General features: G+C 42.5%; 45 protein-coding genes (1 of these 45 running past the window's edge). 22 read left to right on the top strand and 23 right to left on the bottom strand.

The annotated features are described in order from the left end of the window. Positions 1–3,658 (bottom strand): nSTAND1 domain-containing NTPase (locus HWQ23_RS13570; protein ID WP_292829034.1); only part of this gene is annotated, 3,658 nt, incomplete at its 3' end. Positions 3,659–3,733: 75 nt separating this feature from the next. Further along, entirely contained in the window at positions 3,734–5,086 is a 1,353-nt protein-coding gene (locus tag HWQ23_RS13565; RefSeq protein WP_292829032.1) for an AAA family ATPase, read from the bottom strand. A gap of 294 nt (positions 5,087–5,380) precedes the next feature. Here HWQ23_RS13565 and leuC point away from each other — a divergent pair, with 294 nt between their 5' ends. Continuing rightward, a complete protein-coding gene (gene leuC / locus HWQ23_RS13560; protein WP_292829030.1) occupies positions 5,381–6,784 on the top strand; it encodes a 3-isopropylmalate dehydratase large subunit in 1,404 nt (467 codons plus the stop codon). 111 nt (positions 6,785–6,895) lie between these two features. Next, positions 6,896–7,504 (top strand): 3-isopropylmalate dehydratase small subunit, encoded by a 609-nt coding sequence (leuD, locus tag HWQ23_RS13555; protein WP_292829028.1) that lies wholly within the window; start codon positions 6,896–6,898, stop codon positions 7,502–7,504. Between the two features lie 466 nt (positions 7,505–7,970). Here leuD and HWQ23_RS13550 read toward each other — a convergent pair whose 3' ends face one another. Beyond that, entirely contained in the window at positions 7,971–9,161 is a 1,191-nt protein-coding gene (locus HWQ23_RS13550) for an FAD-dependent oxidoreductase (protein WP_292829026.1), read from the bottom strand. Positions 9,162–9,910: 749 nt separating this feature from the next. On the opposite strand from HWQ23_RS13550, the gene truB reads away from it, so the two are divergent. Continuing rightward, complete coding sequence (gene truB, locus HWQ23_RS13545; RefSeq protein ID WP_292829024.1) at positions 9,911–10,795, top strand: tRNA pseudouridine(55) synthase TruB; 885 nt, start codon at positions 9,911–9,913, stop codon at positions 10,793–10,795. 26 nt (positions 10,796–10,821) lie between these two features. After that, the gene (locus tag HWQ23_RS13540; RefSeq protein WP_292829022.1) at positions 10,822–11,658 is read left to right on the top strand and encodes an alpha/beta fold hydrolase; all 837 of its coding nucleotides are present in this window, start codon (positions 10,822–10,824) and stop codon (positions 11,656–11,658) included. A gap of 99 nt (positions 11,659–11,757) precedes the next feature. On the opposite strand, the gene HWQ23_RS13535 is transcribed toward HWQ23_RS13540, so the two are convergent. The 5 genes from HWQ23_RS13535 to carA form a co-directional block, all read right to left on the bottom strand. Beyond that, complete coding sequence (locus tag HWQ23_RS13535) at positions 11,758–12,060, bottom strand: DUF1816 domain-containing protein (protein ID WP_292829020.1); 303 nt, start codon at positions 12,058–12,060, stop codon at positions 11,758–11,760. 88 nt (positions 12,061–12,148) lie between these two features. Next, positions 12,149–13,288 carry a 23S rRNA (guanosine(2251)-2'-O)-methyltransferase RlmB gene (gene rlmB, locus HWQ23_RS13530; RefSeq protein ID WP_292829018.1) on the bottom strand — a complete coding sequence of 380 codons (1,140 nt, stop codon included), beginning with the start codon at positions 13,286–13,288 and terminating at the stop codon, positions 12,149–12,151. A 92-nt stretch (positions 13,289–13,380) separates the two neighbouring features. After that, positions 13,381–13,860: a Mini-ribonuclease 3 gene (locus tag HWQ23_RS13525; RefSeq protein WP_292829050.1), complete on the bottom strand. Its 480-nt coding sequence runs from the start codon at positions 13,858–13,860 to the stop codon at positions 13,381–13,383. 583 nt (positions 13,861–14,443) lie between these two features. Further along, complete coding sequence (locus HWQ23_RS13520; protein ID WP_292829048.1) at positions 14,444–14,815, bottom strand: STAS domain-containing protein; 372 nt, start codon at positions 14,813–14,815, stop codon at positions 14,444–14,446. A gap of 243 nt (positions 14,816–15,058) precedes the next feature. Next, positions 15,059–16,225, bottom strand: a complete 1,167-nt coding sequence (gene carA / locus HWQ23_RS13515; RefSeq protein WP_292829016.1) for a glutamine-hydrolyzing carbamoyl-phosphate synthase small subunit — start codon at positions 16,223–16,225, stop codon at positions 15,059–15,061. Positions 16,226–16,417: 192 nt separating this feature from the next. On the opposite strand from carA, the gene HWQ23_RS13510 reads away from it, so the two are divergent. Beyond that, entirely contained in the window at positions 16,418–17,464 is a 1,047-nt protein-coding gene (locus HWQ23_RS13510; RefSeq protein WP_292829014.1) for a retropepsin-like aspartic protease family protein, read from the top strand. Here HWQ23_RS13510 and trpD read toward each other — a convergent pair. Continuing rightward, entirely contained in the window at positions 17,394–18,461 is a 1,068-nt protein-coding gene (gene trpD / locus HWQ23_RS13505; RefSeq protein WP_292829013.1) for an anthranilate phosphoribosyltransferase, read from the bottom strand. The genes HWQ23_RS13510 and trpD overlap by 71 nt on opposite strands. 227 nt (positions 18,462–18,688) lie before the next feature. Between trpD and HWQ23_RS13500 the strand changes: the two genes are divergently transcribed. The 4 genes from HWQ23_RS13500 (at position 18,689) to HWQ23_RS13485 (ending at position 21,474) form a co-directional block, all read left to right on the top strand. After that, complete coding sequence (locus HWQ23_RS13500) at positions 18,689–19,009, top strand: ArsR/SmtB family transcription factor (protein WP_229492935.1); 321 nt, start codon at positions 18,689–18,691, stop codon at positions 19,007–19,009. Further along, positions 19,009–19,578 carry an SRPBCC family protein gene (locus HWQ23_RS13495; protein ID WP_292829011.1) on the top strand — a complete coding sequence of 190 codons (570 nt, stop codon included), beginning with the start codon at positions 19,009–19,011 and terminating at the stop codon, positions 19,576–19,578. Before HWQ23_RS13500 ends, HWQ23_RS13495 begins: the two co-directional genes overlap by 1 nt. Before the next feature lie 211 nt (positions 19,579–19,789). After that, entirely contained in the window at positions 19,790–20,452 is a 663-nt protein-coding gene (locus HWQ23_RS13490; RefSeq protein WP_292829009.1) for an ATP-dependent Clp protease proteolytic subunit, read from the top strand. Continuing rightward, the gene (locus tag HWQ23_RS13485; protein WP_292829007.1) at positions 20,431–21,474 is read left to right on the top strand and encodes an NAD-dependent epimerase/dehydratase family protein; all 1,044 of its coding nucleotides are present in this window, start codon (positions 20,431–20,433) and stop codon (positions 21,472–21,474) included. The genes HWQ23_RS13490 and HWQ23_RS13485 overlap by 22 nt, the downstream gene beginning before the upstream one ends. Here the strand turns inward: HWQ23_RS13485 and HWQ23_RS13480 are convergent. After that, entirely contained in the window at positions 21,435–22,280 is an 846-nt protein-coding gene (locus HWQ23_RS13480) for a DNA adenine methylase (RefSeq protein ID WP_292829005.1), read from the bottom strand. The genes HWQ23_RS13485 and HWQ23_RS13480 overlap by 40 nt on opposite strands. 417 nt (positions 22,281–22,697) lie before the next feature. Here HWQ23_RS13480 and HWQ23_RS13475 point away from each other — a divergent pair, with 417 nt between their 5' ends. The 3 genes from HWQ23_RS13475 to HWQ23_RS13465 all read left to right on the top strand — a co-directional run bounded on the left by HWQ23_RS13475 (position 22,698) and on the right by HWQ23_RS13465 (position 23,719). Next, positions 22,698–22,913: a hypothetical protein gene (locus HWQ23_RS13475; protein ID WP_292829003.1), complete on the top strand. Its 216-nt coding sequence runs from the start codon at positions 22,698–22,700 to the stop codon at positions 22,911–22,913. Next, the gene (locus HWQ23_RS13470; RefSeq protein WP_292829001.1) at positions 22,913–23,314 is read left to right on the top strand and encodes a type II toxin-antitoxin system VapC family toxin; all 402 of its coding nucleotides are present in this window, start codon (positions 22,913–22,915) and stop codon (positions 23,312–23,314) included. Before HWQ23_RS13475 ends, HWQ23_RS13470 begins: the two co-directional genes overlap by 1 nt. Positions 23,315–23,539: 225 nt before the next feature. Then, positions 23,540–23,719 (top strand): high light inducible protein, encoded by a 180-nt coding sequence (locus tag HWQ23_RS13465; RefSeq protein WP_292828999.1) that lies wholly within the window; start codon positions 23,540–23,542, stop codon positions 23,717–23,719. A 114-nt stretch (positions 23,720–23,833) separates the two neighbouring features. On the opposite strand, the gene HWQ23_RS13460 is transcribed toward HWQ23_RS13465, so the two are convergent. From HWQ23_RS13460 to HWQ23_RS13440, 5 genes are all read right to left on the bottom strand, one after another. Then, positions 23,834–24,925: a hypothetical protein gene (locus tag HWQ23_RS13460; protein ID WP_292828997.1), complete on the bottom strand. Its 1,092-nt coding sequence runs from the start codon at positions 24,923–24,925 to the stop codon at positions 23,834–23,836. Between the two features lie 202 nt (positions 24,926–25,127). Next, positions 25,128–28,103 carry an acetate and sugar kinases/Hsc70/actin family protein gene (locus HWQ23_RS13455; RefSeq protein ID WP_292828995.1) on the bottom strand — a complete coding sequence of 992 codons (2,976 nt, stop codon included), beginning with the start codon at positions 28,101–28,103 and terminating at the stop codon, positions 25,128–25,130. Between the two features lie 379 nt (positions 28,104–28,482). Beyond that, the gene (locus HWQ23_RS13450; RefSeq protein WP_292828993.1) at positions 28,483–28,758 is read right to left on the bottom strand and encodes an aspartate aminotransferase; all 276 of its coding nucleotides are present in this window, start codon (positions 28,756–28,758) and stop codon (positions 28,483–28,485) included. Between the two features lie 56 nt (positions 28,759–28,814). Continuing rightward, positions 28,815–29,678, bottom strand: a complete 864-nt coding sequence (locus HWQ23_RS13445; protein WP_292828991.1) for an Rpn family recombination-promoting nuclease/putative transposase — start codon at positions 29,676–29,678, stop codon at positions 28,815–28,817. 53 nt (positions 29,679–29,731) lie between these two features. Then, on the bottom strand, positions 29,732–32,275 hold the full coding sequence (locus HWQ23_RS13440; RefSeq protein ID WP_292828989.1) for a P-loop NTPase family protein: 2,544 nt from the start codon (positions 32,273–32,275) through the stop codon (positions 29,732–29,734). 1,022 nt (positions 32,276–33,297) lie between these two features. On the opposite strand from HWQ23_RS13440, the gene HWQ23_RS13435 reads away from it, so the two are divergent. The 3 genes from HWQ23_RS13435 to HWQ23_RS13425 all read left to right on the top strand — a co-directional run bounded on the left by HWQ23_RS13435 (position 33,298) and on the right by HWQ23_RS13425 (position 37,506). Then, positions 33,298–36,183, top strand: a complete 2,886-nt coding sequence (locus tag HWQ23_RS13435; protein ID WP_292828987.1) for a PAS domain-containing protein — start codon at positions 33,298–33,300, stop codon at positions 36,181–36,183. A gap of 391 nt (positions 36,184–36,574) precedes the next feature. After that, positions 36,575–37,297: a cyclase family protein gene (locus HWQ23_RS13430; protein ID WP_292828985.1), complete on the top strand. Its 723-nt coding sequence runs from the start codon at positions 36,575–36,577 to the stop codon at positions 37,295–37,297. A gap of 68 nt (positions 37,298–37,365) precedes the next feature. Further along, positions 37,366–37,506, top strand: a complete 141-nt coding sequence (locus tag HWQ23_RS13425) for a hypothetical protein (protein WP_292828983.1) — start codon at positions 37,366–37,368, stop codon at positions 37,504–37,506. Here HWQ23_RS13425 and HWQ23_RS13420 read toward each other — a convergent pair. From HWQ23_RS13420 to HWQ23_RS13395, 6 genes are all read right to left on the bottom strand, one after another. Then, on the bottom strand, positions 37,503–38,501 hold the full coding sequence (locus HWQ23_RS13420) for an RNA polymerase sigma factor, RpoD/SigA family (protein WP_292828981.1): 999 nt from the start codon (positions 38,499–38,501) through the stop codon (positions 37,503–37,505). The genes HWQ23_RS13425 and HWQ23_RS13420 overlap by 4 nt on opposite strands. 433 nt (positions 38,502–38,934) lie before the next feature. Next, a complete protein-coding gene (locus HWQ23_RS13415; RefSeq protein WP_292829046.1) occupies positions 38,935–40,020 on the bottom strand; it encodes an RNA-guided endonuclease InsQ/TnpB family protein in 1,086 nt (361 codons plus the stop codon). Continuing rightward, entirely contained in the window at positions 39,986–40,621 is a 636-nt protein-coding gene (locus tag HWQ23_RS13410; RefSeq protein WP_292828979.1) for an IS607 family transposase, read from the bottom strand. The genes HWQ23_RS13415 and HWQ23_RS13410 overlap by 35 nt, the downstream gene beginning before the upstream one ends. A gap of 225 nt (positions 40,622–40,846) precedes the next feature. Beyond that, on the bottom strand, positions 40,847–41,128 hold the full coding sequence (locus tag HWQ23_RS13405; protein ID WP_292828977.1) for a peptidase: 282 nt from the start codon (positions 41,126–41,128) through the stop codon (positions 40,847–40,849). A 122-nt stretch (positions 41,129–41,250) separates the two neighbouring features. Next, entirely contained in the window at positions 41,251–41,676 is a 426-nt protein-coding gene (locus tag HWQ23_RS13400; RefSeq protein WP_292828975.1) for a DUF4363 family protein, read from the bottom strand. A 561-nt stretch (positions 41,677–42,237) separates the two neighbouring features. After that, positions 42,238–46,953 (bottom strand): GAF domain-containing protein, encoded by a 4,716-nt coding sequence (locus HWQ23_RS13395; RefSeq protein WP_292828973.1) that lies wholly within the window; start codon positions 46,951–46,953, stop codon positions 42,238–42,240. Positions 46,954–47,408: 455 nt separating this feature from the next. Between HWQ23_RS13395 and HWQ23_RS13390 the strand changes: the two genes are divergently transcribed. The 5 genes from HWQ23_RS13390 to HWQ23_RS13370 all read left to right on the top strand — a co-directional run bounded on the left by HWQ23_RS13390 (position 47,409) and on the right by HWQ23_RS13370 (position 51,813). Next, complete coding sequence (locus HWQ23_RS13390; RefSeq protein ID WP_292828971.1) at positions 47,409–47,732, top strand: YnfA family protein; 324 nt, start codon at positions 47,409–47,411, stop codon at positions 47,730–47,732. Between the two features lie 388 nt (positions 47,733–48,120). Next, the gene (locus tag HWQ23_RS13385) at positions 48,121–49,518 is read left to right on the top strand and encodes an ammonium transporter (RefSeq protein WP_375466455.1); all 1,398 of its coding nucleotides are present in this window, start codon (positions 48,121–48,123) and stop codon (positions 49,516–49,518) included. Positions 49,519–49,638: 120 nt separating this feature from the next. Next, positions 49,639–49,833, top strand: a complete 195-nt coding sequence (locus HWQ23_RS13380; RefSeq protein ID WP_292828967.1) for a hypothetical protein — start codon at positions 49,639–49,641, stop codon at positions 49,831–49,833. After that, positions 49,754–50,485 (top strand): SGNH/GDSL hydrolase family protein, encoded by a 732-nt coding sequence (locus HWQ23_RS13375; RefSeq protein WP_472850397.1) that lies wholly within the window; start codon positions 49,754–49,756, stop codon positions 50,483–50,485. Before HWQ23_RS13380 ends, HWQ23_RS13375 begins: the two co-directional genes overlap by 80 nt. Before the next feature lie 119 nt (positions 50,486–50,604). After that, the gene (locus HWQ23_RS13370; RefSeq protein ID WP_292828963.1) at positions 50,605–51,813 is read left to right on the top strand and encodes a 4-hydroxy-3-methylbut-2-enyl diphosphate reductase; all 1,209 of its coding nucleotides are present in this window, start codon (positions 50,605–50,607) and stop codon (positions 51,811–51,813) included. 147 nt (positions 51,814–51,960) lie between these two features. On the opposite strand, the gene HWQ23_RS13365 is transcribed toward HWQ23_RS13370, so the two are convergent. Next, positions 51,961–52,218 (bottom strand): type II toxin-antitoxin system RelE family toxin, encoded by a 258-nt coding sequence (locus HWQ23_RS13365; protein WP_292828961.1) that lies wholly within the window; start codon positions 52,216–52,218, stop codon positions 51,961–51,963. After that, positions 52,196–52,417 (bottom strand): hypothetical protein, encoded by a 222-nt coding sequence (locus HWQ23_RS13360; RefSeq protein ID WP_229556106.1) that lies wholly within the window; start codon positions 52,415–52,417, stop codon positions 52,196–52,198. The genes HWQ23_RS13365 and HWQ23_RS13360 overlap by 23 nt, the downstream gene beginning before the upstream one ends. 124 nt (positions 52,418–52,541) lie before the next feature. On the opposite strand from HWQ23_RS13360, the gene cbiE reads away from it, so the two are divergent. Further along, positions 52,542–53,762: a precorrin-6y C5,15-methyltransferase (decarboxylating) subunit CbiE gene (gene cbiE / locus HWQ23_RS13355; RefSeq protein WP_292828956.1), complete on the top strand. Its 1,221-nt coding sequence runs from the start codon at positions 52,542–52,544 to the stop codon at positions 53,760–53,762. A gap of 137 nt (positions 53,763–53,899) precedes the next feature. Continuing rightward, on the top strand, positions 53,900–56,628 hold the 5' portion of the coding sequence (locus tag HWQ23_RS13350) for a HEAT repeat domain-containing protein (protein WP_292828954.1). 61 nt of this gene lie beyond the right edge of the window; only the first 2,729 of its 2,790 coding nucleotides appear in the window; the start codon lies at positions 53,900–53,902; the stop codon falls past the right edge of the window.

The following is a 56,628-nucleotide window of genomic DNA, read 5'->3' as shown; positions in this document are numbered from 1 at the left end:
CAGTGGCGACATCCCAGAGTTTGATCGTCTTGTCAGCACTGGCAGAAGCCAGCCTGTGCCCATCGGGGCTGAACACCACGCTAAAGACCCTACTGCTATGCCCAGTCAGGGTTTGCAGAGGTTTGCCAGTGGCGACATCCCAGAGTTTGATCGTCTTGTCAGCACTGGCAGAAGCCAGCCTTTGCCCATCGGGGCTGAACACCACGCTATAGACCGCACTGCTATGCCCAGTAAGGGTTTGCAGAGGTTTGCCTGTGGCGACATTCCAGAGTTTTATGGTGTTGTCAGCACTGGCAGAAGCCAGCCTTTGCCCATCGGGGCTGAACACCACGCTATAGACCGCACTGCTATGCCCTTCTAATGTATTCAATTCTTGGAATTTGTTCTCTGGTTGTAAGTACACAGCTTTCTGCAAACTTCCCACAACCCGCATCTGGGTATCTACCGCCACCTTCCCGGCATTTTTCAGTTTTCCATTCGCTTTTAAGCCTTCTGTCAGTGCCTCCCAGATTTGCCCAGAGGCAGAAAAGGTAGCTGAAGAGTTAGCAAGGGCGTTGATTTCACTGATTGCAGCTTGTTTTCTTTCCTGTTCTGCCCTTTGTGCTGCATCCCAGGCTGTAACTGTTAGTCCAGCTAAGACTAATCCGGCTGCAACTGAACCAAAAAGGGCGCGTTTGAGAAAGCCATTGAGTTTTGCGTCACTCAGTTTTCTTTGTTCTCGTTCCTTTTGCAGTTCCGCCATCACCTGCTTTAACTTCGGTTCCTGTTGCTGGCGGATAAAGGCGGCGATGTAGTCATGTACCAGTTGATAACGGTCAAAAGGGTTTTCTGGTAGCAAAACCACCAAGCCTGATTGGACAACAATTTCTAACACTAAATCTAATTTACTGATTTTAGAAGCTTGTTCCGCCCTAGCTTCTGATCCCCCCGCCTGCGGCGACTCCCTTAAAAAGGGAATAGAAAGAATAAAGCCCTGCTTTTTAAGGGGGGTTGGGGGGATCTCCGAGAAGTACGGGAGCAAATCGCGTTCCAACTCAGCGCGAGTCTTCAGAGGGCGAGTTCCTTTTTCATCGGTGAGCAAATACAGTAATATATTTGCTGCCTGCTGATTTTCAACACCGCAATCATTAACAACTTCATCCAAATAACGCTTAACCAATTCGTACTTAGTACCACGCTGCCGATATTCTGCCAGAGTTGTAATATTCTCCGTTTGCAGTTGCGCCCCCACAACCTGCAACTCAATGGGGCGAACTTCACCCAATTCTCCGGCTAAATCCTGCACCAGTTGTTCAACTAAAGCAGGTTCTAAATGAAAACTAGTATTTTCAGTTAAACGCTGAATAATTGACTTCGTATCAGCAGGTGAGAAATTCCCCAACTTGTAAAGCACATTATTACTGAGAATATCATTGCCAATAATCTTGAGACTGGACAAATCATTGCACTCCAGCAAGTAATGAATGTAATCCACCCGCAGCGATAAGATAACTTTCACCGATAGAACATTCAGACACTCTCCCAAAAACTCAAAGAATTGCTTCCTTTGTGCTGGTTCGGTGTAAACAAAGAAAAATTCCTCAAATTGATCAAAAATTAACACCGTGCGGAGGTTGCGCTGTTCGTTTTTGCGGAGTTGGGAGAGGAGGGAGTGGGGATTTTGAGGTTCTGAGGTTGGAGTTCCGAGTTCTGAGGTCGGAGTTCCGAGTTCAAAGGTCGAAGTTCCGAGTTCTGAGGTCGAAGGTTGAGGTTCTGAGGCTGAACGTTCTAGTTCAAAGGTCGAAGTTCCGAGTTCTGAGGTCGAAGTTCCGAGTTCTGAGGTTGAAGTTCCGAGTTCAAAGGTCGAAGTTCCCAGTTCTGAGGTCGAAGCTTGAAGTTCTAACTCTCCCTCATCCCCCTCATCTCCCTCATCCCCCTCATCTCTTCCCAAAAGCTTCCCCAACTCTTCCACCCAGTTGGTGTAAACACGCATTACCACCGGCAAATAATCTTGAATACCGATCGCTTTATTCTTTAAAGCTGGCACCAGTCCGGCATTCACCAGGGAACTTTTGCCTACACCCGATTGCCCATGAATTACTATCAACTTATAATCAGGGCGACCCATGCGTTCAATCAAACGTTCTACATCCAATAGGCGACCAGATGCAGCAATTTCTGGGGCAATATTTCCTTGAGAAGAGTTTGAGCGCAATGTCTCTACAAATGCCTGTTTTGTAGCTTCTAACCTACCCGCACCAATAAAAGCCCGCAAGCCAAATTGCTGTTCAATGGAACGCCGTTGCTGTTTGATGTTATATGCTTGGAGATATTCTTTCTGCTCAAAATAAAGCTGCTGCAAAAACCTGAGAATATCCAAGTAAACCCTGACATCTTCTAAGGGATTACCCACATCTCTAGCAGTTTCTAAGCTGAGAGTTGCCTGTTGAATTTGACCTAAATGGTATTGAGAACGGCCTAAAATAAACTGATATAAGCTCAAGTCTTTTGATTTGAAATCCTTTTCGTGAATATCAAATAAAACCCCTGACACATTCGCTGGTTCCAGATTAGGAATCGCGGCAAAAACCTCCAAGGCTTGCTTAACTAACTGATTTGCTTCCACCCAGTTATTATGAGCCAAAGCCACCTCAGCTAAAAAACCGTAATCCTTGGCTAATTCCCTTAACTGGTTGTTAGTTTCATGGATTACTAAAGCTTGTTTTGAAAGACTCTGCAAAGTTTCCCACTTTTCCAAGTCTCGCAAGATATCACCAAATTTAACTAGTGCATTAGCAATTAAATCTGGACTTTTAAACTGGTTAATAAAATTTATATACTCTTGAACGTAACGCCAGGTTGTCTGCCAATCTGGATGATCGATATCTTGATGTTTAAAAGCTTTCAGATAATAGCAAAAGGCAATCTCACCGAGGATTTTTATCTGATATTCTAAATTATTAGTTTGCTGCCACAGCTTATAAGCTTTGTGATAATGCTGTAGCGCCGAATCTTTTTGATTATTTATCTGTTTGATAAAACCTAATAAAGATTCTAAACTAGCTTGAATTTCTAAATTATAAACATCTGGCTTTTTAAGTAAATATCTTTGTGTTGCTTCTAACTCATCTTCCAGTTTGATATATACATCGGCGCTAAAATTGAATTTATTACTAAACCATTGATTAGCCGTTTCGATGATAAAATCTATTAATTCTTGTGTTGATATAGCAAAATTTCTCGTAGTTGCCCAACTTTCCAAATCTGGCGCAAGCTGTATTAGTTGCTTGTAGATTTCATCGTCAATCCACAACACTAAGGGAAAAGGCAAATTCTTGCGAAACTCTTCCCGCACCTGATTAGCAGAAGTTAACATCACAGACAAATTCTGCACTGATTCCAAACCCACAACCATTACACAGGCTGGTATTTCTTCGCCCAGTTCTGACTGAATCGCAGTATAAAGAGTCCTGTTCGAGTGCTGCACCGCCAAGACATGAATTTCGACTTGACAAATTTCACGCAATCTGGAGATTAAGCGATCGCGCTCTCTAGCATAATTACAGCGTGCCAAAATCAGCTTAAACTGTCCCACAGAGGACTCGATCGCCCAAGCTAATTGTTTCAGAGAGCGATCGTTGTTTACATGGTCATCTTCTGGTGATTGCTGTGGACTCATAAGCTTATGTGTTTAGTTCGTAGTAAGCACTTTAGTGCTTTCAAAGATATGGAATAATAAGCACTAAAGTGCTTACTACAAACCTAACTCCCTGGCTTCAGCCAAAATGGGATTAACATCAAACCAAGACTCGCCGCGATCGCGATATTCAAAGACAAACCGACTGCGAATCAATTTTTGATATCCCTGGTCATCACTTACCTTTTTCTTTTCTTTGACATGACGTAACAATTGCCACTCATCCTCAGAAATCGGTAACATTATTTCATTCCGACGAGAACGAATAACTTGCTCTAAGGTTTCACGAGTTAGGGGAAGACTCATTTCTTCCATAATCCAGGTATTCAGCAGCCTCAGCACGTCCCGCACATGACCACCGCTCATTTTACATAACCGCTCTAGGCTAGTAGCACGATCAAAAATCTCCGTAACTTTATTTAAACGCTCTTCTGGTGTCATGTCAGGAAAAGCTCTAGCTAGTACCATCTGCTGCATCAGCGCCATTCCCTCTGTATGAACACTGCCATCAGGCCATTGCACAGGTACCATTGGTAACACCTTGGGATCTTCTGGGAAACGCTGGGTTAGCATTCCGTAATCATTGGAAAACTTCAAAGACAAGGGCATGGTGTAGATTAGATGACAATTCAGCTTCGTCAAACACTCACCCTGATCGACAAATAAATATTCCTGCTGCGGACGGCCCCAAGGTTTGACACGATTATCTATGCGGTCAAGATTATCGACAATTACCACTAAACCATTTTTACCCTGCTGTTTGAGTTTAGCGATCGCCGGTTCCAATAATTCTTGATTAATCGCTTCCAGCAGTTTGGTTTTTTGTGGTGCTAAATACTGATTGAGTTTTTCTCGCAGCGTTGGGTCATTTTTCATCTTCGCGGTGATTTCACCAATGCCCACAGACAAAGACAATTTTTCTTTTTCAGAACTGACACCAAAATCGCCGACATTCGGAACCTTAACTTTTACCCCCGTCACCTCGGAGTTTAAAACTTTCCAAGCACCTTGGAGCAACTCATTAAACTTGTTAGGTGACTCCAGGGTAATTTTATCCAGACTTTGACTTACCCGCCGAGCGATCGCTAGCAGCACATCAGCAATATCGACATCGGTCATTTCCAGGTCTTCACTAGACTCAAAATAGACGACGTGGAAGCCTAACTTTTCCAATTCTGCCTGTAACCGTAATAGTTCTGTCGATTTTCCACAACCAATATGCCCAGTAAATAAAGTACAAGTGGGTTCATTGGGCTTAAAAAAAGTAATTTTCTGCTTCAGCTTGCCAAGAATATCCCCGCCTCGTACCGAGGAAAAATCTATATAATACTTGCCATCAGAGCTATTGTTGACAAACAGAGTTCTGCTGGGATCGCTAGCCTGATAAAATTCCCGTAAATCTATGGGCATAATGCTGGTAGTGCAATTATCTCGTATTGTCTTAGATATTCCTGTTAAAAAGGATAAAGTTATTTACATTTTTGCATCTCAATATTTCGGATGATTTTCGCTCTTGCTGCCTCAAAGGTCAGCTAATGGTTTTAGGACTGTTGTCCCTTGAGCGAGATACAAGAACCCCACCCCCAACCCCCTAAGAGCAAGCGAGGAGGGGGCTATGATGTAAGTAATATTAAGTTATCTGCAAAAACCGAGACTCTTTTTTGATACTATTTAAGTCCGGACTCTTTAAATATTGATTGACGTATGAGCAAAGGTACCCTGTTTGATAAAGTTTGGGACTTACACACCGTTGGTACACTTCCCTCAGGGCTGACGCAACTATTTATCGGGCTTCACCTAATTCATGAAGTCACCAGTCCCCAAGCCTTTGCGATGTTACGCGAGAGAAGTTTAAAAGTACTGTTTCCAGAGCGTACCGTTGCCACAGTCGATCATATTGTACCCACAGAAAACCAGGCGCGTCCCTTTGCCGATAGCTTGGCAGAGGAAATGATTCAGGCGCTCGAACATAACTGTCAAGAAAATAACATAACTTTTTACAATATCGGTTCTGGCAGTCAGGGTATAGTTCATGTCATCGCTCCCGAACTTGGACTGACTCAGCCAGGAATGACGATCGCTTGTGGAGATAGTCATACTTCGAGTCATGGGGCATTTGGTGCGATCGCATTTGGGATTGGTACTAGTCAAGTCCGGGATGTTCTGGCTTCCCAAACTCTGGCTCTCTCCAAACTGAAAGTCCGCAAAATTGAAGTTAACGGTACTCTCAACCCAGGAGTTTATGCCAAAGATGTCATCCTGCATATCATCCGCACCCTTGGCGTGAAAGGTGGTGTGGGTTATGGCTACGAATTTGCAGGTACGACCTTTGAGCAAATGAATATGGAAGAGAGGATGACTGTCTGCAATATGGCGATCGAAGGCGGTGCTAGATGCGGCTACGTCAATCCCGATCAAGTCACCTACGATTACCTCAAAGGCAGAGATTTTGCACCCATTGGTGCAGATTGGGATAAAGCAGTGGCTTGGTGGGATTCCATCAAGAGCGATGCTGATGCCCAGTACGATGATGTGGTGATATTTGATGCGGCTGAAATTTCTCCTACTGTCACCTGGGGAATTACTCCCGGTCAAGGTATCGGTGTCAACCAGTCAGTACCTCAACCAGAAGAACTACTTGAAGAAGACCGATTTATTGCCGAAGAAGCTTATCGCTACATGGATTTATATCCTGGTCAACCGATCAAGGGCACTAAAATAGATGTCTGCTTTATTGGTAGTTGCACCAACGGCAGGATTACTGATTTGCGGGAAGCGGCGAAAATCGCCAAAGGTCGCCACGTCGCTGAGGGAATCAAAGCCTTCGTTGTCCCTGGTTCTGAAAGGGTGAAGGAAGAGGCGGAAGCTGAAGGACTGGATAAAATCTTTCAAGAAGCCGGATTTGAGTGGCGTGAACCTGGATGTTCTATGTGTCTAGCCATGAACCCGGATAAGCTACAAGGAAGACAAATCAGCGCCTCTTCTTCTAATCGCAACTTTAAAGGAAGACAGGGTTCCTCTTCCGGTCGAACATTATTAATGAGTCCGGCGATGGTCGCCACTGCTGCCATTAAAGGCGAAGTTTCTGATGTGCGGGAGTTGCTGTAACCCCATCTTGTGACGGAGAAAACTCTCTTAAACTTTCTTTCTTTGTGTCCTACCCTTCGGGAAGCCACTTCGTGTCTATGCGTCCTTCGCGGTTCGTTTTCTATAAAATTTATGGTGAGTGAAGTTAAAACAGTTTCAGGGCACGGTATACCCTTAGTGGGCAATGATATAGATACCGATCGCATCATTCCCGCGCGATATTTGAAAGCCATTACCTTTGATGGGTTAGGCGAAGGCGCATTTATTGACGACCGGACAGCACTTAAAGGTGAACATCCCTTTGACCAACCCCAATACCAAGGGGCGAATCTTTTAATAGTCAATAGGAATTTTGGCTGTGGTTCATCACGGGAACATGCACCGCAAGCGATCGCAAAATGGGGAATCCAAGCTTTAATCGGTGAAAGCTTCGCGGAAATCTTTTTCGGTAACTGTGTCGCAATGGGCATACCTTGTCTGACAGCCGATGCTGTTACTGTTAAACAACTGCAAGAGTTAGTCACTGCCAATCCCCAAGCCGCCGTGACAGTAAATTTGGAAACCTTGCAAGTGCAAATTGGTGATTACACTGCCCCAGTTGCGATCGAAGAAGGTACCAGAAGCACATTTATTTCTGGAACTTGGGACGCTTGCGGTCAGTTGGTGGCGAATGCTGACCAAGTTCGGGCAACGGCTGCAAAATTACCTTATGTGGGTTGGGGCAATTTAGCCGCGAGTTAGCATTCTCTTATTCCCTGGCTCTGCTGGGGAATATTAATTTATAGATTTTTCCTAAATTATTGAGCTAGAGCGAACAATAGCCTGATCTATTTCAGATTTGGCATAGTAGACATATAGCTAAGTGATTCTAGACAATGGACTATGGACGGGTATTCTTAAAAGATGGATATCGGATACACAACGATAATTTATCTGCATACCCTGCAAAATATAGAATATAAATTTCTTATCTTATAAAAATTAACATTTTGATTAAGTTGTGTTGATTTTGCGCGAATAATTCTCAACTATTCCACGAATTTGTTATGTTTGAGGACTTGACTAAAAACAGCCACTTTTGATATCCTCAAATTACTCGATAAGATTAGGACTTATTATAAGTTTTTAAGCTAATTGCCCAGATTTTTGCTTCTATTTTGAAAAAAAGTAGCAATGGCTTCCGCAATCCAATTTGTAACACTAAGATTTAACTTGTTACAGATGGCTTGTAATCATACAACCATTTATGAAAATCTTCATTGAGCGTCATTTGCCGTTGCTGTGTCTGTCCAGGAGATGCGAATGTGTCATCGTAGTAACGCATTTCACCCAAAGCACTACGAGCTTGGATGATTTTTGTGCGCTCAATGCGACGCTGTTCGTAACTAGTTAAAGCTTCTTGGAGATTAGCTGAATGGGAAAAACACTCTTGCAGTTCATAAGCATCTTCAAAAGTGGTATTGGCTCCCTGTCCCATAGCAGGTGCCATTGGATGGGCGGCATCGCCTAAGAGAGTAACTCTGCCTTGACTCCAGTGGTTTAACGGTGGGCGATCGCAAATCGGCCCTTCCCAAATTTGCTCGGCTGGTGTTGCTTCGACCATCGCCCGAAATGATTCATCCCAGTCGGCTAATTCATCGAGAATACGAGACTTCACTTGATCAGCACTGTGGGAAAGAGAGTACTCAGGTGACAACTTACGACTAATCCAACTGGTATAGCCACCGCCCACATTGAGAATGTACATAAACTGTTTATTGCCTTTGACAAAAACTAGTTGATAGTCACTAAATAGCTCGTGGTGATACTTGATGACGGCACGCCAACACATACTACCGATATAATTAGGCTTAGTCTCGCCAAATAAAGTTTCTCTTATTACAGAGTTGACGCCATCAGCCCCAATCAGCAAATCTGCATATACCGATTTCTCACCATCAAAATGAATTTCCACACCGTTTTCATCTTGCTCAAAGCCGATGCAGCGATGATTGAGGTGAATGATATCAGATGGTAATCTAGACGCTAGGACTTGCTGTAAACGATACCACCAAATAGTCAACAATGGCTGTCCGTATTGCTCCAAGTATTTGGTTGCGTTAGTGCGGATTGTTTCTCCCTGAATATTCTTTAAAACTGTGTGGTGAACCTCGCATCCTGAACTTTTCAGGGTTTCGACAATTCCCGGCGCAATCGCATCTAAAAAGTTCAAGCCATTGGGAGCCAGCCCTAGTCCAGTTCCAGCCGGACGAAATTCTTGTGCTTTTTCGTACACTTGAACATCTATCCCTTGGCTTCTAAGTGCGATCGCAGCAGCCAAACCACCTGGGCCAGCACCGACAATGGCAACTTTTTCTAGTATCGGTTTGGATAATTCCTGAGTTAGATTTGTGTTCATATTGTCAGGTTAATTCTATGAGTAAAAAATCTCAGCAGATTATATCCAGCTTAGAGGATGTTTGAAAAGTATTGGGCGATTAGAATTCGCTACTACACAAACTCTCGTCCACCTCCGTGGAGTAATTAATACAAAATCAAGGTTTTCTAACCCACGGAGGTGGGTTTTGACTGTATAGCCGCGACTTCTAGTCGCCCGGCTAGCAATAAATTAGACTTTTCAAATGGCAACAGGTTACAGCTATCTCAGATATATGCTAAACCTATATAGGACTTACGCACGAGTTACGGAATCACGTAGACGCGGAGCGGCTTGCCGCAGGCTACCGCTCCAGGCGCAGAGGACACGGAGAGAAGTCGGAGCGGCGGCTTCCGCCGTTAGCGTAGCGGTAGCGAGTCCGCGAGCGTCTCTGAACTTCTCCCAAAGGGAGACGCTGCGCGAACGGTGGAAATCAGAGTTTCAGAGATATTTTGCGTAAGTCCTACTATATTAAGTTTTTGATGATATTTCTCTATTCTTAGAGTTTTATGTATTTAAACTTATAAGTGACATCGTGATATTTGCAGAAAATCCCCGGCATTATCTGCGTTTTTTGTGTATTATTCCGTAAGGCGCTGAGAGCATATCTTGAGCCTGGTTAATGCGTATAAATTAATGCTTTATCAAGTATTAACTGCTGAATATTAATGTTTTGAGCATTATTATGAATGAGTATTTTATAGAATTGAGAAGCTGTAACTATTGATTTTGTGTTATTTCAAGGTTTTCTCAACTTAAACAAACCATTCGACTGGACTTCCCACGACTGTGTGGCGCGGGTGCGAAAATTGTTGCGCCTCAAACGTGTAGGACACGCAGGAACTTTAGATCCAGCTGCTACTGGGGTGTTACCGATCGCACTTGGTAAAGCTACAAGATTATTGCAATATCTGCCAGAAAACAAAGCTTACAAGGCTACGATTCGCCTGGGTGTGCGTACTACAACCGATGATTTACAAGGTGAAATCATCACTTCTCAAGCTTGTGCTGGATTGAGTTTAGCAGAAGTGAAAACTGCACTGGCGCAATTTGAAGGCAAGATTGAGCAAATACCACCGAGTTACAGTGCAATCCAAGTGGATGGTAAACGTCTCTACGACTTAGCACGCCAAGGGAAAACGGTAGAAGTTCCAGTGCGAACAGTGGAAGTTTTTCAGATAGATATTTTGGACTGGAGAGAAGGAGATTTCCCGGAATTGGATGTTGCGATCGCCTGCGGTTCTGGTACATATATTAGAGCGATCGCTCGTGACTTAGGCGCAATCTTAGAAACTGGTGGCACTCTTGCAGCTTTGATCCGTACCCAAAGCAGTGGTTTCGATTTAACAGATAGTCTTACTTTGATAGACTTAGAAACTAAACTGCAAGCCGAGACATTTCAACCTCTTGTACCTGATGTAGCCTTGAAACATTTGTCATCTGTGACTTTACCAGCAACATCTGCTCAAAAATGGTGTCAAGGTCAGCAAATTTCTCTAACTTTCGATATTTCCGAAATAGTGCGAGTTTATGATCAAGAGACTCGCTTTTTAGGTATTGGGCAATTACAAGACGAAGCGTTAATTCCCCAAATGGTTTATGAACCGATTTCTTAACATCGTGCTGAATTGAAGGTTTAAATTTGAATACTACTGCTGCACGTCTCAATGTCTACATCAAAGGTCAAGGATTCCCGATTCTGGGCTTACACGGTCATCCTGGTACTGGCCGTAGTCTTTCTGTCTTTACCAATCATTTATCAAAACGTTATCAAACTTTTGCCCCTGATTTACGTGGATACGGCAAAAGTCGCTGGAATGGCAATTTTGATATGAATGACCATTTGACTGATTTAGAAGCGCTGCTAGACCGCTTTGAGATTGAAAAGTGTCTAGTATTGGGATGGTCACTTGGGGGCATTCTGGCAATGGAACTGGCATTACGTTTGCCAGAGCGCATTACAGGGCTGATTTTGGTAGCGACAGCCGCAAAACCCCGTGGCAGCCATCCTCCTATCACTTGGCAGGATAATTTATATACTGGCGTTGCTGGCCTACTAAACTATATAAAACCGAGTTGGCAATGGAATATTGAAACTTTTGGCAAGCGATCGCTTTTCCGCTACTTAATCCAACAACATACATCTACCACTTACAACTACATCGCCACTGAAGCAGTACCAGCTTATTTGCAAACCTCACCTGCTGCTACTCGCGCCCTCTATAGTGCAATTCAATCGGGATACAACCGACTTCTCGATTTGCAACAAATACAATGTCCTAGTTTAGTACTTGCTGGTGAACAAGACCGCCATATCACTTCTGATTCCAGCTTAGAAACTGCTCGACATTTCAACAATTGTCAGTGGCAGTGCTATCCTAACACCGCCCATCTTTTCCCGTGGGAAGTTCCGCAGTTGGTGCTCAATGATATTGACCATTGGCTGGAACAACATCCGCAGGTAATTAGTAGTCAATAGTTCAAAAGTTTTTGACTCTTGAGCAAATAATTCGTAATTAGAACTCGAAATTACAAATTACGAATTACGAATTACGAATTACCTTAACTGTGGCCTAACTTAAATTTGACCGCCAAAGATAGGCTGTACTTTGCGGTCAAATCTTTCCCCCAAATCTTCAGCGATTGTTAAGGTATTAGGTTTGCAGCGCTTGACATGAACAGCAATTCCCGTAGCTCCTTCAATCTCCAAATCTTCTATATATCCAATGCTTGACAATTTTGCATCAGAAGAACTCAGAAATGGCCCGAAGTAGTACGTGCATCGGGGATTTTGCGTCACAATCTCTACCCACCAAGCCAAGCCGATGTAGTCGAATGTGTTAATTAACACTTCCTTGAGGTTATGCCAAATGGTTTTCATGGTTTTCGCCGATTTATAAACGTGCTACAGGGTGTTAAACGATATGTTACTTGATTATCTTTTACATTTCTTTATACTCTAGTTACGGTTATTTTTTCAAAGAAAATTTTTGTAATTTATCTAAGTGCACCGTAGTATTTAGCGATCGCTGACGATAAATTTCATAAAGTGCCATACCTGCTGCTACCGAAGCATTCAGACTGGGAGTCTTACCTTGTAGAGGAATCGATACTAAAAAATCACAGGAGCGTTGAGTTAACATACTCAGACCTTCACCTTCTGAGCCGATTACCAAAACGATTGGCCCAGTGAAATTGACTGTATGCACGGGTTCGCTACCACTTGCAGCCGTGCCGTAAATCCAAAAGCCAGCTTCTTTTAATTCTTCTAAGGCGCGGCTAAGGTTGACAACTCTAGCTACAGCAAAATTTTCTAAAGCGCCTGCTGCCACTTTCATCACAGTGGAAGTGATCCCAGATGCCCTTCTTTGGGGAATCACCAAGCCTTGAGCGCCTATTGCTTCGGCGGTGCGAATAATTGCTCCTAAGTTGTGGGGATCAGTAATTCCGTCAGCGACGACAATTACGGCATCAGTTACAGATTTGGACTGCTCAATTAGATCCGCCAATTCGATGTAGCCGTAGGGAGCAATTTGTGCCGCTACACCTTGGTGATTAGCCCCGTTGGTGAGATAGTCTAAGCGTTTGGGTTCAACCTCATCAATAACTGTGCCATTTTCCTTTGCTTGCAAGAGAAAATGGTGAAAGCTGGGATCGTAGCGCAGACGGGTAGTAATCCAGAGACGGTTGAGATTGCGCTGATTTTGCAACGCACTCAATACTGGATGACGACCGTAGATGAGATCGTTATCTTCTTCTGTCGGTGTAGATACAGATGGCTGGGAGAAGTTGCTATTTCGTTGGCGGGAGTTGCCAGATACAGGATTGCTATCTACTTTCCGGGGATTGCGAGTTGGATTGACAACAGATACAACAGGATTGCTATCTACTTTCCTGGGATTGCGAGTCGGATTGACAACAGATACAACAGGATTGCTATCTATTTTCCTGGGATTGCGAGTCGGATTGACAACAGATACAACAGGATTGCTATCTACTTTCCTGGGATTGCGAGTCGGATTAGTAGCAATACGCTTACCTTTAATTTTTACCGGTTGCCCACGATTGGGTTCGCTAGAAGTTTTGACTTTTCTTGGTTTATCCTGCATTTTAGTTATGGATATAGCGTATGGTTGATTATCCTGATTACCTGAATTTCTTGAGCCTAATCTACTGTTGTCGCCATTATGAAATTGAGTTCTCACTCTTTTTCTACATGAAGTATTTGCAACAGTTCGGTTAGACGCTGGTAATCGGTGAGATATAAGTAACCAATTAAGGTTTCTAGACTAGTTGCCTGTTGATAAATTTCGGGATTAAGTCGCTTAGGGCGTCCTGTTGCGGCGTTTCTACCCCGTCGGACAATTTCTAATTCGGTATCCCTGAGATGAGGAATCAGCGATCGCAAATGTAGCGCTTGGGTTTCCGCTCTTACCTGCCCCACTACCAGACGATGGTAAATTCCTGAGCGCTGCAATGGCAGCAGATAGAAAATTCTAACATACAACTCATAAATAGCATCCCCCAGATATGCTAAAGCACTAGGAGAAATTTGTTGCACTTGTGAGAGGGAAATCTGTTGGAATGGCGCTGTGGTTGCCAAGAGTGCTTGAGTCCAAGATAAACTCTGTTTGGGAGTTTCATCTTGTGCATCTAATAGCTCTTCCTCCTCTGACTTCACAAATAAATCATTCCTTGACGGGCTAAATTTGGCAGGCATTCTTCACAAGGACTGATTTTTCTGAAGTATGCCATGATAGTATACTTAGCATAATCAATACTATCAAAATTACTTCCTAATTTCATCTTTTTGATTGAGAGTTGGCATTTTAAATCACCCTAATGTCAAAGCCTATAAGCCAAATTTCGCCTACTCCTTGTAGTCTGTGCCTAAGATAGTGTAAAATTTTGACATCAAACTCACTTGACAGCTACTTGATCCCATTGCCATGCTTACTTAGTTAAGCGACAATTTTTAAGTATACAGTATTAAGTCAACTTAGACTATAGATAAATCTGCTGGCTTTGTATTTCTGACAACTTTTTCGGACTTGATTGTTTATCCGACTATTTTAGCCAACAATGACATACCCAAAAACTGGGTGTCTATATCTTTGTTATTGCTCAACTTTAAATATAATAGCTTAACTGGCTTTGTTCCTCTCCCACAAGGAGAGAGGTTTTCTGCCAGAAGTTTTAAAAATTAAGCTATCCGATGTTGAATCTGGATAGCTAAATTGATCTCTCAGGTCGAGCAATCAAGACTACTTGACGTTTTCTAGAGCGTCTTCAACTGATTTTTGCAGGGAGAGAAACTTCTCTAGGCGAACAAGCTTGACCGTTTGAGTGACGCGGGCATTCGTAACAATTTGTAAAGTGCCCTCAGCAGTTTGAGCCTGCTTGGCTAGCTGCACCAGAGCACCCAAGCCAGAGCTATCAACAAAGTCGATTTGTGAGAGATCCAAAATAATGTTCTTAGAGACTCCAACCTCGTCAATCTTGCTGCCAAGTACCTTGCGAAATGTCGGCTCAGAAAAGGCATCTAACAAACCTGTGAGGCGGAATAGCTGACAGTTATCCCGGACTTCACGAGTGCCCCTCAGGCTAACGGTTAGATTTAGTGGCTCAGCAATAATTCCCTCCTCATGAGTTAAAGTGAACGCTCAAGTATAGATGGTTTTTGAGCAAATTGTCTACAATCTGCTGGAATAGGGCATTAGTCATTGGGTCTGGGTTATTCTCCTTGTTCCTAGTCCCCTATTTGCATTTTGCTATTTTTATTTAATCCCAGATGCGACAACTTGACTCACGCTTTGCTCCAATTCCCAATTAAAAATGGATAGTTCAAAAAGAAATCTTTCATTTTGAATTTTGAATTTTTAATTTTGAATTACCCTTTGGGATTGACGTGCTGTTCGCATGGCTTGAACAAATTGCTCAAACAAGTAATCAGCATCGTGGGGGCCAGGACTGGCTTCTGGGTGATACTGTACGGAGAATACAGGCAGAGATTTGTGACGTATCCCAGCAATGGTGCGATCGTTTAAGTTCAGGTGGCTGATTTCCACAGCTGTGGTAGATAAAGAATCTGGGTCAATAGCAAAACTATGGTTTTGGCTGGTAATTTCTACGCGTTGTTGTGAGCCAGCAGGCTGATTTAAACCACGGTGACCAAATTTGAGTTTATAGGTTTCTGCTCCTAGCGCATGACCTAAAATTTGGTGTCCCATACAAATACCAAAGATGGGTTTTTGACTTAACAGCAGCGCTTTGGCAGTTGCAATCCCTTCAGTGACGGCAGCAGGGTCACCAGGCCCATTAGAAAGAAACACACCATCTGGATTGTAGTTGAGAATTTCTTCTGGTGACGTATCCGCAGGCACAACAATCACCCGACAACCGTAACTTGTGAGGCGACGCAAAATATTGCGTTTTACGCCAAAGTCAAGAGCAACAACGGTAAAGGGTTCCCCAAGATTTTCCGCAGCCTCAGAGTTGAATTCCCAAGCTGGAATTGTGGCATCTGACCATTCATAAGCCGTTGGGGTGGTGACTTCACCAACCAGATTCAATCCCGCCATGTTGGGAGCAGCCTGTACCTGCTCTAGCAATTCCGCTTCATCGAGAATCGCTGTGGAAATGCCACCGTTCATCGCTCCGAACATCCGAATTTTGCGCGTGAGGGCGCGGGTATCGATGCCGTAGATTCCTGGTACTTGGTTTTGTTTCAGGTAGTCAGGCAAGGATTGTGTCGATCGCCAGTTACTTGGTCGGTGACAAATATTGCGTGCGATCGCACCTTGGACTTGGGGACGCTGTGATTCCTCATCTTCAGGATTGACACCAGTATTCCCTAATTCAGGATAGGTAAAAATCACAATCTGACCGGAGTAACTAGGGTCAGTCAGCACTTCTTGATAGCCGGTCATGCCAGTGTTGAATACCACTTCTCCGATCGCGGTTCCCGTAGCACCGAAAGACCAACCGCGATAAGTGGTTCCATCTGCGAGGACAAGTAAAGCTGGTACTGCGTCAGTCAGGGGCATAGTAGATTGGGGAGTGGGGATCGGGCAAACAGGGCATTGGGAAAATTCTTGCCGATTTGCCAATACTGCGATTGTTAATTATCCCATGAGTTTAGCAATTGGGAATTTTTAGGATAGTTAATTAAAATTAAAAGGGAATTAAATAAAGTAGCGGGAGTGGATTTGGCAAAGCTTGGGCAGTTAAAATTAATTATGCTTCAGTCCTTTTTATCCCGTGCAACCCTAATTTTTCTATCAAGCGCTTTAGCAGTTTTGTGTGTTGCCTGTAGTGAAGACAAACGGAACACTGCAACTGGTGGCAATGAGCAACCCACGCCAATTGGGGATCTGGCATCAGTACAGCCTACTGTCAAACCAGTAACACCAGCAGCTACCCCCAAAGCGCAGCCGCTACCGTCTGAAAGTGAACCAAGTCTTTTTGAGATGGGGCGAGACAAAGCTGTTGGCGCTTGGAGTATTAGCCAATCTGCTCAATCTCCAGAGGATTGGAATTTGGTGGTGAGTCAGTACCAAGAAGCGATCACGCTGATGCGAAAAGTGCGGCGACAAAGCGTAGAATTTGCGATCGCTCAAACCAAAATTACTGAATATCGGCGGCAAATCAGATATGCCCGACAGCAAGCCAATCCTCGCCCTGTGCGCGTTGCCGAACCTCAGAAAATAGTAATTGTTGTTCCCCATAGAGCAACCACACCAAAATTCACCTTACCTGTATCACCTCCTGTAGCAACAAAACCGTTATCACCAGAGCCAGGTTTGCCTTCATCAGTAGTGCTGATTCCCGATGAAGCAGTATTTACAGCCCCGATTAAAAGGCGGATTGGTGGCACGCCAATTGTCGAAGTCACCTTCAATGGTCAGCAACAATTTGAGATGATTGTGGATACCGGAGCCAGTGGCACTGTCATCACCCAAGATATGGCCAATGCTTTGGGAATCGTCCCAGTCGGGAAAGCGAAGGCAAACACCGCTAGTTCTAGAGCTGTAGAATTTCCTGTGGGCTATGTTAATTCGATGGCAGTTGGCGGGGTAATAGTGAATAAAGTAGCAGTAGCGATCGCCGGTGCGGAACTTGAAACTGGACTTTTAGGACATGACTTTTTTGGCAACTACGATGTCACCATCAAACGTAATGTGGTAGAATTTCGCCCGCAACTGCGATCGCCAATCAATTCCCCAGAAACTCAACTAACTGTTCCAACTTCGTCCAAGCCGCGCCGCTTTGTAGAATATCCTTAGCGATTTTAATACCTTGGGCGTGATCGAGGAATGCGATCGCACCCCCTACTTGCAGCGCCAACGACGCATTTAAGGCAACTACATCCTGTTGTGCTTGAGTTCCCTTACCTTGCAGCACCGCCTTGAGAATCAGTGCATTCTCTTGGACATCTCCACCCCGAATCATGCCTATGGTAGCAGGCGTTAGATCCAAATCTAGGGGATTAATCGTAGTTAACTGCACTTCTCCATCTGATAACACCGCTAAGTCAGTTTCATCTCCTAACCCAGCCTCATCAAGTTTTTCTCGCCCGTGCAGCACAATCGCCTTTTCCTTGCCCAAATTCTGTAAAGCTTCGGCAACTGTTGCCAAAAGCTTAGGAGTAAATAACCCTACCACCTGCCCAGTAGGACGCAAGGGATTTACTAACGGCCCGAGCAAATTAAAAATTGTTCGTACTTTCAAAGTCCGCCGTAATGAGGCAACCGCCTTGAGTGCTGGATGCCAACCAGGGGCAAACAAGAAAGTGATCCCCACTTCTTGTAGTGCGGCTTGCACTTTTTCGCTAGAGGCACTCAAGTTTACACCCAAGGCTTCTAATACATCTGCACTTCCCGTGAGACTTGACGCTGAACGATTGCCGTGTTTGGCGACGGGTATACCATAGGCTGCGGCAACAAATGCAACTGCTGTGGAAATATTAAAGGTTGATGACCCATCTCCGCCAGTGCCACAGGTATCTATTACAGTAGTCAGTGCTGACTGGTGAGCGCTGAGTGGAGAACATTGAGATTGTAATACTTCAGCCATGCCGGTTAACTCGTCAGCAGAAATGCCTCTAAAGTTCAGCGCTGTTAAAATAGCCCCTGATAACTCTGGGGGAACCGCTTCACTGAGCCAACCTTGCATCAATTCAGCAGCTTGAGTACGAGACAAGGATTGCCCATCTATTAATTGTTGCAGCAGGATATACCAGCTAACAGAGGATTCTTGAGCAGCGATCGGGGAAGTTATCATAGCTAAGGTTTTTGTGGGTATGGGAGCTATCCTACCGAAAAATGAGAAAGTAGCAGCCAAGCTTGGGAAACTAAAATCCAACTGATTGGCTTTGTACCTGATCAGAACGGAGATCAGCTGAAGTACACCAACGATAGCTTTTGCTATTCTTAGGGGTTGACATTTAAGCAATTACTTATGTATTCTATAAATAGTTAAGCGTTTGCTTAAATATATGGTTAATTGGAATGAGTAGACCTGCTGCCAGTGCCGATGTTTTTGTGGCGATCGCAGATCCCACACGCAGGGCGCTACTGGATCTGTTACGTAGTGGTGAGCAACCAGTCAAAGAACTAGCCCAGCCATTTGCCATGAGCTTGCCAGCTATTTCTCAGCACTTACAGATTCTTTGCGAAGCAGGCTTAGTACAAATGCGGAAAGCAGGGCGACAGCGCTTCTATCGGTTAAACCCGGAGCCATTGAAACAGATATCTGAATGGATTGCTCATTACGAGCAATTTTGGCAAGAAAAACTCGATGCCCTTGGCAATTATTTGGAGGAAAATTGATGCTCCGATTGAATATGGAAGTGTTTTATCCCTATCCTCCCCAACGGGTTTGGCAGGTACTCACTAACCGTCAGGCATTGGCAGTATGGTTAATGGAAAACGACTTTGAGCCGCGTTTGGGACACAAATTCCGATTTTTGCATTCGACACTACCAGGGCTGGAGGGAAACATAGACTGTGAGGTAATTGAACTCGATGAGCCAAGATGCCTTGCCTTCACTTGGCAAGACAGTATGATGTGCCAGCCTTCAATTGTTACCTGGACAATCCAACCCGTAGTTGGGGGTACGAAACTTCTACTCGAACATAAAGGTTTGATTCAAAAAGCCATCAAGCCAAATGAACCAATGCAACTTTCCCAACCCTGGCAAGGCAAATTTATGCCTGAGTCCAAGGCAGGGACACAGACACTAGCACCAAATAATCGCAGCACTGTATTCTCATCAATACCCGTTGGTAGATATAAGGCATTAGATAGTATCGTTCTTAGTTATTTTCTCAATGGTGGATGGAACTACAGTTTGCATGAAAAGCTACCGCAAATCTTAGTCACACATTGCACCAGTTAAAGCGGAAATTCACATATTGCACGCCAATATCTACATTTAAATTCAAAGATTGGCAACATTATCATCTGTACTCAGATAAGTATTAGCCAAGGCAAATTAAATTGAGCTTTGGGAAAATTAAATATGACTAAACAGACTTGATTATTCCAAGTTTTATTTTTGAAACGGGAATATTTGAGGAGTTATTTTATCTTTTTTGGAGATATCAAATATGAATGACCAGACTCAAATCAGCATTCCAATGATTATTCAACAATCAGATAGAGGGGAACGAGCATTAGACATTTATTCACGCTTACTTGCAGAGCGAATTATCTTTTTGCGAAACGAAGTTACAGACGAGACAGCTAACCTCATCGTTGCACAAATGCTATTTCTTGATGCTGAAGATCCAGAGCAAGATATCACATTGTATATTAACAGTCCTGGAGGTTCGGTGACAGCAGGAATGGCTATTTACGATGCCATAAATCAAATTCGTTCAGAAGTATGTACTGTATACATCGGTCTTGCTGCTTCAATGGGATCATTCTTGCTTGCTGCTGGAACTAATGGCAAAAGATATGCTTTACCAAATGCTCGAATTATGATTCATCAACCATCAGGAGGCACTCAGGGAAAAGCATCTGATATTGAAATTGCAGCCAAAGAAATGTTGTATTTCCGCCAATTAATTAACAAAATACTCGCTGCCAATACTGGTAAATCGCCAGCGCAGATTGAACTGGACTCGGAACGTGACTTTTTCATGAGTGCCGAAGAAGCAAAAGCTTACGGTTTAATTGACAGTATCATCTGGAAAACATCTGCATCTATTCAATCTGCAAATAACTCTAATATCGATAAACAGCAATGGAATGGAAACCAAAAATGAAAATACTCGTCATTGGTGGGACAAATTTTATTGGCCCTCCTGTAGTTCGTCAACTGATTGCAATGGGTCATGAAGTGAGCGTATTTCATCGCGGAAAAACTACAACTAACTTACCACCAAATGTGCATGAAATTTTGGGCGATCGCTCCCATCTTTTGGAGATGAAAAGCAAGTTTAGGCAGCTTTCGCCTCAAGTTGTGGTAGATATGATTGCCTATAACGAACAAGATGCACTCACTCTCACGAACACATTTGAGGATATTGCCCAGCGTGTTGTTGTAATCAGCAGTATGGATGTGTATCGTGCATACGATGTACTTTGGCGTAAGGAATCTGATGTTGTACCTGTACCACTTACTGAAGATTCGCCCCTGCGCCAACAACTCTGTCCATACCGGGAAATGCCCTCTAGACCGATCGCTGTCCCAATTGATTATGAAAAGATTCTGGTGGAGCAGGTGGTGATGGCATCCAACTTACCCGGAACGATTATACGCCTGCCAATGGTATATGGTTCCAGAGATTTCCGGCATCGCCTGTATTCCTATCTTCGGCGGATGGATGATAACCGTCCTGCGATTGTTTTGGAAGACAGTACGGCTCGATGGCGTGGCTCTTACGGCTATGTAGAAAATGTAGCGTATGCGATCGCACTAGCAGTGACAAATGAACGCGCAACTGGTCGCATTTATCATGTCGCTGATGTAGAAGCACTTACCGAAGCTCAACGCATCACCAGAGTCGGGAAAATAGCAGGATGGCAGGGCAAAGTTGTTATCGTACCCAAAAGCCAGTTACCATCAGAGTGGAAATTACCTCTCAATGCAGAGCAAGATTGGTTTGTAGACTCAACTCGTATCCGTCAAGAGTTGGGATACAAGGAAATTGTACCGTTAGATGAAGCGTTGCGGCAAACCATTGATTGGCAGAGGACTCATCCACCTCAAGAACCGCAGCAGTTTGCGACACCGTGGTTGCTGGACTATGCAATAGAAGATGCGATTTTGTCTAAATTCCGTTGAACTTCGTAGTTAGTAATGAATAACTCTTTTCCTTTAGCCGCACCACTCTGCTTATAGTTATTCATCCCATACTGTAATTCCCATGCTGAGATATTAGCCGATTGAAAATTTTCTCGAATCTGCGGTGAGTCATCGTAGGTAATTAGCCAGCGATGATGACATTGTTGCAAAAGGTTAGCAAATCTGTGATGTTCAAAAGAAGTGTGCAAGTCACCGTCTTTACCATATAGTTTTGATTTTGTAGCACTAAAATATGGCGGATCTAAAAATATAAATACATCTTCCCCTTCTGATTTTAATAGGTGGCTGTAATCCAAATTAGTAATTTGAACATTTTTGTCCAGAATATATTCTAATTTTTCTAATCGTTCTATTGAAGAATCAGTAAATCTTTTATAAAAAGCTTCTTGGGAAAAGCCACCTGATTCTACAGTTCCTGAAAAAGTAATTCTATTGAGGACAAAAAAGCGAACGGCTCTTTCAAAATCAGATAAATTGTTGACATCTACACTTGTTAATTCTGCAAAGAGTAATTTGCCATCTGTATATTTAACTTTAATATGTCGAATTTCTTTAACTAACTTAGATAAATCAGATTGGGCAAACTTCCAGAATAAGAAGAGTTCGCGGTTTAAATCGTTAATCCAAATCTTTAGATTAGGGAACTTTTGTCTTAAATAAATGAATACAGAACCACCACCGACAAAAGGCTCTCGAAATTCTGAAAAGCTCTCTGGTAAATATTCGACTATTTGATTTATTGCTTTCGACTTACCACCAGGATATCGTAGGGGACTTTTGAGCATAATTCGTATAAATGTCACACTTAGGGTAATAGAAACACTCAATTTGTTTGCTAAAAACTATTGTTGTATGCTCTGACTAAATCACCATTAATGCTTTCATTGTCTGCTCCTGTAGCGTAACTGAGGTTAATGCTTCCACCATGAGTTCGGACGCAAGGCCGCCAAGTCCTTAATTCGGTTGCGAGTCTAGAAGATTTGTTAAACTACGCAAAAAGTGAGTTAAACCAGAAGCTAAAGGGAAAATTACTCGAAACCTTTGGGTAATGCGGAGGCAATTTGGCTCCCGTTGGAGGCAGAGATTTAGCAAGGGATGAGAGAAAATGATGGAATGAGATGAGATAAAAAGCTTTGATGACCAACGGGAAATTTTATCACAACATTTTACAAGATATTCGGGATGCCATTAAGGAGCACTAAATGAGTCAAGAACAGCTACAAGAACTGATGAATCAAACGAAAGACCTCTCAAACTCAGCACGGCTGAGGTTAATTAGCTACCTGCTGGCAGAAGTGAAGGGAGCAAATGAGTCAACAAGAAAAGCAGCGATCGCTCGAATCCGTAAACGTTGGGAGATATTGCCGATTCAGTCGAGCAGCCAACTGCAAGAGTGGAAAGAACAAGGACGACTTTGATGGTGATTGATACGATGGTTTTCGTGTATGCTTTGTTACGTGTAGAATCTCAACATGAGCAAGCACTTTCTGCTTTAGAAAGAGCGGAACAAATTATTGTTCCCGATTCTTTCTTTGCTGAATTGGGTAATGTTGTATGGCAATGGATTGTATTTAGACAGCTACCGCTAACTATTGGGCTTGAGGTTTTGAAAGATGCGGAATCATTGGTAACTAAAATTATTCCTGTTATTGATATTCGAGATACTGCGCTAGAGCTAGCAGTACAGAAAAACCATTCTTTTTATGATGCGGTGTTTGTTGCCGCCGCAATTCAAGAGCAAGTTCAAGTAATCACCTTTGATCGCAAGTTTGCAGAAAAGTTTTCTGATCGGGTTCAACTTCTGCCTTCTGCCTTCTGAACATAACCTCTTCCCCTAACGGGGATAATGTGTATCAATTTCAAGTTTTTGGTCAGTGTCTAGCTCTCGCCCAGCATATTAACGGTAAATTACGTATACTTAATATATGCTAGCTAACTAAATTTCATTTTTGCTCCAATTAAGTGTTGCATTTTTGTAAAAGTCTGTTACATTACTTTACAGGCAGTTATAACTGTTACAACATAAAAGCTCGGAGTATTATTTATGGCAGACGTCAAGAAGACTACGCTTTCGGTTCCAGAAGATCCTAATGCTTTGCGCTGGGGCTTCACTCCTCAGAGCGAAAACTGGAACGGTCGTTTTGCAATGATTGGTTTTTTATCTGTCGTTCTACTTGAAGCCTTTTCTGGTCAAGGGATTTTACACTTCTGGGGCATCCTCTAGATTTAAACGTTTTTACCTTCATTAGATTATGAGGCAAGGCGGGGATTAGCAAAATTGTCTGCCTTGCCTGATAATCTCAAGAATTAGAAAACTTGCGAAAAATCCGCAATTACCCTACCGTGATGAGCGAAATATTACACGACCTGGAGATTCTTCCTGATTAATTCGCGCATATACCCGAAGACAAGTTAAGACTTCGCCAGGAATACCACCACAGTCTAGTTGTAAGTCATCCTTAGATAAAGCACAGATATCTGCATAAAGTCCCGATAATTGGCGAATTCGCACTTCATTACCTGCATTATTTGCCTGATCAGTGACTTTTTTCAGGATGCGTCGTGATTCATGTTGTAGCTTTCCCCACCAAGAATAGCGTTCAGCCGGTGGTATAAAGACTAGGGAATGTATCGCTTCGTCCATGTCAATCCAGGCACGTAGAATTGATAGAGGATCAGTATTTTCCTCAGTTTTTTTGGTGCGTTGGAAGCGATCGCTTAAAGCATCAATATATTGATGGCGCTGTTCTGGTTTGGAGTGTAAAGAGATAACATCGAAGCTAAAAACGCTCTTTAAGGCATGATGTAAATCCGGGTCAATTTCAATCAATTTTAGATATAAATATAGGAATCCTGCTAATATATCTGATGTATTATCTTGAGTAACTTTATAATTTAAAAGTCCTTGTTGAGACAAGCTCAATCCCTGAGTTTGAATAGTACCACTAAGACCGGGGTAGATAATTTCATCGCGGATAAACGGAAGTTGAAAGGTATTAGAATGATCTGCGATCGCACCAACTTCTTGAGCCATATCCAAGGTGCGCGATCGCCAAGATGCAGCCAAATCCTCTGGAACTCGCAGCAGTTTGCGTTGAATCTCATTCCATAAATCAGAATCTGTTTGGCTTTGCAGTTGGGAATTACCCAGATAATAACTAAGTTCTGAGTCAGAATCGAAAGCTTCCCGGAGTTGACTTAGTTTTAAATCATCTGGCGCATCTTCCCAACCAGTATTTTGCTGTGGGGGCGCAGGTTGCAACAGGCTATGAAGTTCTTGCAGCACATCATCGCATACCTTAGCTCCTGGATCTAGCGGAAATTCTGTGCGAGCCTGATTTAAGGTAGCCTCTAGTCCATACAGGCTCAACCGCAGTAACCGGGCTAATTCCGAGTTTTTTATTTCTAATAGCTGATGCAAGTGCTGCATGAATATCACTTCCAAATATTACCTGTATGTGATCATTAATTCGTAGCGAATTCAATTTGGCAAAACTCTGCGCCCCTATGCGTTTACTCTGCGTTCCTTTGGGTTTAAAAACATTAATTTTTTAAACGCTCCAGGAGCGCAAAAGTTGGCGCAAAGGAACGCAGAGGTTTAATGCATTTGCGTGAGGCTATGATCACTCCAGTTAATGTATGCCACAAAATGGATCGCGTTCTTTATCAACTTCGTTGGGCTGCAACTCTAATTCAGCAACATAAACGCATCCCTCTTCTTTTAGGCATTCCTGACTTTTTGATGTCCAGTAAGGGACTTCACCAGCGTGCATCCGCAGAATACCTTGATCATCGAGAGTTACACGATATTGGCAAGGGTAATCGGTAGTTACATCTGGTTTGCTGAGTGCGCCAATTCGTATCCATTTTTTACAGTTGGTTTCGGCATCTGTTTGGTAAACATAGAAAGTGTGCTGGCCAGTTTGCGGGAAGGGAGGTAAAGGATTACTAATTAACCCGCTTCCTGGTTGCGTTACCCCATCGCGCAAATAGTGAAATTTTTGAAACCTTCTACTACCATCATTTCCTACTTCAAATACAAGATGATAGGCATCTGGTTGATCAACAGTTGCTGACTCAATAACATTGACGGCAATATCACCATCGTTCAAGTCTTTATTGAAGCGCTCCACTGCAATATTCCAGTTCAATTTACCATCAGTAAATAGCGCTGATGTTTCTGAAACTACCGATCCCAAATCAATACCAGGAATATCAATTAAATAATGGGGATTCCCCTGACAAAGCAACACATTAAATTCCAGGGTTTGGTCAATCTCAAACTGGACTTTGATTTTTTTCAGAAACTCTACTTCTTCCATTCCTAGCTTCTTCATCAGGTTTTTGCCGTCAAAGCTACCCCAAAGTCGTAAATCTCCATCCTCGTAGTCTTGACGATAGATGATATTAGTTAATTGTATGCCTTGCCATTGAGTACGAACTTTGGCGACAGTTTCCCAAGGTGCGAGTTGATAGAGTTCTTGTCCAGCTTTGAATATAGTTAACAAATCGTTGCTTTGGGTTTTGCGTTTGAAGTTGCAGGGCAAATAATAAAATAGGTTTTTGACATCAATTTCTAGCTGGTTGGCTCCCTTACGCAGCAAGCTTTTAGACTCTTCTGGATCGAATCTCAATCTTCGCAGTTTCTCGGCATAGCAAGCACCGGCGGAGGTGGCTAGCTTAGTAAATTCCAGCACAAAGGTAATTCGTTCTGGATTCCAGACAAAATATGGAGACTTACTAAATTCCTGGTAGATTTGGCGCTGCACTATATCGAGATTACAAGTTTTACCAGACAAAATTAACCAATCAACTTTTTGGGAATTCCAAAAATCTTTGGTGAGATCATCGGGACGCAAACGACTTTCCATTAATCCTTTGGCAATACCAATCGCTTCTTTAATACCGGAAGCGGCGGCTCGTTCAAATTGCTGGTTATCTAGGGTAACGCAGATGCTATTTGGATCATTGACTTGCAATTTAACGGCGCTTTGGGTGAGCAGTTCGGAAATTTGCTGCTCAGAAAGTGTGAAGGTTAATAGAGAATTATCTGTTGGTGGCTTTTGTCCCAGTTTCAGTTTAGCTGCTTCTGCATGATCCCAGAGAATATAAAAAGATTGCAGGCGTTGGGGTGCTTGTTGCCAACGGGTAGGCAATACTTTCTCGGCAGTATCAAGCGCATCTTTGTAAGCGATATCACCTTCGGGATTCTCTTTGTCCAGACATTTTAAAAGACTGCCACTTTTGAATTTTCCTTGTTCTAAGAACCGCTCGTTTAACTCAGAGTTAATTAAATCTTCTAGCTTTTCGTTTTCAATATCACCTGTTGTTACTGCTGTCAACAAAAAGTCTGCGATCGCAACTTTTAATAATCTAAAAATTCGCAGTGTAATTAACTCACCACCTAATTGCAAATGACCAGATGAACCTAATAGTTTGGGGGTGAGTTTATAGTAACGTCCTCCTAAACCTCGGTCTTCATAGTCGGTAAAGGTAGGGGTTTTATCTTCTAAGGTGAGTTCAATTAAAGCTAAGTCTGTGGTTCCCCCACCAATGTCCAAGACGAGGACATTTTGTGACCATTTGTTTCCTGCTTGATGACAACGGGTTTTGAATGACTCAATACCAATGTTGAGATTACCGCCAAATTCTCGCCATAAAAAGAATATCGCCACGGAAACGGCTTCATCATAAGCAGTTTGCACATCATCGATCCCCAACTGTTCAACCAGTTCCCTAACTTCCTTGCGAACAACCGGTGGGGCGACAGTTGGGTAAGTGACAACTGCTGTCAAAAAATTTCCTTCTGAAAATCTGCGTCGTGCGCGTTGGCGATAATCTTCAGTTAACTCGATTAAATGCGCCCAAGCAGATTGAATCAGTTGATTTGCGGTAATTGTTTCTTCTTCACCATCCAAAATAACTGAAAACGATCGCTCCTGACCAAAATAGCGTTTGGGTGAATGATGAAACCTGCTGATAATTTCCTTTAAAGAACTGCTTGTACCTTGAGCGATCGCTTTTTTTCTGTTATCTCTAGCTTCCCTACCCATCCGCAGTTTTAAGTCTCCTAACTGCGAAATTTCCGACTCGCTAGGAATTTCCGTATCGCGGCGATCGATATCCAGCACAACTGGGATCAGATTTTGCGACTCTAGGGTAGGAACACGGAACACCTCATGATAGATTTGGTAAAGTTTTTTGCTGACAGCACGGCGGAACCTCTCGCTGTTTCCTAAAGAAAGCTCAATTTGGCGAATTGCTTCCAAAAATCGCTCTTTATTGTCACTTTCAAAGACTTCACTCAATCGGCTGGGTTCTATTTCCAGGTTTTTGCTAATTTCTGCGATAAACTTTTCCCAATCATCATTGCTGACATCTGGTAAAGCCACTGAGGCGGGAGAACTTAGCCATTGTGATAAGCGATCGCGTAAGCGTATTTCTTGTTCTTTGGGTAAAATTTCTGCGATCGGTACTTCAATTGGATCGAAAAGTGTGACTGTCGAATTCGACGTACCAAAATCTAAAGCAAACCACCCTGGAAATCTTTTTTGTTGTTTCTCGCTTGGTTCTTGATCACTATATTTGGTGACTTGAAAAGGGTTCATTATAGTATCACTTTCTGTTGTTTGTTTTATAGCCGACTAAAAACTGTGGTGTTGTATCATAAAATGACAAATTTAGAGGATAAGTAAGTCCGTGAGAATAAATCAAACTAGATTAAGTAATGTAAAAAATCTTGAGATTAGTTCGTAGTGAGGACTTTAGTCCTCAAATGATGGCTGAAGCCCTCACTACAAACCTTGAATTATTCACACCGCTCTACTTACTTGTGGTAAAGACTTTTAATCGTTGGTCTTGTATCACTGATTCTCTTTAGCACTGGCTTTTTTATTTGGCGCGATATCTACGTTGGGCTACGCTTTTATATAGAAAGGACGTAGGCGTAACCCAAACTAGGCATCGCTATGAAAATTAGGGCAGTTACTAAGTTGATGTCGAAGATTCTTGCTCAGTTGCAAGTCTTACTTGTTCAACTTTTTCGATAGTTAAATTCAGTAACTGGGCAACTTCTTCTATCGAGATACCATAAGCTAAGAACCGAGGTATAAGTTCAAGTTTTGCTTGTTCTCGTCCTTGTTGTATTCCTTGTTCTCGTCCTTTTTCTCGTATTTCTTCTAGTGCTTGTTTTAGTCCTTCTTGTCGTCCTTCTTCTTTAGCTTCTCGATAAACCCTAGTTTCTTGTAAATTAATTTCAAACATCGCCTCTACCTCTTCACGACTTAAGTTGGCAAATTTATAACCAGTAATTGTTTTGATTACTTAGCTGCAAGCCTTACTTGTTCGATAGTTAAATTAAGTAATTGGGCAACCTCTTCCATCGACATACCAAGGGCTAAGAACTGAGGTACAAGTTCAAGTTTTGCTTGTTCTCGTCCTCGTTGGATTCCTAGTTCTAATCCTAGTTCCATCCCCTCTTGTTTAGCTTCTTGATAAACTCGAGTTTCTTCTAACTTAACTCCTAACATAGCCTCTACCTCTTCACGACTTAAGTTGGCAAATTTATAAACTGCAATCGTTGTGATTACATCTATTATCTCCTCCTTAGCTAAGACAGTTATCTGTTCTTGTTGCACCCGCTCAATTAAACGTTTCGCTTCTTGCACCATTTGAGTCTCTGAGGCAATAGTCAACTGCATCAAACTGATACCTACTTTTTGCTCATCAGGACTACCTAACTCATCTAAATAAATTCGTTGTACTTGGGAACTGTTCAGTAATGATCTGTGAATAGTGGTTTTTTCCGGTTCCAAGCTGCGAGACTGTAAAATAATTACTCCGTACCAGTCATCGTAAAGCGACGGGTTACGATACATATACAGCATGGATTCTGAGAAAAACCGATGGTACAATAACTCATCTGTCTTGGAAAGTTGCTCTACTTGGGGAGACCCCAAGACCGCACTTTCCGCTTTTTGGAATTGTACCTCAGCAAAAAAGATCATCTGAGATGTTGCATCAGGTGGAGGTAAAAATACCCCATCAATCCGAAATGTTGGTTCTTTAACTTCAACTGATTCAAAGCGATAGCTACTAGCTTCTGCTGGTGGTTGTTCTACTAACTCGAAAAACAATCCTGGGACACGCTTGAAAATTGTATAAAAAATCGCATCACGTCTCACAAATACATCCTCATATCCGTACCCGATCGCAATCAGTCATTTTCTGAGTTAGCTCAGATAAAATCATCTGAGTAAGAAACAGCCGAAATTTCTGAAAGAATCTGCAACCAAGTAGGAATTGGTATCTCAGATGGCAATTCTCCAGCCGCCAAATATCTTAGCAAAGTTTCTTTCTTTGAAAGGTTTTGCAAACTAGGAATAACTTGATCCAAAATACCTTCTAGTTCGGAATTAATTCGCTGATTAACTTCGCTAACATACTGCACAAGATGAAGACTGGCGCTAGCAGTAATTTCATCTCGGAGTCGCAGTACAAAAAGTTGGTGGTTGCTCGATCTGGGTAAAGCTTGGCTTTTCTCTGGTGCCCAGTCAAAGATTTGACCAACGTTGTGTTTCTCGTCTTGACGCGCTAAAGGGAAGATGATTTCGGGTGCAACGGTTTTGTCTTTACTAGTAATTTCGGAGATGATTGCTTCTTTCCATTCGTTAGGGTCGCATCCTAGTAATAATTTGTAAAAGAGATCAGCATCTTCAAAACCAAATTTTTCTTCGATTTCTTGTTCCATCTCTGGGTGGAAAAATGCCTGCAATTGTTCGCGTTCTAGGGCTACAAAAATTGACAATTGATTCAACAAATCTACCACTGCTTGATGGATGCGATCGCGGGCAAAATCTTCTACTTCTTTAACGGTTTTCTCAAATACTGGATAAAAATCATCGCTCTTAGTCGGAAGGGAACTATTGACACGGTTTCCTCGATCAAATAATTTCCCGGCTGCACCTTTAGATTCTGCCAGAGCGATCGCTCCATTGTTCGCTTTGTTGAAGAGTAAAGTCCACTGGTTCCAATTGAGGATTCTAAAAGTGAGTTCGTCTTTTACTACATCGCTGACGACAACACCGCGTCGGTCTTTGAGTGGTTCTTTCCCTAAATCTTTTTGAAAATTCCTATAGATTTTATCCAAGCTTTCGACCACAAAGCGCAATTCCATAAAAGCGGGACTATCGCCTGTGGGGATACCTTGCTCGTGAATTTCATCTATGATGTCTTTCAAGTGATCTTGTTGCTGACTCACCACATCAGCAGCTCTTTTAGTATCTTCATACAATTGCTTTAGACCATGAGTAGCTACGTGGGTTTGAATCAATTCCCGCAGCTTACTAAGTCCCCCATCTTGACTAAAGTAACCTAGCTGTCTGCCCAAATAGCTACGAGCGTCAGATTCTAGTAGCTGTTCACTTAATAGCTCCCATTTCTCTTGTAGCCGTTTAGACCGATCTAGGTAATCAGGATAATCTAAGTTAGCCAAAAACTCTGGTGAGCCTGCTTTGACTGTACTAGAACGTTTTGCTAATTCGGCCAGTCCCAACAGTGGTGACAGTAAAACGATGCGGTCTTTTTGGGTTGTAAACGCTTCTGCACCATCAATGGTAGTTTGCAGAACTTTGAGTTTTTGGAAAACGGTTTCTTCCTGCAAATCTGGGCTATCTTCAATCAGTTGGTCAAGTTCTCTTTCGCCACCCTCGCTATCTAGGGGTAGTTGATCGAAGCGACCCACACCGACGAGAATTAAATCTTTCAGGTCTTGTCCCGGTCGCTGCTGCTGCATCATCGTAAAGATTTTATTGGCGCGATCGCTACCAGGAGATTTACCATTTAGCAATACCAAAATTGTCTGTACTTCTGCCAATTCCCGCAGTGACAAAAACGTATCCCTAGCCCCGGAATTAGCAGCCCCCAATCCTGGAAAGTCGATGAGAATAAATTTAGCTGCGTCTGCAAAATCCCAAATTTCCCGTGATATTTTTACATCGATATCTACACGGCGGATGAGTGGGAAACTGTTTTGCAATAACTTTGTTGGCAGCCTCTGAGGTGGACTTGGTAATTGGATGTGTGCTGGAGGTAGATCCTCAAATTTCAGAGTTTGGATTGCCATTGGCTGTTCGACTAGCTGTAGCCCCTCGCGGGCAGTGGTAGCATCAATCTGGTAGCGGACACCACACATAACTTCCCCATAGGCGTGATAAGCCCGCAGGAATAATACCAACTCCCGGAGTAAATAACGTAGCTCCAAATTGTTACTACTATTCCATGCTTCTTCACACCAGCTTATAATATCCTTCCCAGAGTTGAGTTTCGATACAGGTATAGGAGGAAGCCCGGCTGCTGTTGTCCGCTTATTGGCTTCCCCTAGCATGAAGCGTAGACACTCATGTACTCCTTTATGAGAAAGATACTCTACAGTAAAATTACTTAATTGAGTGGTTGTAAATTCATCTTGTGGTATAATATGTATGGCAGTAACATTACCTGTAGTCGGATTTTCACTGACTGGCAAAGCATCTGCATATCCAATGAGACTGCCTAAAAGTAAGGTTTTCCCACTGCTGAATTCCCCCATCACACCAATTTTGACAGTCGAAGTTGCAAGGTCTACAGTTTTCTGGGCAGCTGACCGCAGACGAAGGAGACAGTCGTCAAGACTAGCTGGAACCCAATCTTCTTGTTTGGAAGGGTAGTGGGGCACAGAATCTATCTTTCGGAGGATGAATTCGCCGTACTCCTTAAAACGGCCTAGTTTATCTGGTTCCATAGAGTAGTTTCCGCCTAACATGAATTGCTGTGAGCTTTATAACATATAAAACGCGATTGCTAGCCATTGTTGCAACGTGTTGATATCACATTTAGCATTTCTATCATTTAATTTGCGATTTTGGTATAAGGCATTTTAAACGGTCAAGACAATTTTGAAAAATCGGGTTTGAATTGGAAAATTAAAAAAGAATACATTTGTCATAATCCCGGATTATAAATGAAGAAAGTGGGCTTTTATACCACATAATCACTAAATGATGCTTAGTATAAATGTGAGTATTAAACGCTTTTATACCCCTGATTTTAAGCAAGCTACATCGATCATCGAATTTTAGATTTTAAATTTTGGAAAATGGAATTGTTGAGCGTTGCCTAAGAAGAGAAAATTCTTTAATCCGTCTTGGAAAGTTTGCTCAAGTCAAGCCACTCCGTTGCGGGGGTTCCCCCCGTTATAGGAAGTGGCGCGGCAGAGCCGCCCACGCAACTTTCCGCAAAATCTAAAATTAAATGACTTGCCCCTGACTTGATTGCTCTTTTCTTCAATCTAAAATCTAAAATCCAAAATCCTTGCATTGTCTGATCCAGACTCTAATTCATCCTGAATTCTTCTTGATAAAAAATCAATATTTATTTTGGATGAAATTCTTTAGTATTGTGAATTTATTATGAAGACGTCAGTGGCTCACAGAGAATCATATAGTTTTGATGAAGCTAAATCAGGTTTTTGAGCAATGCAATTACATAGCTAAGATGAATTTATCAGTATTTTAAGAACAAACAAAAAAAAACTTCCTTAACACATCGATAGTTTAAATCTCACCAAAAATGCTGAGGCTAATCTTAATGAGAACTTCAGCATTTTTTTAATTTATTTACAGTAAAACAGGAATTATTGCAAAGATAAAAATCAATAAAGGATTAAAATAAATAATAGGTTGTGAGCAAGATGATATCTATTTATTAACAAATCCTCTTTTCCGACTATTACCTTAATAATTTAGGCAGAGCAGGCAGGCAAAAGTGTTTTCTAAAAAGGTGCAGAGCTACATTAGCCAAATCATAGTTGAAGAGGAAGAAATACAACAGGATGAAAAAGTATTTTGCCACCAGGTGGATACTGCTCCTTTGATGATTTGGATAGCTGGATGCAATGCACTTTACTGTTACTTCAATTCAAATTGGCTGGAATTTATTGGAACATATCTAATAACAGGCGCATCTGCATCTGCGCGAGAAGATGAGATAGGCAATATCTGGACTTGCAGCGTCCATCCAGAAGATAGACAGCGATGTGAAGATATCTACTTAGCAGCATTTGCGGCGCGTGATTCGTTCTGGAGGGAATATCGCCTGCGTCGGGCTGATGGCGAATATCGCTGGATTTTAGATACAGCCGCACCACGATTTGCAGCAGATGGCAGCTTTGTCGGTTACATCGGTTATTGTGTAGACATAACAGAAATGACAATAGTAGGAAGCCGACCTATCCTGACAGAAAGCTGCTCCGCATCTACAAATCCCTCATATCGCCTACGTAATATTACAGAGAAAGCCCAGGTGGCAGAATTCCAAAAAATACTGGCGCAACTGCAAGCTGAAACTGCAAAACGCCAAGCAGTTGAAGCACAGTTACACCAAAAAACATCAGAATTTGCAGCGATTTTGCAAGTGCTTCCTGATTTATACTTTCGTCTCGATGCTGATGGAACTATTCTGGATTACAAGCCAGGAAAAATAGAGAATCTGTCTATTCCACCAGGAGATTGTCAGGGCAAGAGTTTGCAAGAATGCCTACCGATTGCTGTAGGCGATCGCTTCCACCAAGCAATAACTCAAGTACTTGAAACTCAATATGAAGTCAGTTTTGAATATACCTTACCGCTACCAGAAGGGAACAATAATTTTGAAGCTAGATTATTACCATTGCCAGACCAGCAAATTATAGTTCTTGTCCGCGACATCCAAGCAGCATTCATAGAAAGCGATGCCAAGTTTCGCAGCATTGTTGAAAACGCCAATAACATTATTTTTGCGCTGACACTTGAAGGGATATTTTCCTACGTTTCTCCTAACTGGACTGAAATTTTTGGGCATGAGGTTGCAGAGGTTGAAGGTAAATCTTTTGTTCCCTTTGTACATCCTGACGATGTGCCTATCTGTGCCGATTATTTTCAAAGACTTTTGACAACAGGCGAAAAACTTCTGCCAATTGAATATCGAATAAAACACAAAAATGGTAGTTGGCGATGGCATACAAGCAACTCATCTGCTATTAGAGACACCAATGGTAATGTTTTAAACTTCGTTGGTATTTGCCATGACACCACTGAGCGCAAACAAGCAGAAATTGCACTCAGAGAAAGCGCCCAGCGAGAAGCACTAATCAATCGTCTTTCTAGCCAAATTCGGGCTTCTTTGGATCTCAATCACATTGTGGAAACCGCAGTGCAGGAGATTGGCAACTTATTCAAAATCGATCGCTGCGCCTTCTTTTGGTATCGACAAGACGTTGATGTACCCTACTGGGAGAGAGTATATGAAGCGAAAAGTTCTTTTTTACCCTGTCTGCTTAATGACCGAGAAGGAACTAATGCAGAAATCGAACTAATCGCAGCCAAAACCTTAAATAGAGAAATCATCCGCATTGATGATGCTGAGACTATGGGCGATCATCCCACTGCACGGCAGTTTTTGCAAGATTTTGGTTTCACTGCCTTTATGTCGCTGCCCGTACACACCCAATCTGGGGAAATTGGCACATTTAGCTGTGGTGATTGTAGTGGCTTCCGCCCTTGGCTGGACAACGAAGTAGAATTATTACAAGCAGTTACAGTTCAACTAGCGATCGCCATTGACCAAGCTAAACTTTACACCCAAAGTCGCATTACTGCCCAAACTGCCCAAGACAAAGCCCAGCAACTAGAAGCGGCATTGCTAGAACTTCAACAAACCCAAGCGCAACTGATTCAAACTGAAAAAATGTCCAGTTTAGGACAATTGGTTGCAGGTATTGCCCACGAAATCAATAATCCCATCAATTTCATCTACGGCAATATTAGCCATGCCCGTGAATATACTAAGGATTTACTGCACTTAGTAGAACTTTATCAACAGAACTACTGCCCACCAACACCAGAGATTCACCAACAAATCTACACCATTGATTTAGACTTTATCAAGCACGATTTGCCGAAAATCCTCGATTCTATGAACATGGGAGCCGAACGCATTCGGCAGATTGTCCTATCTTTACGTAATTTTTCTCGCCTTGATGAAGACGGTATGAAGCCAGTAGATATTCATGAAGGTATGGAGAGCACCTTGCTGCTGTTGCAAAATCGTTTGAAAGCCAAACCAGGACATCCCGAAATCCAAGTAATCCGAGACTACGGCAACCTGCCACCGGTCGTGTGTCACGCTGGACAGATGAATCAGGTGTTTATGAATCTGTTGGCAAATGCGATCGATGTTTTAGAAGAGTCATACCCTGCCGGAAGGCCAAGCGCCTATGTCATTAGTCATACGCTGCCGGAAGCGCCTATGTCATTAGTAAACAAGACTGAACAAAGGACAAATGACCAAGAGAGAAGTCTGAGCGGAGGAAGCCTCCGCTCAGAACTTCGGAGAAAAATGACTTTTCCCCAGATTCGGATTCGCACCCTCATCGAAGAAGACCGTGTAATCATTAGCATTGCCGACAATGGACTAGGCATGACTGAGGAAGTTTGCAAACGCCTATTTGACCCCTTCTTCACTACAAAACCTGTGGGTAAAGGCACTGGCATGGGGTTATCAATTAGCTACCAAATTGTTGTAAAAAAACACGATGGGAAAATCCAGTGTATTTCAGCGCCAGGAGAAGGTGCTGAGTTTGTGATCGTGATTCCACTCAAGCAGGAATCTTGATCGTAGAAATTAGGCAATCTTGACCTAAAGTTAATTAAAAATTAATCTATTAGTTGTTAACTGATATTAATTCAATTTTTGCTGCAACATTTGACCCCCCAACAACCTAGAATTTACAGGAATTGGGGGGATTATTTCTCCTAGTACACTGTTGCGTCAGTTTACCTACCTTCAACAAGTTGCTGTGAGCAACTTGTTAGTCTGGTTAATTGAGATGGTAGCTGAATTTCCGCCGTGTTGTACTAGTATAGGGAATTAGGAATAGAAATGTTCCAGTTCAATCGATTAAAAAAGGTTGTAATGGTAGTACTATGTTTGCTTCGGCGTAGCCTAACCCAGGCATCGCACCTTTGAAAAAAATCCCTGAGTATAAATAAAATAGAAGGCTGGGATGATACAACCCCAAAGTCAAAATAGTATCACCTACACACGCGTTATCCACCTAAGTCATGTAATTGACATAGATATTCCCCAATGGTCTGGCGACCCCACAGTAGAATTTGAAACTGTGGCTGAACTAAATAATGATGGTTATTACCTGCGGCGTTTCTCCTTGGGGGAACATAGCGCTACGCATATCAACGCCCCTAACAGTTTTCATAGTTATGCTGTGGGAATTGACCAATACCCAGCCCAGTCTTTGGTTGTACCTGCGGTGGTCATAAATATTTGCCAAGCCACAGCCGTTAATCCTGATTATGCCCTGACTATTGCTGATGTTCTGGCTTGGGAAGAACAATACGGTGAAATTTCTGCTGGCTGCGTAGTTATACTAAATACTGGTTGGGAAAAAAAGTGGTTGGATAAAACTGCATTCCTCAATCATGATGCTCAAGGAATTGCTCACTTTCCTGGGTTTGGCAGGGATGCGGCTCAATTATTACTGAATGAACGGCAAATAGCAGGGGTAGGAATTGATACGCATGGCGTAGACCCTGGACAGGATAACAGCTTTGCAATTAACCGCTTGGTGTTGGAAAAACCGCGCATTGTGTTGGAGAATCTGACAAATTTGGATCAACTGCCACCTAAAGGTACTACTTTAGCGATCGCAGTTCTTAGGTTGCGTGGTGGTTCTGGTTCTCCTGTGGGGGTGTTGGCGTTTGTCCCTTAATTGTTATATCGATATTTGCTTCTCACGCCAATTTTATAACTAATTATCCGCTAGCACGAAACCTGCTGATGTTAACCGTGGCTGTGGCGTGTGAAGCGATCGCTTCCTTCATTGCAACAGCAGAACAGCGTCACTTCACCATCACCATCTGTGTTTTTGTAGGTTGCGATAGCCTACGGTTTTTGCTAGCCTACGCTCATCATAATTAACTAGCTAGATAGCTGTGTATCTTATCCTTATGTCTTCGGAGAATACCCAAAGCTTGTTGCTCTACCTGTCGCACTCGTTCTCGACTAATACCCAGACGTTGACCAATCTCCACTAAAGAAAGTTCATTTCCATCTGTTAAGCCAAAACGTAAAGTTAATATTTCTCGTTGCTGAGGAGTTAATTTTAACAATAAATCTTGAATATTTTGTTGGAGAAACTTTTGGTCAGCGTATAATTCTGGGGAGAGTCCATCATCCTCCAACATATCTTGTAATTCTGTATCTTTTTCTGAGCCAACTCGCAATTCTAGAGAGACAGGTTGACGTGCTAAGAGTAAATAATCTCGAATTTGTTTGGGATCTAAAGATAGTTCTTCGGCGATATCAACTGCGGTAGGAGTACGGCCTAATGTTTGAGTTAGTTCACGTTGAATACGCTTGATTTTGTTCAGTTTTTCTGTAACATGAATAGGCAAGCGGATAATACGTCCTTTTTCGGCGATCGCTCGTGTAATTGCCTGACGAATCCACCAATAGCCATAAGTTGAAAACTTGTACCCTTTAGTAGGGTCAAATTTCTCAACTCCTCGCTCTAAACCTAAACTTCCTTCTTGAATTAAGTCGAGAAAATCTAGGTTATGTCTTTGATATTTCTTAGCAATAGACACCACAAGTCGCAGGTTAGCTTGAATCATTTTCTGCTTGGCTTGATATCCCTGATCTAGCTGTTGCAGCAGAGAGTTTTCAGCGATATTTATATTTTCAATCCACTCTTGTTGTGTCGGTTGACGTTTTAATTGAACAGCTAATTTTTCTTTCGCAGCAACTAAAGCCATCATTTGTTGAATTTGCTTGGCGAAATTAATCTCTTGCTCATGAGTTAATAAAGGTATACGTCCAATCTCGCTCAGATAAGTACGCACTGTATCAGCAGTATATAAAGGTTTTTCATTTTTATTACTTCCTTCTAGAGACCGGCTAGATAGATTATTCATAGTTATTTATTTGAACCTTCAGAAATATTTGTTGGTTTAGAGGGAATTAACAATCGAAAATTGTTCTTTGCGCGTCTCGTAGAGAAGAGAGTTTCAGACTAAAATTTTGACTGCAATCGGTTTGTAGCTTGACTTTAAAAGGTAAAAATCAAGAATTTGTTAATATTTTTCGGGTTTTTGTCACGTATAATTATTTTGCCAAAACTAATATTTTTTAAGTTAAGAGCTTGATGTGACAGGAGCTTGTCAAACAATTGAAAAAGTTATGTCTGTACAAATTTCAGCGGATTTAAATTTGGTGGAATACACAACCTAAGTCTCCAAAACAGGCTTTATACCTGCTTTATTTGATAATTCTCCTGTAAGTAGCCAGAGATCATGTACACTATGACGCATGAAAGTACTTTTTCCGATACCTTTTTGCTAACATTCATTAACAAATACACTCCTTGAGAGAGGGCGTATCAACCAATGCACGAAGGAAAATACCTCGCGCACCATTTAGATCCCTCGGCATCACCCGCCCATCAGATGGAGACTTGACAAATTTAGCACCACCAAGTTTGTGGATTATTTCGCCAGTCCAGCTAACTGTTTTTGATGTATATGCCTCGTTAACATCCATCACTACAATGCCAGTTTCAAAAGCTTTGTGTTTAAGGAACTGCTTAAAACGATAATGAGAGAGTGTCAACATCTGGCGTACTGATTTTGACCTAATTCGCCGCTTTGCCTTTCTAGACATCTGCGATGTTTCAAAAGTTGGTAGCAAAATAATGTCAAAGTTATCAACCAAAAACCGAGCGGTTTTCTTGTGTAGTTCGTCTACAAGATTTTTGATTTTACCTCGTAGTGAACTTGCTGCAAGTTTCATTCTTCTTTTCTGTTTGCATTTAGCTTTAGTTAGCTTAGAAATCAACTTATCTAAACGGAAGCATAGCTTCTGAATTTGTAAGCTAGCATCTGTTCCGATTTCACCAAAACTAGATTCAGAAAAGAATGTGATAAACGTCCTGATGCCGGGGTCAAGTGCCACAACATGTCCTTGGTTATCAGACTTTTGTTGCGGCACGTTCTCTGGAACCGTCAAATAGTAGTCACGATAAGCAAATACTAAACGACAGTCACCAAAGCTTTGTGGCAAAGTTTCTTTGAAAGTTGCCTCACCTAATATAGTGTGGTAAATTCCTAAGTCTTTTACCGCAGATTTGGGAATGTAGCAAGATTGCACAGGGTCTTTTCTTGACCTAAATCTAACCTTGCTAATGCCTCCACCATTTTTAAACTTTTTCTTAGCGTTACTAACAGCTTTGCAAGCATCTTTGATAGCGATTGACTTAATTTGATAAGGGACTGATTTACTCCACTCTGGTAACCCGTTCAGTATGTCAGTTTTAATCGCTTTCCAGTTAGCTTTAATGCTGGAATCTTGCAGTAATTTGACGGTGGTGTTGTAGACGAATCTAGACACACCAAACCATTGCTTAAGGGTCTGTCTTTGCGATGCGGTGAGGAAGATCCGGATCTTCCTTGATTTTTTTACTGTACTTTCTGAGTCCGTGCATCCGACAAGAGAAGACGTGGAGGATGGAGAGAAGATCCGAGGTAAGCTCTGATTCGGGGCAATGTACAGTTTGCCCTTGAACCACGATTTGTCCACCGTTTTGCTCGACCATGTACTGAATAAGTTCAAATCCAAATCTTGCGAGTCGGTCACGACAGGCAATAATAAGCGTGAGCTTATCTCCTTGCATAAGTCTGTCCAGTAAGGTTTGCAGTCCTTTCCGTTTGAAGTTGATTCCACTGCCGATGTCTTTGATGATTTCGGCATCTGGGTAGAGTGATTGCATATAAGCAATTTGTCTACCAAGGTCGTCTCGCTGCTTGGTTGAACTGACTCGGCAGTAGCAAATAAGGGAAGCTCTATCTGCACCGCAAAGCTCGCCACGGGGATACTCCCCGGTGGCAGACTTTGCGCGAAGATAGGACTCGACATCAAAGAGTCTTTGCCCTGCTTCGTTTTTGATGCTTTGGATTTTCCCATTGTCTGCGTACTTCCTTAATGTGTTTGGGTGCAGTCCAAGTTTTTTAACTGCCTCTCGTAGTGGTACATAAGTCATACCACTATATTAGCATTTGTTAGTATTTATGAGCTATTGTTAGCGAGTAATTAGCTATTGGCTAACCTTCCCTCTGTCTCTTTAGAGTTTTACCCTAAGTCAAGTAAGTCAAGTCGCGTTCTGGGAATCTAAGCAAAAAAATCACCTATTTCCCCAAGGAGGCTCCCGATTACTCGAAGAGAAGCGCTGAGAGGAATTGCGGAAATAGGTGAAGTTATGTCTTTTCTAATCTTTCTCGGATTTTGGCCTTTTCCTGCCAAACAAACTAGTCATACTTAATCCAGTAACCAACAACGCCAATAGTCCTAGTCCGTTCAAAATCGGGTAGATTCCCTCTAAACCGAAGATTTCACCACGATGAATCGAAAGCAATAGACTACGCGGAACTCCAAGGTTAGCTGACCACTCACCTACCAACGTAGCTGCAATACCAGTTAACAATGTTACAGCAAGCGGTAAAGCCAAAATAATCGCTAGAGTTCGATGGTACTTGCGAAATGAACGCATTATCCAAATTCTCCAGTGGAACTATAGCAGTTTGCAACTTGATGAGGTACAAAACTATTTATCTCAAAGTCAGATTTAAAGCTTGTTTTTTTACTGTCTTTTGACTCCTACTGATATGTTAATTAACCTTTAGAAACAGTGGCAATATTTGTGCTAAGTGTTTGTAAGCCCTTAAGAGCTTTCGCTTTATCTTTTGCTTTCAGCGCACCTTTCACCTGGGTGGCAGCATCTTCGATTACATTATAGGTTTTTGAAGATTTAGTTTTGACACCATCCTCAACCTTAGACCAAGAGTTTTCAAACTTATCAAATTCCTGTTGAGCTTTGTCAAACTTTCCGGCTGACACCGCAGTTTTTGTATTTGAAACTACACTGACCAAAGTATCAAAACCTCCCTGCGTAGCACCAGCAGTTTTGGATACCGTTGTTGCCGCAGTAGTTTGTGTGGTAGCAGGAGTCTGGGTAGCAGATTCTTGAGCGCTGTTGCATCCTACCAATGTCAGTAAGCCAATTGCAGTAACGGGGATAATGTAAATTAAGCGTTTCATAAATAATACCTCTGGAATAATCAGAAATCGCCAAGTAGCGACGGGTATCAGCTACTATATCAGTAAACTTGTCGTCTAAGAGGATGTTTGTAAAGTCTAATTTATTACCAAAGAGGCGGAAAGGGAAAAGGGTCACACAATTTTAGATTTTAGATTTTAGATTTTAGATTTTAGATTGAAAAGAGCAATTAAGTCACTTGCTCTGTCATTTAATTTCAGATTTTAGATTTTAGATTTATTCCACGTAGCAAGAACCACGCGGAGCGAGTATAAATTCGGGGGCTTTAGACCTTTTTAAATAATGGAACGCAAGAATCTTCTCTTCTTAGGCAACGCCCAACAATTCCATTTTCCGAAATTTAAAATCTAAAATTCGGTAAGGGGTAAAGGAAGCAACTGTTAGGGCTTGACCCCACTAGGTATAGAGCAAGTATTTTTAAATATGGAGAATATTAAAGAAGATTTTTGAGTTTGCAATTGATTGCAGGGCGGGAAAGCAACGCCAAACCAGGGTTTAAAGGGTGAGATTCACAGTATCTATAAGTCGTCTTCGTTACGGGTTTATGCCCCATGATTTTTGATTGGTAATAAGGTCTGATTTATTGCTTTGTTTCTGATTAAAAAGTCTTCAATGCGGTTGACAAATTCTTCTAATTCGGAAACTAAGTTGATAGTACCTCTACGCTCTTGACGGTAAGCCAATTGTTCTAATTTGTCAGCTGCTAGGTACATAGCTGTGGCTCCAATGTTGCCACTAGCACCTTTAAAATGATGAGTTTCTCGCGTAATTTGCCCAAAGTCATGAGATGCGATCGCTGTTTTAATTCTCTCTAAACGGGGTTTCATATCTTCAACGCATATTTGCAATAGATTTAATTCAAATTCTCCATCATTTCCCGATATCCGATGCAAGTGTTCCCAATCAATTAATAGGTCAGTGGAAACTGTCTGTTCATACACAACTGCCTCTTGTTTTGAAAGGATCACGCCTGTCCAATACTCTAGAGTCGCAGCCAATTTTTCTTTAAAGACTGGCTTACTCAGATAGTCGTCCATTCCGGCATTGAGACACATTTGTTCGTCTTCTTTCATCGCATTAGCCGTCATCGCAATCACCACAGGACGACGACGCAGGACAAAGGCATCCACTTGCCAACGATGAATTTCTTTTGTGGTTTCAAAACCGTCGAGAATTGGCATTTGGCAATCCATTAGAATCAAATCGTAAGGAATTTTTTTTAATAGCTGCAAAACTTCCTTTCCATTAGCAACGACATCGGCTTTGTAGCCCAAACTCTGGAGTTGCTTCAAGGCTACTTTCTGATTCACAAAATTATCTTCTGCTAGGAGAATTCTTAACTTTAATTTAGTAGAGGGGTTAGGGGAAAGGGAAGTAAGAATGGCTGAAGTTTCTCTACTTTGGATTTCTTCAGTACCCTCTAACCTCCAGTCTCTAGCCCCTTGTTCTGATTCCGGCTGAGTTTCTAAAATAGTTATGATCGTATCGAGGAGTCGTGATGGCTTAATGGGTTTGACCAAATAAGCAACAAATCCGATTTTGAGCGCCTGCTGCACTTCATGCCGTTGATTAGTAGAGGTGAGCATAATTAAAGGTATCTCAGCAATTGCGGAATTGGCTTTAATTTGTTCGCCTATTGTCACGCCATTTGTTTGGGGTATTTGCATATCAACCAAGGCGACATCATAGGATTTTCCCTGCTTACCAGTTTCCTGAATAGCTTTGAGGGCAGCAGCAACACTGTCAGCGTAATCTACCTGCATTCCCCAATGAGTCGCTTGATGGGAGATAATTTTGTAATTAGTAGTGTTATTATCCACGACTAACAAGCGGCGATCGCTCAAAAGTCCGCGTTCGCATTTTAGCAAAACAGGCTCAACTTGCTTCAAGAAAAGCACCTCAAACCAAAACTTAGATCCTTTCCCCATCTGGCTTTCTATCCCAATCACTCCACCCATCAAAGTTACCAGTTGTTTACAGATAGCTAATCCCAAACCAGTACCACCATATTTGCGAGTCGTAGAAGCATCCACTTGGGTAAATGGCATAAAGAGTTTGCGTTGGTCTTCAGGACTAATGCCAAGACCTGTATCTGTAATCGCAAAATGGATAGTGGCTGTAGTAGAGGAAAACATACGCAATTCGGCTTGCACTAATACTTCGCCCACACTGGTGAACTTGATAGCATTGCTGATTAAGTTCATCAGAATTTGCCGCAGCCTACCAGCATCTCCTTTGAGGTAGGTGGGGACGTTGTGCTCAATCAGGACGGCAATTTCTAATCCCTTGTTATAGGCTGAGGGAGCCAACAATTCCACCACTTCTTCCATACAAGTGGATAGGTCAAAATCTAGAGTTTCGAGAGCCATCTCTCCGGCCTCAAGTTTGGAAAGATCCAAAATCTCGTTGATTAAACTTAAAAGCGCGTCTCCACTACTACGAATTGTTTCAATAAAATCTCGCTGTTCTTCGTCCAAGGAAGTCTCTAACACTAAACCGGTCATTCCCAATACAGCATTCATCGGAGTCCGAATTTCATGACTCATATTCGCCAAAAAGGCACTTTTCATTTGAGAAGCTATTTCGGCTTGGCGATAGGCAATTTCAAGTTCTTGTCGCTGACGAGTTTCTACTGCTAATAGTTCGGCTTGGGCTAAGGCAATACCTAATTGATCGGCTATTTGCCGCAAGAGATTAGTTTCAAAGCTAGACCAGTGGTGTGAATCGTCAGACTGATGAACTACGAGTAAACCGCGAAGTTCTTCTTTCACCAAAATGGGCACAATCAAATTGAATTTGACCCCAAACTGTTGCATTAATTCCAGATGGCTTTGTTCAACTTCTGGCAAATTCAAGTTAGCCAGCCCCAAAATCCGTCCTTGACGGTACTGCTGTAGATAGTACTGTTGTAGATATTCCGCTTGAAAGTAGGGGAGGGTAAGATTTTGCTCTTTGATTGCTGGTAAGCCAGAAACTACAGCTTCAACAACGGTGGTTACAGATTCATCTGGCAAAAGCTGATAGATCAAAACTCGGTCAGTCTGGAGAATCTTTTGGATCTCCTGGACAGTGATTTGGAGAATTTCTTCGATTTGCAAAGACTGGCGAATCTTCAGGGCGATTTCGGTAAATAGTTGCGATCGCAAGTTTTGGCGTTGTATTTCTTCTTCAGCCTGTTTACGCTGGATAAATTGCCCGACTTGCTCACCAATCGAATTCATCGTTTTTACCAAATCTTCGTCAGGTAGCTGAATTTCCCGGTTGAAGCAGGTAATGACACCGAGGATTTTGTGATCGATGCGGATCGGAAAACCGAAGGCTGCGTGTAGTTGTACTTGATCGCTGATTTTGAAGCGGGAGAAACTGAGTTCTTTAACAACATCAGCGATCCAAACAGGTTTAGAACTAGCCCAAACCCGACCAGGTAGCCCAATTCCTGGTACAAAAGTAGTGTTTCTACTCACTGCTTCAAACTCTTGCACCTCAAAAGATGCTTTATGCCACATGTCGAGAAAACGCAGCACATTTGCTTGCTGATCTACCATCCAAATTTCACCCAAATCCCATCCCAAACTCTCACAGATCCCTTGCAGGATTTGGTAAGTAGCCTCGCCCGTCGTGGCGCACTCCGCTAAAACGCGGGTTGCAGCATATTGTGCATTCAGAAGCCGTTCAGATCGTTTGCGTAAGCGAAGCTCGTCGGAGACATCGGTGATGTCAATGCCAGTGGCAACAATGTATTCCACTGATCCTTCATAGTCTTTTAAGAGGCTATTCGACCAAGCAATCAGTCGGCGATTGCCATCCTTCATTACCCAATAGTTTTCGTACTCCTTGAGATTGGGGATTTGACCAGTTCGTAACTGCTCAAAAATTGCTTTGATCGGCTCCACCTGTTCAGGAATTAGCAACAAGTTCCAGCAATACCTACCCCTGACTTCATCGAAGGAGTAACCCGTTATTTGCTCACAAGCTTGATTGAAACGAACGAATTGCCCTTGAGAATTGAGAACTACTACCAACGCGTCGGCTGTATCCAGGACTGCTGAGATAAAGTTGCGTTCTTGGTTTAAGGCTTCTTCTGTCCTCTTCCGCTCACTGACCTCACGATAGATAAAGTAGTAGACTACAGCAAGAACGATAAAACTTAAGCAAATGGCGATCGCAAGTGTCAGAATTGTGTTGCGAGTCCGAGCCTTTGCTGCTTGTAACTCTTGCTGAATCCGCCCCATTTCCTCGTTTTTCATCTCATTGATTATCTTGCCGATATTCTCGATGAGATTTTCTTGATTATTTCTCAGTAGTACTTGCAACGCCGCATCTGATCCTTTGTTCTGGCGCAAGTCGATAGTCTGTTTTAGTTCAGTAAGTTTAGCGGTTATCAGAGATTCAAGGGTTGCGATCTCCTGTCGTTGCTTCGGTTGCTCTGCTGTTAAATTCTTCAGCTTGGCAATTTCTTGATTGACATTTGTAAGTGCTGATTGATAAGGTTTTAGATAAACTTTTTCTCCACTAATAATGTAACTACTTTGCCCAGTTTCGGCATCCTTTATCTGGGACAGTAGTTGGTCTAGACTTTTGATTTTTTGGTACGTTTTTTTTACTATACTGCGATTATTAGTAGATGCTATTGTATTTTGATAAGAAACCACGCCAATCAAAACTAAAATTGCCGATGCCAAACCAAAACCTGCCACAATCTTTTTAAAAAATTGCTTGGGTACCCTCTGGGCTTGTTTGCCTTTCTTGGTAACAAGTACTAAACTTGCTAAATTTCGGCGCAATTCCAGTTGCTTTATGACTTGACGACCCAAAGCTCGTAATGCCTCCACTTGTTCTGGAGTAAGTTTCCGTGGTATGTAGTCAATCACACATAGGGTTCCGAGCGCGTATCCCTCAGGGTTAGTCAGAGGTACGCCAGCATAAAATCGAATATTTGGATCAGATGTTACCAGTGGGTTTGTAGCGAACCGTTCGTCATCTCTTGCATCAGGCACAACAAAAACATCAGGCTGTAAAATAGCATGGGCACAGAATGCCAAATCTCGGTGTGTTTCTAGGGCTTCCAAACCAACTTTTGACTTGAACCACTGACGGTTTGTATCAATTAAGCTAATTAAGGCAATAGGAGTTTGACAAATATACGAGGCTAAATGTGTGAGGTCGTCAAAAGCGGCTTCAGATGGCGTGTCAAGAATCTTATACTCCAAAAGCGTCTCGATTCTCTGTGCTTCGTTATCAGGTAATGGTGCTTTCATCCTTGAGCCTTATCTATATTCTGGGAACTGGGAAACGAGCAGGGGGAGTAAGAATTTTAGATTTTAGATTTTAGATTTTAGATTGAAGAATTAAAGAATTAAAGAATTGAAATTTAATCCAAAAGACGCTCCTACGTCGCTCTTTGTGGTGCTAACAGCAGTCGCTTATGGGGAGCCACTGCGGGGACAGGGGTCTCCCCAAGTGAAGCAAGTGGCGTGGAAACCCCCAATTGGAGACGCTGCTTCGTGTTGGCGCTAGCCACGCGCGTGAGGGAAAAGACCGCGCTGCTTCACCAAAATCCTTGCATTGAATTGGCTTGGCCAATGCTCAATGCCCTGTTTGCCCTGTTTGCCCCATGCCCAATTCAACAAACTTACTTCAATTAATGGCAATAATTTAGTTAAAAGCGTTAGCGTAATTTCACTGAGTTCGACCTTATTAAAGAATCGCTCAAATGATTAAGTCGCTGCTGTATTTTTTGTGGGCTGGTTTATTTGAAATCGGGGGCGGCTACCTGATCTGGTTGTGGTTGCGCGAAGGTAAGCCCTTCTGGTGGGGCATATTGGGGGGAATTGCTTTAGCTTTCTATGGGGTTATTGCAACTCTGCAATCGGCAAATTTTGGCAGAGTTTATGCGGCTTACGGTGGCGTGTTTATCGCAATGGCAATGCTTTGGGGTTGGAAGGTAGACGGGGTAACTCCAGACCGCTACGACCTAATAGGAGCAAGTTTCGCTTTAGTGAGTGTTTTAATTATCATGTTTGCACCCAGAAATTAAGTAAAATTTCTATATTATTTCTCACCAATAACTTTTAAGATATACAGTTTTAATAATAAAAAACAGGGGTAAAGGGATAAATTAGGTCACCCACTAACGGCGAAAGCGCGTAGCGGGACGAAGTACGCTTTTTACCTTTCCCCCTTTCCCCCTTTCCCATTCCCCTTGTTAATCAAATGCTATTCCTCAAAAAAAAGATGTGATGATTACCTACAGCCTTATTTAAATTTTGGCAACTACAATCAGGAGAATATTTTTGTTAACATTTCCAAATAATTCAGGTTAAGTATCTTTCAAGACAAAAATGTGTCAATAAAAGTAATCAAATGTAGTTAAGAATACAAATCATTGGTACTTAGGAAGAAAAAAAGTGTTGAAGAAAGTTGTGATGATTGCGGCTATCACCCTACTGTTTTTGGGAGTACCGCTAATGGGCAATGCTTTTGCCCAAACACCAGCCCCTGCTGTGCCTACTGCTGATACTGGAGATACGGCTTTTATGCTGATTTCAGCAGCACTTGTGCTGTTAATGACACCAGGATTGGCGTTTTTCTATGGTGGATTTGTGCGATCGCGCAACGTCTTAAACACATTGATGATGAGCTTTGTGTTGATGGCGATCGTGGGAGTTACCTGGATTCTCTGGGGCTATAGTCTTTCATTTGCGCCAGGTTTACCGTTTATCGGGGGATTGCAATGGTTCGGGTTGAATAATGTCGGGTTAGAGATAAGCGATTATCTCAAAGGGTCAAACCCGCCGGAAGTCGTCTCCTATGCCGGAACGATACCCCACCAGGCATTCATGATCTACCAAGCGATGTTTGCGATTATCACCCCAGCCTTAATTTCTGGGGCGATCGCAGAGCGGATGAGTTTCCGCGCCTATTCGCTGTTTGTGCTACTGTGGTCAACCTTTGTTTACGCTCCCCTAGCCCACATGGTATGGGCGAAAGGTGGATTTTTAGGTTTGTATGGTGGTTTGGGTGCCCTCGACTTTGCAGGTGGCACAGTAGTTCATATTAGTTCTGGCGTTTCCGCCCTAGTAGCTGCGATCGTCCTTGGGCCTCGGAAAACCCATCCCGATCGCCTTAGCCCACCGCACAACGTTCCGTTTATTTTGCTGGGTGCTGGCTTGCTGTGGTTTGGTTGGTTCGGCTTCAACGCTGGAAGTGCCCTATCTGTTGCTAGTGGAACTTCTGGTAACTTAGTCACCAATGTGGCAACAACCGCCTTTGTTGCCACCAATACGGCGGCGGCGGCGGCGGCTTTAATGTGGCTAATTTTGGAAGCGGTTTTACGGGGTAAACCGACAGCCGTGGGAGCGGCTACCGGAGCCGTTGCTGGTTTAGTTGGCATCACTCCCGCCGCCGGATTTGTCACACCGCTATCAGCGATTTTAATTGGTTTCATCACCGCCTTTGTTTGCTTCTATGCGATCAGTTTCAAGCACAAGCTAGAAATTGACGATGCTTTAGATACCTTTCCCGTGCATGGCATTGGTGGTACAGTCGGGGCAATTTTAACGGCGATCTTTGCCACGACTCAAGTCAACGGAGCAGGTAAAGATGGTGTGCTACGTGGTAATTTGGGTGAATTGGGAGTTGAATTAGCAGCAATTGCCGTTGCCTATGTGATCGCAGGTGTTGGTACGTGGATTATTCTCAAGATTATCGATGCTACAGTCGGGCTGCGAGTCAAAGAGGAAGCTGAATTGCAAGGTATGGATATCAACGAACACGGTGAAGAAGGTTACAACTCCGAGTTTGGCGATCGCCCCACTCACTAAAGAGTGCTGAGTTATTCAATTTTGGATTTTAGATTTTAGATTTTTCTTTCAATCCAAAATCCAAAATTGGCCTGATTTGCGATCGCTAGCGTTAAAATTTGATTCAAATAATTGGTAAATTTGGCTAGTCGTGTCTACTTCTGCAAAAACCTTTCCTATCTGGGCATTTTTATCGCTGTTAACCAACGGCATCCTGATGTTGGCGGTCATCCTGCTAATTTGGCAACAGCAGAGATTGACCGCTTTTTTTGGGGGGATAATAACATCCCCGGAGTCAATGAACTTGAACAGCTCACCCGAAATTCCTACACCTGATTTGGGTCGCCGTCACCAACTCAGTTACCAAGAGTGGGTAGACATCCTCACGCAAGAAGCCCAGGTCGCTGCTGATCAACGTCCTCCACATTTAACCATCCTGGCGGGAGATTCTCTAAGTTTGTGGTTTCCCCCTGAGTTATTACCCGAAGGTAAAAATTGGCTCAATCAAGGAATTTCTGGCGAAACTAGCAATGGACTCTTGAAGAGATTAAAGATATTTGACCGCGCCCAGCCAGAGGTGATTTTTGTAATGATTGGCATTAATGACCTAATTAGGGGGATGAGCGATAGGGTAATTTTAGATAATCAGAGGCAAATTATCAATTACCTGCGAAAGGTGCATCCCACAGCGCAAATTGTTGTCCAATCGATTTTGCCACATGGGGCAGAGTCAGCAACCTGGAAAGGACGAGATAAACTGTTGGTTGTTGCCAATAGTCGCATTCGCGAGTTGAATGAAGAACTACAAAGGATTTCTACCAAAAAAGGTGTCAAATATCTCGATTTATATCCCCTATTTACCAACAAGCAAGGTAATCTCCGCCGCGAATTTACTACTGATGGCTTACACTTAAGTCCTGAAGGGTATATAGTTTGGCGTTCTGCATTGCAAATTTATAGCGAAATTGAATTAAAACCCCAGCGTTAACGTCTTTCGGGGGAAAAAGGGGAAAGTACAAAAAGAAGTAATATCTTTGAATACAAGTCTGTATAAATCGCGTCTTGACGCGAGAAAATAAAAAATAGTGGTTTAAGTAGACAAATCTAATGGATACAAAAGCTTTTAAGCGCAGCCTCCAACATTCAGAAAATTATAATCGCAAGGGCTTTGGTCATCAAGCAGAAGTTGCCACCCAGTTGCAATCTGAGTATCAAAGTAACTTGATTCAGGAAATTCGCGATCGCAATTACACCCTACAACGAGGTGATGTGACAATCCGACTAGCACAAGCCTTTGGCTTTTGCTGGGGTGTAGAACGGGCTGTGGCAATGGCCTACGAAACCCGCCAGCACTTCCCCACAGAACACATCTGGATTACTAACGAGATTATCCACAACCCTTCTGTAAATCAGCGTATGCAGGAGATGGAAGTAGAATTCATCCCCATTGAAGGAAAGAATAAAGACTTTTCTGTTGTTGGAACTGGTGATGTAGTCATATTACCTGCTTTTGGGGCTAGCGTTCAAGAAATGCAGATACTTCACGATAAAGGCTGCAAAATTGTTGATACAACTTGTCCTTGGGTATCTAAAGTTTGGAATACAGTAGAAAAGCACAAAAAAATTGATTATACTTCAATAATTCACGGTAAATATAAGCACGAAGAAACAGTTGCTACTAGTTCTTTTGCTGGCAAGTATTTGATTGTGTTGAATTTGCAAGAAGCAGAATATGTTGCTGACTATATTATCAATGGTGGGAATCGGGAAGAATTTCTGACAAAATTTGCTAAAGCTTGTTCAGCAGGATTTGACCCCGATCAAGATTTACAAAGAGTTGGTATTGCAAATCAAACTACCATGCTGAAAGGCGAAACTGAGCAAATCGGCAAGCTTTTTGAGCGGACTATGTTGCAGAAGTATGTCCCCACCGAGTTAAATCAGCATTTCCAAAGCTTTAATACTATTTGTGACGCCACCCAAGAACGGCAAGATGCCATGTTGGAGTTAGTGGAACATAATTTAGATTTAATGGTAGTAATTGGTGGGTTTAATTCATCGAATACTACTCAGTTGCAACAAATTGCTTTTGAGCGCGGAATTCCTTCTTATCATATTGATACTGTTGAGCGGATTAAATCAGGAGATTCCATAGAACATCGGCAATTAAATGGGCAGTTAATAACTACAGAAAACTGGTTGCCAGATGGAGAAATTGTTGTGGGAATTACTTCTGGTGCTTCCACTCCAGATAAGGTAGTAGAAGATGTGATTGAGAAAATTTTTGCAATGAAAGCAACAGCAGCGCTGGTTTAAAAGGGACTGGGGACTGGGGACTGGATATTGGGAGTGCTGACTGTTGACTGAGGAGTTATTATTTTCCCCATCTCCTTGTCTCCCCATCTCCATTTGTAATTGCCGAGAAAGTTGCAAAATCAGTTAAAGAATGAAGCAGCAATATTCTTATCCAATCAGCGCCTCATACTCATCATGTGAACCAATCCAGATCCAGTAATAATCCTCGCCGTTCTTAATTGCTAGTGCGCGATATCCACCACTAATCCTGACTGACCACAAATCATTTCCTACTTTTTTGAAATGCAAAGACGGATGAAATTGATTATTAATCCAAAGACGATACGCCTTTCTAGCTTGCTCTTTAACTTCAGGTGAAAGTGCAGCATAAGAGCGCCAAAAATCAGGGGTTGTTAAGGATTTCATCTAACGGTTTCACCCGATTAGCTTCAATATCTGCTTTTGCACGCTGGATTAACTGATCCAATCGACCCGATTTTGCATCTGCTTCAATTTGCTTGTCCCAAGCATCGTTAAGATATTCTTGGAGCCAGTTTGATAAATCCCGCATTTCACCTTCAGACAGTTGCATAATAGCGGCTTCTATTTCTGGGAGTGAGTTCATCCTGTTATCCTCAATCCAGCACTATAAAATATATCCTACCAAAATTGACGGAATAATTCAGAATTAGAATTAGTGTCAAGTCTTAGTTATGAAGTAATAATTATTAATTTAATCATGAATTAGCATGACAGAGAAATGGCTTTCTATCGTCGGGATTGGGGAAGATGGGTTACAGGGATTAAGCGCGATCGCTCGTTCTCTAGTCGATCAAGCTAAAGTAATTGTGGGAGGCGATCGCCATTTAGCAATGCTCTCTACAGATGACCAACGTGAGAAACTAGTCTGGACATCCCCGATTAGTGTTTCTGTACAGGAAATTATCCGGCGTTGGGGTGAGTCAATCTGCGTACTTGCAAGCGGCGATCCTATGTGTTACGGCATTGGTGTTACCTTGATGCGGCGTATTCCCGTCTCCCAAATGACGATTATCCCCGCACCTTCAGCCTTCAGCCTCGCCTGTGCCAGGGTGGGATGGTCTTTAACTGAGGTGGAAACCTTGAGTTTGAATGGTCGTCCATCCTCCCTACTCCAGTCTTATATCTATCCAGAAGCGCGGCTGTTGATTTTGAGCGAAGGGAAGGACACACCCGCCATTGTTGCTGAAATTTTGACAAATCGCGGCTATGGTGGCAGTAAAATTACCGTATTGGAGCGTATGGGTGGCGCTCATGAAAGAATTGTCCAAGGTACGGCTGCATCTTGGAGTGAAACTGAAGTTGCAGTGTTGAATGCGATCGCAGTTTATTGTATTGCTGATCCTGGGGTTATCCCATTACCAAGATTACCAGGACTACCAGATAACGCCTACCACCACGATGGACAGTTAACGAAGCGTGAAGTTAGGGCAATTACCCTAGCAGCTTTGGCACCCACACCGGGACAACTATTGTGGGATGTGGGCGCGGGTTGCGGCTCAATTTCTATCGAATGGATGCGGAGTAATCCTCGGTGTCGGGCGATCGCGATCGAACAAAATTCTTCTAGACTACTATATATTGTTGATAATGCCGCCACTCTCGGTACTCCAAATCTGCAAATCATTGAAGGTAAAGCGCCCCATGTTCTGAAAGATTTACCTGCACCAGATGCGATTTTTATTGGTGGTGGGGTGACAGCAACGGGACTTTTTGATGTTTGTTGGGAAGCACTGCGATCCGGTGGGCGTTTAGTGGCAAATGTAGTGACGGTAGAGGGTGAGCAAACTTTATTTCAATGGCATGAACGAGTTGGTGGTGATTTAACTCGTATTGCCATTCAACGGGCGGAACCTATTGGTAAATTTTTGGGCTGGCGAGCAATGGCGGGTGTGACGCAATGGGTAGTTGTGAAGTCTGAAACCAAATAATCGCATTTGTAATTTGGTTATAGCTGGCAAAGAGCGATTATTTAGCGAGAAGCCTTGAGTGCGTCTACACTAGTTTACCTGGGCAAAACGTGATAATTACCATAAAATCTCAGTAACCTACCTCCTGCGCCCAGTTCATGAATAAGTATACAAGGCTACCTTTCTTAGGATTGCTGAAAGTTTCCCTTTTGGGAGTTGCATTTCCCCTGTTGTTGACAAGTCATAATTGGGCGCAAGCAAATACTAAGCAAAACAATAGTCTCTTGTCTGCTCAAACATCAGCGCAATCTACACCACAATCGATTAAACCTGCTGAGGTAATAAAGACAAATCCGCCAACGCAAGAGAAAAAACAGGATCTACCTTGGACTGTAACAGCCGCTGCATTTGGGATTGTAGTGGTTTTGTACCTGGGAGTTCTGCGGTTTTATCCTCTATTGCTACTCCGACTACCTGCGGAAGTGAAGATTCCAAAAATAGGAATGTTCCCAGAGTTCAAACTCCCACTTGGTTTTGTGATTTGGCTCAAGTACCGTTCCAGAGTTCTAGATGCTTGGGTTGGGAAACACATTGATATTTTCCAGAAGAAATTTCTGGAGAATGAAACTGTTGATGAGCGCAAGGATTATGTTTCTCTCCCAGTGCTATTAAATAAGCAAGAAATAGAGGAATTAACAGCGGAAACATTAAGAGAAAGCTTTGCCCAAGAAAAGCGAGTACGACTACTGATTTGGGGAGAGGGAGGTTCGGGAAAAACGACGATTGCCTGCCAGATTGCTAAATGGGCAATGGAAAAAGACAAGTCCAAACGCCTGACTACACACTTGATGTTACCAGTTCTAATTGAGGAAGAACTTGACTCGCAACCAGGGGAAGGGATGAAGCCTCTGATAGAAGCAATTATGGGACAGATCCAGGAATTGATCGATAGTGAGCAAACAATTGTTGATGAATTGCTCGTAGAACAACTCCTGCGACAGCGCCGAATTCTCTTGATTGTGGATCATTTATCAGAGATGAGTAAACCAACCCAAGGTAAGATTAATCCTAATGATCTAAAATTTTCAGCTAATGCTTTAATAGTTACCTCACGCCTTGAGGAAAAATTTCAAGGAATTGACTGCAAAATTAAGACTCTCCGCTTTGATGGTGGGAAGTTAGCATATTTTATCGAACAGTACTTGAAGAAGTGCGAAAAGTGGACTCTATTTGAGGATGAACAGGAGGAATTTTTGCAAGAATGTGCCCAACTCGCACGCATAGTAGGAGACAAGAAAACAATTACAGTTTTACTGGCTAAACTTTATGCAGAGCGGATGATTAACGCTAAAGAGAATTCATCAGCATCAGAAAGTTCCCTTGACAACATTCCTGATTTGATAATTGACCACCTAGAAAAGCTAAATAGCCAGGGGGAAATAGACACCAGAAATCAATACCCCACTGTTAAAGAAGATGCTAAGGTAATTGCTTGGAAATGCCTTGAAGGCGACTATAAACCAAAACCTGTAAAACGTGAATCTGTTGTTGTAGCTTTGGGTGGAACTAATGCAGAAGCGTGCCTTAACTATTTTGAAAATTATCTGCGTCTGATTAAATCAATTGGATACAATAACGACCAAATCCGCTTTGCTCTCGATCCGTTGGCTGAGTATTTGGCTGGGTTATATTTGCTAGAGCATTACTGTGAAAATGAGGTATTTTGGCGCGAATTCTTGGCACAAGCGGAGAGTAAACCACAGGAAGAAATTAAAGGTTTTTTGCTGGCAGTGAGAGAATGTTGTATTGCTAAAGGCTCAGAGGCTAAAGTACCTGCTTTCGTGGCAGAAGAACTAGGTAAACTCGCAGGACTAGATCCGGAAGTACTAAAACAAGAACAAATGAAGCGACGTATTCGGCTACTTATTACCAACTTGTCTGCTCCAGAGGCAAACGCAGAAGATAGGCAACGTGCTGCCGAAGAAATAGGAAATATTGGTTCATTAGCCAAATCTGCGGTTCCTGAAATCCTTAGAGCTTTAAAACATGAGGATGCTAAGGTGCGAGGGAGTGCTGCTGAGGCGTTGGGTAAGTTAGGCAATGCTTCAGATCCTGTACTAGAAAAGCTACTGGTATTGCTTGCAGATGTGGATTATAATGTGCGTGCTAATGCTGCTGAGGCGTTAGGTATATTAGGCAATGACTCAAAACCATTTCTACAAGGAATATTATATCTACTTACAGATGAAGTTGCTTTAGTGCGTCGTATGGCAGTCGAAGCATTGGGTAACTTAGGTAATACTTCTGAGCTAGTACAGCAAGCACTATTAAGAATGCTTACAGATGATATTACTTTGGTACGTCTCAGTTCGTGTGAGGCGTTGAGTACGTTAGGTAATACCTCAGAGCCTTTGCTGCAAGAGCTATTAGCACTGATGGCAAATAAGGATTTGAGTGTGCGTGTTAGCGCATCTAAAGTTTTGTACAAGTTAAATACTGCTTCTGAATTAGTCCTGCAAGGGCTGCTGATACTATTGATAGATAAAGAACTAGGTGTGCGTCTTATCGCTGCTGAGGCTTTGGGCAATTTAGGTAATAACTCTGAGTTAGTTGTTTACGAGTTACTAAAGCTGCTCAAAAATCAGGATTTTGCTATACGTGCCAGTGCTGCTGAGGCTTTGGGCAAACTAGGGAATAACTCCAAGCTAGTGGTTCGAGAGTTACAAAATTTGCTTTCAGAGGAAGAGACTTTTGTACTCACATTTGTAGCTGAGGCTTTAGTCAATCTAGGTGATACTTCAGAGTTATTACAACAAAAGCTAAACATTCTTCTCACTGATAAAAGTGAATGGGTGCGTGAGGAAGCAGATAAGGCATTAAAAAAAAT

This window comes from Nostoc sp. JL33 (assembly GCF_017114985.1).
Taxonomy (GTDB): Bacteria; Cyanobacteriota; Cyanobacteriia; order Cyanobacteriales; family Nostocaceae; genus Nostoc.
The sequence above is the reverse complement of the archived record's forward strand: the minus strand, read 5'-3'. Positions and strand labels throughout refer to the sequence as shown.

What these genes read in the sequence shown, in the direction of transcription:
- HWQ23_RS13510 (WP_292829014.1), top strand. Translation starts at nt 16,418, where the DNA reads ATGCTTCAGTCCTTTTTATCCCGTGCAACCCTAATTTTTCTATCAAGC.
- HWQ23_RS13440 (WP_292828989.1), bottom strand. Translation starts at nt 32,275, where the DNA reads ATGGAACCAGATAAACTAGGCCGTTTTAAGGAGTACGGCGAATTCATC.
- HWQ23_RS13535 (WP_292829020.1), bottom strand. Translation starts at nt 12,060, where the DNA reads ATGAAAACCATTTGGCATAACCTCAAGGAAGTGTTAATTAACACATTC.
- carA (WP_292829016.1), bottom strand. Translation starts at nt 16,225, where the DNA reads ATGCCCCTGACTGACGCAGTACCAGCTTTACTTGTCCTCGCAGATGGA.
- HWQ23_RS13390 (WP_292828971.1), top strand. Translation starts at nt 47,409, where the DNA reads ATGATTAAGTCGCTGCTGTATTTTTTGTGGGCTGGTTTATTTGAAATC.
- HWQ23_RS13490 (WP_292829009.1), top strand. Translation starts at nt 19,790, where the DNA reads ATGAATGACCAGACTCAAATCAGCATTCCAATGATTATTCAACAATCA.
- HWQ23_RS13410 (WP_292828979.1), bottom strand. Translation starts at nt 40,621, where the DNA reads ATGACTTATGTACCACTACGAGAGGCAGTTAAAAAACTTGGACTGCAC.
- leuD (WP_292829028.1), top strand. Translation starts at nt 6,896, where the DNA reads ATGGTGAGTGAAGTTAAAACAGTTTCAGGGCACGGTATACCCTTAGTG.
- HWQ23_RS13465 (WP_292828999.1), top strand. Translation starts at nt 23,540, where the DNA reads ATGGCAGACGTCAAGAAGACTACGCTTTCGGTTCCAGAAGATCCTAAT.
- leuC (WP_292829030.1), top strand. Translation starts at nt 5,381, where the DNA reads ATGAGCAAAGGTACCCTGTTTGATAAAGTTTGGGACTTACACACCGTT.
- rlmB (WP_292829018.1), bottom strand. Translation starts at nt 13,288, where the DNA reads ATGCAGGATAAACCAAGAAAAGTCAAAACTTCTAGCGAACCCAATCGT.
- HWQ23_RS13405 (WP_292828977.1), bottom strand. Translation starts at nt 41,128, where the DNA reads ATGCGTTCATTTCGCAAGTACCATCGAACTCTAGCGATTATTTTGGCT.
- HWQ23_RS13495 (WP_292829011.1), top strand. Translation starts at nt 19,009, where the DNA reads ATGCTCCGATTGAATATGGAAGTGTTTTATCCCTATCCTCCCCAACGG.
- HWQ23_RS13370 (WP_292828963.1), top strand. Translation starts at nt 50,605, where the DNA reads ATGGATACAAAAGCTTTTAAGCGCAGCCTCCAACATTCAGAAAATTAT.
- HWQ23_RS13385 (WP_375466455.1), top strand. Translation starts at nt 48,121, where the DNA reads ATGATTGCGGCTATCACCCTACTGTTTTTGGGAGTACCGCTAATGGGC.
- HWQ23_RS13450 (WP_292828993.1), bottom strand. Translation starts at nt 28,758, where the DNA reads ATGTTTGAAATTAATTTACAAGAAACTAGGGTTTATCGAGAAGCTAAA.
- HWQ23_RS13500 (WP_229492935.1), top strand. Translation starts at nt 18,689, where the DNA reads ATGAGTAGACCTGCTGCCAGTGCCGATGTTTTTGTGGCGATCGCAGAT.
- HWQ23_RS13365 (WP_292828961.1), bottom strand. Translation starts at nt 52,218, where the DNA reads ATGAAATCCTTAACAACCCCTGATTTTTGGCGCTCTTATGCTGCACTT.
- HWQ23_RS13550 (WP_292829026.1), bottom strand. Translation starts at nt 9,161, where the DNA reads ATGAACACAAATCTAACTCAGGAATTATCCAAACCGATACTAGAAAAA.
- HWQ23_RS13360 (WP_229556106.1), bottom strand. Translation starts at nt 52,417, where the DNA reads ATGAACTCACTCCCAGAAATAGAAGCCGCTATTATGCAACTGTCTGAA.
- HWQ23_RS13485 (WP_292829007.1), top strand. Translation starts at nt 20,431, where the DNA reads ATGGAATGGAAACCAAAAATGAAAATACTCGTCATTGGTGGGACAAAT.
- HWQ23_RS13455 (WP_292828995.1), bottom strand. Translation starts at nt 28,103, where the DNA reads ATGAACCCTTTTCAAGTCACCAAATATAGTGATCAAGAACCAAGCGAG.
- trpD (WP_292829013.1), bottom strand. Translation starts at nt 18,461, where the DNA reads ATGATAACTTCCCCGATCGCTGCTCAAGAATCCTCTGTTAGCTGGTAT.
- HWQ23_RS13475 (WP_292829003.1), top strand. Translation starts at nt 22,698, where the DNA reads ATGAGTCAAGAACAGCTACAAGAACTGATGAATCAAACGAAAGACCTC.
- HWQ23_RS13460 (WP_292828997.1), bottom strand. Translation starts at nt 24,925, where the DNA reads ATGCAGCACTTGCATCAGCTATTAGAAATAAAAAACTCGGAATTAGCC.
- HWQ23_RS13420 (WP_292828981.1), bottom strand. Translation starts at nt 38,501, where the DNA reads ATGAATAATCTATCTAGCCGGTCTCTAGAAGGAAGTAATAAAAATGAA.
- HWQ23_RS13430 (WP_292828985.1), top strand. Translation starts at nt 36,575, where the DNA reads ATGATACAACCCCAAAGTCAAAATAGTATCACCTACACACGCGTTATC.
- HWQ23_RS13425 (WP_292828983.1), top strand. Translation starts at nt 37,366, where the DNA reads ATGTTAACCGTGGCTGTGGCGTGTGAAGCGATCGCTTCCTTCATTGCA.
- HWQ23_RS13400 (WP_292828975.1), bottom strand. Translation starts at nt 41,676, where the DNA reads ATGAAACGCTTAATTTACATTATCCCCGTTACTGCAATTGGCTTACTG.
- HWQ23_RS13480 (WP_292829005.1), bottom strand. Translation starts at nt 22,280, where the DNA reads ATGCTCAAAAGTCCCCTACGATATCCTGGTGGTAAGTCGAAAGCAATA.
- HWQ23_RS13470 (WP_292829001.1), top strand. Translation starts at nt 22,913, where the DNA reads ATGGTGATTGATACGATGGTTTTCGTGTATGCTTTGTTACGTGTAGAA.
- HWQ23_RS13565 (WP_292829032.1), bottom strand. Translation starts at nt 5,086, where the DNA reads ATGCCCATAGATTTACGGGAATTTTATCAGGCTAGCGATCCCAGCAGA.
- cbiE (WP_292828956.1), top strand. Translation starts at nt 52,542, where the DNA reads ATGACAGAGAAATGGCTTTCTATCGTCGGGATTGGGGAAGATGGGTTA.
- HWQ23_RS13395 (WP_292828973.1), bottom strand. Translation starts at nt 46,953, where the DNA reads ATGAAAGCACCATTACCTGATAACGAAGCACAGAGAATCGAGACGCTT.